This is a genomic window from Domibacillus tundrae, assembly GCF_000970675.1.
Taxonomy (GTDB): Bacteria; Bacillota; Bacilli; order Bacillales; family Domibacillaceae; genus Domibacillus; species Domibacillus tundrae.
On record NZ_LAJA01000001.1, the window covers coordinates 115,344 to 173,014 of the forward strand.

Consider the following 57,671-nt stretch of genomic DNA (forward strand, 5'->3'; position numbering starts at 1 on the left):
ACCATTGCAATGCCAAAAGGACGAATTTTTGAAGAAGCGGCAGCTCTTATGCAGGAAGCAGGATATCAATTGCCGCCGGAATTAGATGAATCCCGCAAACTGATTATTGAAGTGCCGGAAGAAAATATGCGCTTTTTCCTTGCAAAACCGATGGACGTTGCCACCTATGTCGAGCATGGCGTGGCGGATGTCGGCATCGCGGGCAAAGATGTGCTGCTTGAAGAAGAGCGCGATGTATATGAGCTGCTTGACTTAAAAATCAGTCCTTGTTACCTCGCTGTTGCAGGACTCCCGAATACGTCATTAAATGAAGTGGCACCAAAAATTGCCACAAAGTATCCAACGGTCGCATCCGCTTATTTCCGGGAAAAAGGCGAGCAGGTGGAAATTATTAAATTAAACGGCTCGATTGAACTGGCCCCGCTTATTGGATTGTCCGACCGGATTGTCGATATCGTGTCGACCGGCCAGACGCTGCGGGAAAATGGGCTCGTTGAATATGAAACAATCGTCGGCATTACATCCCGCCTTATTGTGAATCCAGTCAGCTATCGGATGAAAAACGAGGAGATTGCCACACTTGTCAGCCGTTTGACTGACACGATTGAAGAAAAGGCGGTGCAATAATCGATGATTAAGATCAAAAATGTCACAGCAGGGCTTTCAATCAAGCGGTCAGTGGATGCTGGAACTGAAGAGCAGCAGCGAATTGTGCGTGAGATCATACAAGATGTTCGTGACAACGGCGACCGTGCGCTTTATGCCTATACAGAAAAGTTTGACGGAGCGAAATTGTACAGCTTAAAAGTCACACAGGAAGAAATCAATGAGGCATACACGGCGCTCGATGACAACATGATCAAAATTATTCGTGAAGCGGCGGAAAACATCGCTTCTTTCCATGCAAAGCAAAAACGGGAAACATGGCTGTACACAAATGCGGACGGCTCGATTTTTGGACAAAAATTGACGCCGCTTGATTCAGCAGGTGTGTATGTCCCAGGTGGAACAGCCGCTTATCCATCTTCTGTTTTAATGAATGTCATGCCGGCGAAAACGGCCGGTGTGAAGCGGATCGTCATGGTATCACCGCCTGGAAAAGATGGCCGCCTCCCAGCGGGGGTCCTTGTTGCGGCTGACATTGCCGGTGTAAAGGACATCTTTAAAGCCGGTGGTGCTCAAGCTGTCGCGGCACTTGCATACGGAACGGAATCGATTAAAGCAGTCGATAAAATTACTGGACCGGGCAACATTTTTGTCGCTCTCGCGAAACGGGAAGTATTTGGTGACGTCGACATTGACATGATTGCCGGACCAAGTGAAATCGCGGTGCTTGCGGACGAAACAGCATCTGCGAAAGAAGTCGCAGCCGATATGCTGTCGCAGGCAGAGCATGATACACGCGCGTCCGCCGTTTTGGTGACAACGTCAGAGCCGCTGGCAAAAGAAGTGGCGCTTGAAATTGAACAGCAGCTGTCTACATTGCCACGCGAAGAAATTGCGCGTCCATCAATTGAACAGCATGGTGCTATTTATATTGCGGCGACGATGAAAGAAGCGATTCAAACCATTAACGACATTGCACCGGAGCACTTGGAAGTGATGACGGAAAATGCGCTTGAATATGTAAAAGATATTAAACATGCCGGCGCTATTTTCGTTGGGCGATATTCATCAGAGCCGGTCGGCGACTACTTTGCCGGTCCCAATCACGTGCTGCCGACAAATGGAACAGCCCGTTTTTCAAGTCCGCTCAATGTGGATGACTTTATGAAAAAATCGAGTATTATCATGTATAGCAAAGAAGCATTTGACAAGCACGGAGCGAAAATTGCTGCTTTTGCACGACTCGAAGGATTAGAAGCACATGCCCGCGCGATCGAAGCGCGTAACGAATCAAAGAGAGAAGGCTAAACAATGGGAAATCGGAATTCAGAACTGCAGCGTTACACAGGCGAAACAAAAATTGATTTGGCTTTTGAAGTGGATGGAGAAGGGAAATCCGATATCCAGACAGGTGTGCCATTTATGGATCATATGCTGGATTTGTTTACGCGCCACGGCCACTTTGACTTAACAGTAAAAGCAGACGGTGATGTCGAGGTAGATGACCACCATACAACAGAAGACATCGGTATCGTGCTTGGCATGGCATTGAAAGAAGCGCTGGGCGATAAAAAAGGCATTAAGCGTTATGGCAATTTCTTTGTGCCAATGGATGATACATTGGCACAAGTGGTGGTTGATTTGAGCAACCGCCCGCATTTTGAAATTCGCGGCGCGGAATTCCCGTCTCAAAAAGTCGGCACGTTTGATACAGAGCTTGTGCACGAATTTTTATGGAAGTTTGCACTTGAAGCCCGCATGAACCTGCACGTCATCATTCATTACGGAACGAATACACACCATATGATAGAAGCGGTCTTTAAAGCGATGGCACGTGCGATTGATGAAGCGGTCACGATTGACCCGCGCGTGAAAGGCGTACCATCAACGAAAGGGATGTTGTAAATGATCGGCATTATCGATTACGGCATGGGCAATTTGTTCAGCGTATCCAAAGCTCTGGAACGGATTGGCATCCCATATATCATCAGTGAATCACCAGAAGAATTAAACAACACAAAAGGTGTGATCCTGCCAGGTGTTGGCGCGTTTAAAGATGCGATGGCGCGCCTTCGTGAAAAGGAACTGGATCAGTTTATCCACCAATATGTCGACAGCGGCCGCCCGCTTTTAGGCATTTGCCTTGGCATGCAGCTTTTATTTGAAGAAAGCGAAGAAAATGGCCAATTTGAAGGCCTGGGTTTATTAAAAGGACGCATCGTGCGTATTCCGGACCGCGATGCAGACGGCGAACGGCTGAAAGTGCCGCACATGGGCTGGAACAAGCTGCATTTTCATCAAGAAGCACCCGTATTGGAAGGCATTGAAGACGGCTACGTTTATTTTGTCCATTCCTATTATGCAGATGGAGTAGATAAGCAGGCCCTTCTTGCCAGTGCGGAATATGGCGTACACGTGCCGGCGGTTGTTGGACGTGACAACGTATCAGGCATGCAGTTTCACCCGGAAAAAAGCAGCGCAACCGGCATGAAGCTGTTAACGAATTTTGCGAAAGCGATGGAACGATCGGAGGACATATTATGAGTTTTACGATTTACCCGGCAATCGATATGCGCGGTGGAAAATGTGTCCGCCTCGTGCAAGGCGATTATAATCAAGAAACGGTATATGGGGATTCGCCGTTTGATATGGCGAAATCCTTCGTGGAGCAAGGTGCAGAGTGGATTCATATGGTGGATCTTGACGGCGCCAAAGACGGCCAGCGCGTAAACGATACGTTCGTCATTGAAGCAGCCCAAAAGCTGAATGCGAAAGTGCAAATCGGCGGCGGCATCCGGACAGAAGAAGACGTGAAGCATTATTTAGAAAACGGTGTAGACCGCGTGATTATTGGCAGCCTTGCTGTGAAAGAACCCGAACTTGTGAAAAACTGGCTTCGTACATATGGAGATAAAATCGCGATCGGCCTTGATGCAAAAGGTGGGTACGTGGCGACACACGGCTGGCTTGAGACTTCGTCTGTAAAAGCGATCGATCTCGCAAAGGAATTTGCAGAAGCGGGCGCGGAGACGTTTATTTTTACAGATATCGCAAATGATGGCATGCTGTCAGGACCGAATACAGAAGCAACAGCCGAACTTGCGCGGGCAACTGGCAAGAGCGTGATTGCATCAGGCGGCGTCAGCTCGTTGGACGATTTGCGCGATCTGGCAAAATGGAAAAATGATGGGCTGTCCGGTGCCATTTGCGGAAAATCTATTTACACAGGCCGATTCACTGTAAAAGAAGCGCTGGAGGTGGCAGCGGAATGATGACAAAACGCATCATCCCATGCCTCGATGTAAAAGAAGGACGTGTGGTCAAAGGCATTCAATTTGTTGAGCTGCGCGACGCAGGTGACCCCGTTGAGCTGGCGCGTGTTTATGACGAGCAAGGTGCGGACGAGCTTGTTTTCCTTGATATTTCAGCTTCGGTGGAAGGACGGAAAACGATGGTCGATGTTGTGCAGGCGGTCGCATCTGAATTGGCCATCCCATTTACGGTCGGCGGCGGCATTAACGCACTAGATGATATGAAACGCATTTTACGTGCGGGCGCAGATAAAGTATCATTGAATACAGCGGCTGTAAACAATCCGGGTTTGATTAATGAAGGAGCCGCGTTTTTCGGCTCGCAGTGTATCGTCATTGCAATTGATGCGAAATATGATGAATCGATCGGAACGTGGCGCGTTTATACACACGGCGGGCGCACCCCAACAGAACGAACGGTTATTGATTGGGCGAAAGAAGCGGTCGAACGCGGTGCCGGCGAAATTTTGCTGACGAGCATGGATGAAGACGGCAGCAAGCAAGGATTTGATATCGCGCTGACGAAAGCGGTCGGTGATGCGGTCTCTGTCCCTGTTATTGCATCAGGCGGCGCCGGAAACGCGCAGCACTTTTTGGATGTGTTTACAGAAGCGCAAGCCGATGCGGCGCTGGCGGCTTCTATTTTTCACTATAAAGAAACCGGCGTTGGAGAGGTAAAACAATTTTTGCGAAATGCAGAGGTGAACGTTAGATGATTGACAAAGTGAAGTTTGATGAAAAAGGACTCGTCCCTGCAATTGTGCAGGATGCAACAACGTATGAAGTATTGACGCTCGCTTATATGAACAAAGATTCTCTCCAAAAAACGATGGAAACAGGCGAAACGTGGTTTTACAGCCGGTCCCGAGAAGAGCTTTGGCATAAAGGCGCAACAAGCGGCAACACACAAAAAGTCATCTCAATGCAGTTTGACTGCGATAAAGATGCTATTGTCGTAAAAGTGGAGCCAGCGGGTCCTGCCTGCCACCGTGACACAACGAGCTGTTTTGATGAGCCGTTTTACGGAGAAGACAATGGGTCATTGCCTTACTCGATTTTGCAGCAGCTTGAGCAAGTCATTGCCGACCGCGAGCAAAATCGTCCAGAAGGTGCTTATACAACGTACTTGTTTGAAAAAGGCGTCGATAAAATTTTGAAAAAAGTTGGCGAAGAAGCAGCGGAAGTCATTATTGCCGCGAAAAATCGCGACAAAGAAGAATTGCAGTGGGAAGCAGCCGATCTCTTGTATCATCTGCTTGTATTATTGCGTGAACAAGACTTGGCGCTTGATGATGTGCTTTCTGTTCTTGCACGCCGCCACGAAGGCAAAGGAAAAGAATAAAGGAAAGCCGGTCCAGCCGTGGACCGGCTTTTTGTCTGTTTTTCTTCCGATACGTATGCTATACTACATAAGTTAATCATATAGAACGTACGGAGGATTTTCATGGGAAATGACTCAATGCGCCGGAAACAAAAAGAGAATGTTGTCTCATTTTTTCCGACAGGAGAGTTTTATTATAAAAAAGGAATGAAGGCACTCGAAAAAAGAGAGCTGCCGAAAGCGAAAAAATATCTTTCGCGCGCAATGGACCTAGAGCCGCTGGAACCGATTATCGCCTGCCAGCTGGCGATCGTAGAAACGGAGCTTGGACATTATGAACAGTCAAACGGCCTGCTTCATTTTGTACTCGACGATCTCGATCCGCATATGACAGAGTGCCATTATTTTCTTGCCAACAACTACGCGCATCTCGGTTCGTTTAAAGAAGCGTTCCGCCATACACAGATGTATTTGGACTTGGACGAGCAAGGCGAATATAAAGAAGATGCCGAAGATCTGCTAGATTTAATTACGCTTGACAGTGAAGAAGCGTTTGACGATTTGTCTGAGCAGGACGATATGATAGAAATGCAGGAAGAGTCGCGGTATTTGCTTGAAAGCGGCAATTTTGCAAAGGCCGCTGTTCATCTTGAAGAAACAGTGAAAAAATATCCTGATTTTTGGGCTGCTTACAATAATTTGGCACTGGCTTATTTTTACCTTGGTCAGTCGGAAAAAGCACATGGTGTACTTGAAGATGTACTGGAGCGCAACTCTGGCAACCTGCATGCGATCTGCAACAAGATTGTGTTTTATTTTTACGAAAAAAAGCAGGAGCCGCTTGCTGATTTAGCGGATCAATTGGTAAAAATCCAGCCGCTTATTCCAGATCAGCAATTTAAAATTGGTGCGACATTTGCGTTAATCGGACGGTATGAAGATGCATACCGCTGGCTGAAAAAGCTGCAAAAAAGCGGGTTTGAAGGAGAAGCGGGCTTTTATTACTGGCTGTCGTACGCAGCACATCATACCGGGCGGCCGCAAACAGCACGATCCGTCTGGAAAAAAGTGCTCCGGGACAACCCGGAAAAAGAAGGGCTCGAGCCGTGGGGTTCCGGAAAAGATAAAAGCGAAATTGAGCGAAATCCGGAAGTCATCGTCGGCTATTTAAACGGAGAACGCGATGAAGAACGGTTATTTGGGCTTTTTTTGTTATCGCTTGCCAGCGACCATAAAGAAGTAATGACCCATCCGGACTTTTGCGATATTGATCAATTGCAGCCGCATGAAAAAATTTATATGGCTGATATTCTTGGCATGCCGGTGGACAGCTCGCTTTTAATGGAAATGAACACACGCCTTGCGCACGAAACGGCGCTCGTTTTGTATCGACACTTTCGGCCGCTTGGCCAGCAAGAAGCAGGACTGTTTCTTATGTGGTTTTCGATTTTTCTTGAGCTTCAGTATCAAAAAGCGAACTTGTCGAAGCCGGCCGGTCTTGCGGCAGCGGTGGAATATGTATGGCGGAAACTTCGCAATGAACCGTTTAGCCAAACAGAAGCCGGGGAAAAATATAGCGTCTCCGTTTCTACGGTGCAAAAATATGCGAAATTTATTCGCGAGCATCTTCTTTGAGCAGAATAATAGACGGAATGAATGAAATTCAGTACGATAAAAGTATCATCTCGAATATACGATTAAGGGTATTAATTTTGACCATAAAGGAGAATTGACTATGACGGCTGAAGAAAAAATTTATGACGTAATCATTATCGGTGCCGGACCTGCCGGAATGACGGCGGCTGTTTATACATCTCGTGCCAATCTTTCAACTTTAATGATTGAGCGCGGCGTGCCGGGCGGGCAGATGGCGAACACGGAAGAAGTAGAAAATTATCCGGGCTATGAGCACATTTTAGGTCCTGAACTTTCGACAAAAATGTTCGATCATGCAAAGAAATTCGGTGCGGAATATGCATATGGAGACATTAAATCGATTACAGAAGGCAAAGAATATAAAACGATTAATGCCGGATCCAAGCAATACAAAGCGCGTGCGATCATCATCACTACAGGTGCCCAGTATAAAAAAATCGGCGTCCAGGGTGAAAATGAACTTGGCGGACGCGGTGTATCGTATTGCGCGGTTTGCGACGGCGCGTTCTTTAAGGAAAAAGATCTTGTTGTTGTCGGCGGTGGAGATTCTGCTGTTGAAGAAGGCGTTTATTTAACCCGTTTTGCGAAAAAGGTAACAATCGTTCATCGTCGCGACGAGCTGCGTGCGCAAAAGATTTTGCAGGACCGTGCGTTTGCAAATGACAAAGTGGACTTTATTTGGAGCCATACCCTAAAAGAAATCAAAGAAAAAGACGGCAAAGTCGGCAGTGTGACACTCATTTCAACTGAAAACGGTGAAGAGCGCGAATTTCCGGCTGACGGTGTGTTTATCTACATTGGCATGGTGCCGTTAACAAAACCGTTCCTTGACCTTGGGATTACAAATGATGAAGGCTATATCGTAACCAATGAAAAAATGGAAACCAAAATCCCAGGTATTTATGCAGCTGGCGATGTGCGTGAAAAAATGCTTCGCCAAATCGTTACAGCGACAGGCGATGGAAGCATTGCGGCCCAGGCGGCCCAGCACTTTATTGAAGAATTAAAAGAAGAACTCGGTGTTAAAGCGTAATCATAATTTTACGTTCTCGTCATCGTTTTGAAATATGCGGGTGGTATAGTAAGAGGGTAATCAAACTGCCCCCTGCAGCTTTTTTTACACAGGACTGTCTCGGTATGAGGCAGTCCCTTTTTTATGAGTATACAGCTATTCTGATTGAATAATATTTGATGAACAGCAAAAGTAACTGATAAAACTCTTCATTCGATCGGTAAAAGACTTGATCTGACCGATAAATGTTTTTTATCGGTCAGATCGTTTTGTTTATCAATCACTTCTTGCTTTTACCGGTCTTATCGGAAGAAATATGGGTTAACATTGTTCAGCTCCGGGCGCCAACGGTTCGAGGACATAAGTCTGATTGTCTATGTGGCAAAAAGCGCCACTTCGAAAGTTCGCCTTATGCCTGTCGGAGCTGAACGGCCGTTTCCGCTTGGGCTCACAGAATGTGAGTCATAAAGGCGTTGCGGCACGATGCCGCGTTCTTAGCCTTTAATCCTAAAAAAACACCCGGCAGCGTTGAACTTCTTTCGGCGTACCTTTATAATAAAAGAAATATCTGTTGGCAGTTTGACGGGGGTGTTATTGTGCAGCGTGTCACAAATTGTGTATTAATGAAGGATGGACAGGTGCTTTTAATGCAAAAGCCGCGCCGTAACTGGTGGGTAGCACCTGGCGGGAAAATGGAGCCGGGTGAATCAGTGCGGGATGCAGTGATTCGGGAATATCGGGAAGAAACAGGCCTGTACTTGCGAAACCCGAACGTAAAAGGAATTTTTACATTTATTATTAAAGACGGCGAAAAAGTAATGAATGAATGGATGATGTTTACGTTTTTTGCCGATCAGGCAGACGGCAGTCCGCTTTCTGAAACGCGGGAAGGCGATTTGTATTGGAAGCCGATTGAAGAATTAAAAGAACTTCCGATGGCGGAAGGCGACCGTCATCTGCTTGAATATATGGTGCATGGAACAGGACTGCTCTACGGGGCATTTACCTACACACCTGAATTCGAATTAATTTCATATCGACTCGACCCAAGCTGAATGGAGAGAAAGGGGAATGATCATGGCGAATGATGTGCAGCTTGTAATTATCACAGGTATGTCCGGAGCCGGTAAAACGGTAGCCGTTCAAAGTTTTGAAGATCTTGGCTTTTACTGTATGGATAATTTGCCGCCGACGCTTTTGCAGCCTTTTTTGGCGCTCATGAAAGATTCCGGGCAAAAACTGAAAAAAGTAGCGATTGTGATGGATATGCGCGGCCGCGAATTTTTTGATCATTTGCAAACAGCGCTGGATGAAGCGGCTGAAACGCTTAATACGGCACCTCGTGTCCTTTTTTTAGATGCGGAAGATGAAGTGCTGGTGCGCCGGTATAAGGAAACACGGCGCACGCATCCGCTGTCGCGCGATGATCGCCCGCTTGACGGCATTCATCAGGAGCGTGAACTTTTAAATGATTTGCGCGGACGCGCCAATATGATTTTAAATACGTCAAAAATGAAGCCGAAAGATTTGCGTGAAAATATTATGCGCGAATTTTCGCCAAATAAGCAGGCTTCGTTTACTGTGAATGTTATGTCTTTCGGTTTTAAGCATGGGCTGCCCATTGATGCAGATCTTGTGTTTGATGTCCGGTTTTTGCCAAATCCTCATTATATCGAGCATATGCGTCCACGGACGGGACTTGATTCAGATGTTTCCGAGTATGTAATGAAATGGAACGATACGCAAAAGTTTTTAGAAAAAGTAACAGATTTGCTGACATTTATGATGCCTCATTACAAAATGGAAGGCAAATCGCAGCTCGTCATTGCGATTGGCTGTACGGGCGGCCAGCATCGTTCTGTCGCCTTATCCGAGTATTTGGCGAACTATTTTAAAGACGATTACAAAACACGCGTGACTCACCGTGATATTGATAAACGAAAGGCAGACAAGGCATGACACCGCTACAATCACAGCAGCCAAAAGTTGTCATTATTGGCGGAGGAACGGGACTGTCTGTGCTGCTTCGGGGATTGAAACGTCATCCAATTGACCTCACCGCGATTGTCACAGTAGCGGATGACGGCGGCAGCTCCGGAAGGCTTCGAACCGAATTAAATATCCCGCCGCCCGGCGATATTCGCAACGTACTCGCTGCGCTTTCAGACGTAGAACCGCTCGTTGAATCATTGTTTCAGCATCGTTTTTCAACAAATAATGAATTATCCGGTCATGCGCTTGGCAACTTAATGATTGCGGCTCTTTCCTCGATTACAGGCGATTTCGGGCATGCCATTCAGGAAATGAGCCGGGTGCTGAATGTCCGGGGGAAAGTGCTCCCGGCTGCGAATCAGAGCGTTGTGCTTCATGCGGAAATGGAAGATGGATCCGTTGTTTCCGGAGAGTCGAAAATTCCATACTCCGGCAAAAAGATTCGCCGCGTATTTTTAACACCGGATAAAATTGAACCGCTTCCAGAGACGATACGATCAATTCGGGAAGCGGATATGATTATTCTCGGTCCCGGCAGCTTGTATACGAGCATTTTGCCGAATTTGCTCGTGCCTGGTATTGGCGAAGAAGTATGTGCAGCAAGCGCAAAAAAAGTGTATATTTGCAATTTAATGACGCAGGCGGGCGAAACGCTTGATTTCACTGCATCAGACCATGTTAAAGCCATTTATGACCATATGAAATGTTCGTTTATGGATACAATTTTAGTAAACAAAGAGCCTGTTCCGGTTGACATACAGGAGCTGTACAAAGAAGAAATGGCAAAACCGGTCGTTTATGATGTGGATAAGCTAAAGAGCCTCGGTTTGAATGCAATCTTTGATGACATTCTTACATACGAGCAATCTGCAATCCGTCATGATACGGCCAAAGTAGCCGAAATATTAGTGCGCCTCATCCCGAAACGGTAAGCGGACATCATGAGAGGAGTGGCTGATGGTGTCTTTTGCATCAGAAACAAAAAAAGAACTGACCACGATTGAAACGAGCGGATGCTGTGCCAAAGCAGAATTGTCCGCACTCATTCGAATGAACGGCTCCCTGTCGTTTTCAAACCGGCTGCTTGTCGTGAATATCCAAACGGAAAATGCAGCGATTGCCCGGCGTATTTACGTGTTAATTAAACGAAATTACGAAGCGGCTGTTGAACTGCTTGTCCGTAAAAAAATGCGTTTGAAAAAAAACAATGTATATATTGTCCGGTTAAAAGAGGATGCACAGAAAATACTGGATGACCTTGGCATAATTGAAGATGGGTTTTCATTTGTCCATCACATTTCTGACCGGATTACAGCAAAAAAATGCTGCCGGCGTGCATACTTGCGCGGAGCATTTTTAGCAGGCGGTTCCGTCAACAATCCGGAAACATCTTCGTATCATTTAGAAGTGTTCTCCTTATACGAGGAGCACAATGAAGCATTGTGTGCATTAATGAATACATTTGGATTAAATGCAAAATCGCTGGAACGGAAAAAAGGATTTATTACGTATTTAAAAGAAGCGGAAAAAATTTCTGATTTCTTTAGTATTACTGGAGCCCATAGCGCGCTTATGCGCTTTGAAGACGTCCGGATTGTCCGGGACATGAGAAACTCCGTTAACCGGCTTGTGAATTGCGAAACAGCAAATTTGAATAAAACGATCGGCGCGGCGTTGCGCCAGGTCGAAAATATAAAATTCATTGATCAAACGGTGGGTCTGGGCATATTGCCAGACCGGCTGCGTGAAATTGCAGAGCTTCGTGTTCTGCATCAAGATGTCACCTTGAAAGAACTCGGAGAAATGGTTTCAGGCACGGCGATCAGTAAATCAGGCATCAATCATCGCCTGCGTAAAATAGATGAAATTGCAGATAAAATTCGAGTCGGAGAAATGGCATCTGTGGAAAAATAAGGAAAGGACGTGGCAGACATGGCGGAAAAAACAGTACAGGTACAATTAAAATCGGGCTTACAGGCAAGACCAGCCGCACTATTTGTACAGGAAGCAACTCGGTTTAATTCAGAAATTTTTCTTAAAAAAGACAACAAAAAAATTAATGCAAAAAGCATTATGGGTATTATGAGCATCGCGCTCAGCAATGGAGAAGAAGTAACGATCAGCGCAGAAGGCCGCGACAGTGAAGAAGCCGTTGAGACAATGGCGTCACTCATTGAACGGGAAGAATGGAGCTAATATTAATAGAGAAGCGCCCTGCCGTATTTGGCAGGGCGCTGTTTATATTCAGTAAGATGAAAATTTTGTGTTCACGTGCAGGACTTTCCGTTAAAAAGAAAATCCCCAGCCGATAGAGATCACTTGAAGCCTTTAGTGATTAAGGACGTCCTCGGCAGGGATCTTTTTTATCCTTTCAACCCAATGTCCCGACTTTAAGTTTTTTCTCTTTAAGCTCAGAAACACATCTTTTCATTTATTTAACTATTTTTGAAGACTTATATTTATATTCCGATTTCGAAAATAAGTTTAATTTTTTTAACATGGAGCCTAATAAAAAAAATAAGCTGACTTCTAAAATTATTAACACTATGAAGATAAAAAGTTCTATTGATAACATGGTGAGCGGCCTCCAGAATAATAAGTCTAATCAAATAGATCAAATTTTAAATACCCACCCTGTAATAAGTTAAAACATCTTGCAAGTGGGCAGGGATATAGTGAGAAACAGAAACTAGTGAGCAGGAATAGCAGGGAAAGAGCAAAAAAAGCGCCAGGAGCGCTTTAATTAAACCGTTTATTCCTTCTGTTGAGCTTTTGACTGTTCTTTTGTGAAAACTCATAGTCGGATTCCGAAAACCATTTTAATTTTATTAACCAGGAAACCAGTGGATAAAGAAGGGTGATTTCTAAAATCGTTAAAATTATCCATGTAAAAAGTTCGTTTGAGGACATATCGAGAAAACCTCCACACTAATATGTATCATCATTTAAACAAAATTTAATTTACCCTGTATAAAGAAAAATAAACAGTTTTGTTTAGTGGTCAAAAATTGAATTAAAAAAGCGGCTGTACATACTTTATACAGCCGCTCAATATTAGATGGATGGTTAAAGCAAAAGCTAGATTAATTCAAAAGGGTCTTAGAGACAATCTTTTGATAACTATCAGTATCCGCCACCCATGAAAGATGCGCCAATGATGATTAAAAGAATAAACAATACAACAATTAGCGCAAAGCTAGATCCGTATCCACCACCGTATTGGGAACTCATAATTTTCACCTCCTTCTACATATAGTATGAAAAAATACAAACAAATCTTGTACGAATGTTTCTATCAAAATAAAAAAGTATTATCGGCAGGAGGATGAGGACAACAATTCTTCTGATTTGTAAAACAAAGAAATGAAAGAGGGTTACAATTATTACAGAACAAGCGGTTGAAAATTGAAGTGTGAAGTACCAGGCACTTCTCAATCATATTAATCAGTTGTCTGGCAAGCATGGTGTTCCTATTGCTTTTCTGCTCATTTGACGCTCGTTTTTGCATCAAGAACGCATAGCAATCAAGCCGGGAAGTTGAAAGGCTGTAAAGATGTGATAAACGGGCAGCGTGAGTATTCACGAAAGGAGTGGAGAGTGTGAAATATGGATTCGTCATCAACGGAGATAAAGTTGTTGCAACTTTTCATGGAGAAGGACAGAATTTCGACATGGCAGCTCACGTCTTTATGATGTCCGGGTACGGGATAAAACGAGTAACCGCTGAAGAATACCAAGCAGAAAAAGAAAAGGAGGGAGGCTAAACATTTTGGCCGGCCGCAATAAGAAAAGCCGAAGAGACTACATAAAAAATCCCCGAAGCCGTATTAAGGGCATCAGGGATTTTTAAACTTAACGTATCGAGTTGTGGTAATGTCCTCGGCAGGAATCGAACCTGCATTTCAAGCTTCGGAGGCTTGCGTGCTATCCGTTGCACCACGAGGACATAACGATAAGGATTCGCCTAAATTCCGCAGGCCTCTACGTTGTTTTATCCGCAGGCGTTTCGCGGTATTCGTCCCGAACGCCTCTTTTCCATTTCATAGTAATCGATGTAGAGTTCGTTTGTCAATTTACTTTATATCGTTTCTTTAAGCACCCGTCATAAGCGTAACCACGGCGGAAATTAACGTTTACAAGTAGGTTGTAGGCGAATCGAGACGCGAATTAAACGGTGAATTTACGGTGACCGATGAGCGAAAATGCATAAAAAAAGCCACGGGGGTCCGTAGCAATAAAAGGAAATGTGCAAAATGTGCGAGTGGTAAATTGTGCCGCATATTAAACGTTACCCGCTGCGAAGAAGAATAAACCGTCTATAAAAAAAGCGGCCCTTGTGCAGCGGCCACTTGAATTAGATATTCGATGGTTGTGGGTGTAACTAATAATACCGTCTGCCCGTCTGAACTATTGTATGTATCCGTGTTAGAAACGTGAAAAGAGCGCAGCTACCTATCGTGATAGCGACGCTTGAAAATAGTGCCATTAGGAGAAGACAAATCAATATATGCACGGCTGGCTCGTTTTAGTACATCCTAAATCCGAATCACAATGATAATGCTTCCGTATACAGGGCGCCAATTATCCGCAAATACGCACGATAAGACCGCTTGATTAGGTATCCGGAGAGTTATATGAGTAACCAGGCATTTTCTCATCTATTTTATGTATCCTTATTAGAAACATGAAAGAGTAGCTGCGCGGCGGCGATAGCTACTCTTTCAAACGAACATGCAGTTGGAGGGCGAGAATCGATAATGTCATTGCCTAATCAATATATGCGTGGCTGGATCGCTTTAGTATGCTACCACTATTACAAGCGCACTAAAGACGCAGCTACACTGACAGAGATATTCGGTCATGCGTCGCCACGCATAACGAAAAGATATATCGGAATCAATGACGACGAGATCGCGGACTCATTAAAAGACTTCCGTTTATAAGCAATGCGAAGAAGCCGAACGGTTATATGCCGTCGGCTTTTTTCGTCCGTATTTGCGCTGGCCCGTATGTTGCGTAAAAACATAAAAAAGTCAGCTCGGAGCGATTTTAGCGGGTTTCTATCAATTATTTAAAAATATTTGAAAATAGTTAATTGAATTAAGCTGCTTTCCTTCTTTGCCATAGTATAAGGAAAGGAGGTAAATAAATGGATAATTTTTTTGAGGAAATTACCATGTCATTAGAGATTTTAAACCCTTATAATGACGAATCCATTACTTTTAGAGGAATAGTATTGAATTGGTTTATGGAAGGATCGAATCCTGAAGGACTAGAACAACTCCTTTTCTACCAAGCGGTACAAGGTCAAGGTACTGGAAATATGGGAAATAAATATTTTTTTGCGGGGATTGCCAGTGAAATTATAAATCTAAACCCTCGAGAAATAGAGGCAGCCGAGGTTGTAGCAATGAATAAAGTAATTTCTGAAGATCCTGCACCAGGTTTTACATTAGTAATTAAGAATGAAATAACTATTAATCCAAATGGAGACATAATTACGGATACTAACTTTTATTCTGGATATTGATCATGCACACAAAAAGCCCGGCGCCTGGGTGCGTTCCGGCGCCTTTTTTGCGTTGTGGCGAAAGTTTTTCGAATTATTTTCGCCAAAAGTGTCGAGTCGATAGTAGTTTTCGTTACATACGTAATAGAAGGCGAAAAAAGTTCGCGAAAAAATGTGTTGATCGGAAACTCGCGCAACAAATACGGTGTAAGGCGAAAAAGTCACGCGGCAACGTGGCGGATAATTGCCGTTATACAGAAGTGCACTTGCTTACGCAAGGCGTCGGTTTCAGCCAATAACGGGCTTCAACCTTCCGCAATATTATTATCGAACGTTCTTATTAACGTTCGGAACTAATGTGCTTGATCGACCTGTACGAAGGCGACCACAACCTTCATGGAGAACCCTATTTTTCATTTTCGCGTAACTGGATGGATCGGCGTACTCCGGATGAATTAAAAGCTATTCAAAAAAGCATCTATTCGTATGTCCGGCGAGTTACAGACGCAAAGTCAAAGGACGTGCTGTGGACGACATACTGGTTTGACCTTCAAGGAAGGGGCTATAGCAAGGGTTTTCTGTCCAATAATATCCGCGCCACAAACGATTTTGCAGATCGGTCAGTGTTGATATACGCATACAGCCGCTTTATGACACAGCATGAGAAGTCGTTCTTTCAAGACCAGGGCGTTACAGTGAACCAGGATTTACTTGCGCTTTCTGACATGCTGCAGTGATTGTGGCGGTCAAGGATACGGAACGGCGAGCCGATTAAAGTTTACATCCCGTCGAGCCGGATGCGTCGGTTGCTTAACGAATGGACCAATTACGAGATTTGAAGGAGGAATCGTATTCTCGCGCATCGAACGTTGGTGTGACGGGGGGGGGGGGAGGTTGGGCGTTTAATTGCGGGGTGGCTTCGGCTGCTCCGCGTTTTTTATTTATTTGGATCTGTTGAATTTATAAAAAAAGGATCCGTTTGGATCCTTAAGAAAATTTCTTAACACTCTGAGCAACCTTGATTATTCTCCATTTCATTAAGTTTGTCGTTTATCTCATAAAGTCTCCTAGCGATTTGTCTGCAAATTTCACAAGTATTTTGGTTCGAACTTGTAAAACCAGTTATAACGGTGTAGATTTGTCTCGGTGGACATACTATTTCCTGCTTACCTTGAATCGGAAGACATTGAGTTGAAAAACGACCTGTAATATTGTTTTGATAAATACAGCATCGAAATTGTCTTAGTGTCAAAATTAATCACCCCCTATTTTAGTAGATGCAATAAGTAGGAAGGTGCTTGTACATTTATGCGAGGAATGTATTTGAATTAACGGCATTCCGTCAATCAAGGCGCTGGAATTGTTTTATAGCGACGGAAAGCGTGAGGGCTGACGCTGACATAGTTGCCAACACCGCTGATCTTTCCGTAATATTTCAATTGATACTGAATCGTGCGCCCCCCAATCGGCGCATTATCGACACTAACGAATAAAAAGTCCGTATCGAGAATACCTCTTTCAGCCGGATGCCTGTATGTGCGAACGTTGTCATAACGGCAAGATCACGCAGGCCGGAAAAGGTATCCGTTTTAGGAGTGTCAAGCAAACGCTGAAGTTGCTGACGGCTAAATGTGGCTCCGACTTCATGTCGTACTTTTAAGTTAACGATATTCTGAACGGGATGAGACGCCGTGATGCCTTTACTTATGCAGTAGGCGAAAAACGTACGCAATGCCCGCAGCCGTGAATTGATCGTGCGGCTGGGTTTACGGAGTGCTGCGGTGGTCTTTTCATTGACCGTATTGCTGCGTCTTTTCATTGCGGATGGCCTCCTCGCCGTTTTAGCGGAGGCGTAGCGGGGTAGTGGAATACCGTAAAATACACAAAAAAGTCCCTACGTATAAATAACGTAGAGACCGTTTATCCTATCAAATTATGTCCTCGGCAGGAATCGAACCTGCATTTCAAGCTTCGGAGGCTTGCGTGCTATCCGTTGCACCACGAGGACATGCGCTTTACAGTACAATTTAAAATTATAGAGGAAGCTGGAGAGAAAAGCAATAGACATTTGAAAAAATATTCACAGAAAGAAAAAGGGGCCTGTTTAGCAGGATTTTTGCAAGAAAGAGAAGAAAACGTACAAAGAAGAAAGCATAATGTTTGACCTTCATTGACCATGAATTGTATGATGGTTAAACAATACAGTTATTTATAAGGAGGAACCACAGTATGAATTTAATTCCTACAGTTATTGAGCAGACAAACCGCGGTGAGCGCGCGTATGACATTTATTCCCGTTTGTTGAAAGACCGCATCATTATGCTTGGAAGCGGCATTGATGATAATGTGGCGAACTCGATCGTTGCCCAGCTTTTATTTCTTGAAGCAGAAAATCCGGAAAAAGATATCTCCATTTATATTAACAGCCCGGGCGGCAGTATTACAGCTGGTATGGCGATTTACGATACGATGCAATTTATCAAGCCGGACGTACAGACAATCTGCATCGGGATGGCTGCTTCAATGGGTGCATTCCTGCTTGCAGCCGGTACAAAAGGCAAACGTTATGCGCTTCCGAACAGTGAAGTCATGATTCACCAGCCGCTTGGCGGAGCGCAAGGGCAGGCGACTGAAATTGAAATCGCCGCAAAACGCATTTTATTCCTTCGTGAAAAATTGAATGGCATCTTGTCTGAGCGTACAGGCCAGCCGCTTGAAGTGATTTCGCGCGACACAGATCGCGACAACTTTATGACAGCGGAACGTGCAAAAGAGTACGGTCTTGTTGATAATATCATTACGCGAAGCCAAGCGACTCTAAAAGAAGAAAAGTAATTTATGAAAAGACCTGCGGCAGCGGGTCTTTTTTTCTTGCTGTCCAGATCCAGACACCATCAGCTCGAGGGCTCACAGGATGTGAGTCACAAAAGCGTTGCGACGACGATCTGGATGATCTAGTCGGGCGAATGCCACAGGACGTGGCAGTTTTAAAGCGCGGCAACAGGAAGTTGCGGACTTAGCTTTTGCTCTAAGCCAAGCCCTTCTGGAGGCAAAAAACGCCTCCGCCAGTGCTCGTCTTATGCTTGTCGCTGATAACCAGGCGTCTTGCGCTTTTCTTAAGCCAAACTGTATAATAACAGTGAGGGGGAGATGTGATGAACATGCAGATGAAACCGGGGCTCTGGCAGCAGCAAACGATGAAGCTCGCCATGACACAGGAATTGACCCAGGCGATTACACTGCTTCAATATTCGGCGCAGGAGCTGGCAGCGTTTTTGGAAACGAAAGCCGTCGAAAACCCGTTTATCCAATTGGAAGCGCCTGATTTGAAAGCGCTTCATAAAAAAGAGCGTTCTCATTCAGTGTCTAGACCGTCTGATGACAAAAACTGGGTCGAGCATATTGCCGATTCCTCTTATACAATAACTGATTACGTACACACTCAGTTTCAGTTAAAGAAACTGTCCGACGAGCAAAAGGGCGTCCTTGATTTTCTGTTGAATAATATGGACGAAAATGGCTATATGACAATTGGCAGCTCGGAAGCGGCCTGCCTGCTTAGGGAAAGTGAAGCAGAGGTTAGGACAGTCATGAATATGATCAAGTGGATGGAGCCGGCGGGCATTGGCGCTTTTGACTTGCAGGAATGTCTGATTTTGCAGGTTGAGCGGCGTTTGGACGCCCCGTTTTTAGCAGAAGTCATTCTTCGCCATCATTTTACCGAATTTGCCAATAAAACGTGGAAGCCGCTCGCGAAACAACTGGGTGTTGAGCTGAAAGAGATTCAGCAGGCAGCTGATTTTATTAAAACGTTAAATCCGAAACCAGGTGCTTCGTTTCAGCATAGCTCTTCCTGCTATGTGCGTCCTGACGTGTTAGTGACGCTTGCAGGGGATTTTATCGAAGTGCACTTGCTTGATGAGGATTTGCCAAAAGTGGTATTTGAAAAGAAGTACTTTAATGAAATGGCTTCGTATGCCGATAAAGAAGTGAAGCGTTTCGTGAAAGAAAAAGAAAAAGATTACCAATGGCTGATGAGAAGTCTTGAGCAGCGCCAGCAAACGATTCAGCGCGTCGGCTTGAAAATCGTTGAAAAGCAGCGCAGCTTTTTCTTTCACGGACCGGGCTCGCTGCAGCCGCTGACGATGAAGGAAATCGCGGATGAGTTATCCATTCATGAGTCTACAGTAAGCCGGACAGTGCGTGGAAAATATATGCAGACGCCGTATGGCATGTATGAATTAAAATCCTTTTTCCCATCTGGCATGACCGCTTCACAAGAAACAGGCGAAGCAACTTCCTCGAATCAAGTAAAAATCTGTATTCAAACGCTCGTCTCAGCGGAAGATAAACGGAAGCCGCTATCGGATCAGGCAATTTGTTCTGTTCTTCTTGAAAAAGGGATGGCTGTTTCAAGAAGAACGGTCGCAAAATACAGGGAACAATTAAACATCCCGTCTTCATCAAAGCGAAAACGGTATGAATGAAGGAGAAAAAATGGACGTTTATTTTTACACAAGACCGGGCTGTCACTTATGTGACGAAGCAAAAGCAGTTGTAGACATGGTTGCTGAAGAGTTCAGCCTGACGGTACTTGAGCGGAATATTGAAGAGAATGATGAGTGGACTGAGAAATACGGATTAATGATTCCTGTTGTAGAAGCGGCTGGGGAAATGATCGCGTATGGCCGCGCTGATTATGTATCCATCTTCATGAAACTTAAACAAAAAGTTAACAAATAATTTAAAAAATAACGGTCTCTTTTCGTTGATTTTTAAATAACGCCCTGCTACAATGAATTTGTAAGCAGGGAAAAATTTTTTTCGACCAGGTGGGACGTTTAATGTTTTGCTTGGGACGAAATTAAACCCAAAAGACCGAAGAGGAGCGCGGGATATGAAACCGATTTTAAATATTCAACAGCAGCTCGTACCGGACCTGCTTGACATCATGCAAAAACGCTATCGCCTTTTGCAAGCGGTCAGGATTGCCGGGACGGCTGGAAGACGTACACTTGCCCAGTCACTGAGCATGACAGAGCGCGTTGTTAGAAGCGAAGCGGAGTTTTTAAAAGAACGCGGATTGCTCGATTTTAGCGCATCAGGCATGAAACTAACGGAAACGGGTATGGATGTGGTGAGAGAGCTGGAAGAGTTAATGCTTGAATTAAAAGGCATTGATTCAATGGTGGAAGAACTAAAGGCTCGCTACAACCTATCAGAAGCTGTTATTATCCCTGGTAATTGTGATGAATCGGCATTCGTGAAAAAAGCAATCGGTGAAGCGTGCGCAAGCCGCATAAAGAGCCATCTTAGCGGAAAGACTATCATCGCTGTGACAGGCGGCTCAACAATGGCGGAAGCGGCACGGACGATGAAACCGGATTTTGCAGAAGGAAAACACGTATTATTTGTGCCGGCACGAGGCGGAATTGGCGACGACGTCCGCAATGAAGCAAATACCGTCGCCGCATTAATGGCACACAATACAAATGGCACGCACCGTGTTTTGTACGCACCGGAGCGAATTAGCCCGGATGTACGCGAATCCCTTCTTCAAGAGCCGGCCATCCAAGAAGCTGTCAGTATGATCCAATCGGCAGACATCGTGCTTCATGGTGTCGGGAATGCGATTTCGATGGCGAAACGCCGAAAAACACCTGAAGCGGAACTTTCATTGCTGGAACAAAGTGAAGCGGTAGCAGAAGCATTTGGCTACTATTTCAACAAGGAAGGCGAAGTGATTCAAAAATTATCGACAATCGGCTTGAAACTGGAAGATTTACAGCATGCAAAAGTCGTCATTGCGGCAGCAGGCGGTGCATCAAAAGGGAAAGCGATTCGTTCTTATTTAAACGGGTCACCGAAGCTTGATATTCTTGTGACAGATGAAGCAGCCGCACGGGAATTACTTGAAGCACAATAACAACGCGAACATCCGGCAGTTCAAAATGGACTGACGGTTTGATAAACAATTTCAAGGAGGAAACACTCATGACAGTAAAAATTGGTATTAATGGTTTTGGACGTATTGGACGTAACGTATTCCGCGCAGCACTTAAAAATCCGGAAGTTGATGTTGTAGCAATCAACGACCTTACAGATGCAAACATGCTTGCACACCTTTTGAAATACGATACAGTTCACGGCACACTTGACGCAGATGTAACAGTTGACGGCGATACAATCGTTGTAAACGGCGAACGCGTAAAAGTAACAGCTGAACGCGATCCAGCGCAAATTCCTTGGGGAGCAAACGGAGCTGAAGTAGTTGTTGAATCAACTGGCCGTTTCACAAAACGTGCAGACGCTGCGAAACACCTTGAAGGCGGCGCGAAAAAAGTCATCATCTCTGCTCCTGCATCTGATGAAGATATCACAATTGTTATGGGTGTTAATGAAGATAAATACGATGCAGCCAACCACCAGGTTATCTCAAATGCATCTTGTACAACAAACTGCCTGGCTCCATTTGCAAAAGTATTGAACGACGAGTATGGCATCGTACGTGGTATGATGACAACTGTTCACTCTTACACAAATGACCAGCAAATTCTTGACTTGCCGCACTCTGACTACCGTCGTGCACGTGCAGCAGCAGAAAACATCATCCCAACTTCAACTGGTGCAGCGAAAGCCGTTTCTCTAGTGCTTCCTGAACTAAAAGGCAAATTGAATGGTATGGCAATGCGTGTTCCAACACCAAACGTATCTGTTGTTGACCTTGTTGTTGAACTTAAAGAGAATGTAACAGCTGAGCAAATCAATGCATCTTTCAAAGCAGCATCAGAAGGCGATATGAAAGGCATTCTTGCTTACACTGAGCTTCCGCTTGTATCAACTGACTACAACGGCACAACAGCTTCTTCAACGATCGATGCTCTTTCGACAATGGTAATGGAAGGCAACATGGTAAAAGTTCTTTCTTGGTATGATAATGAGAATGGCTATTCAAACCGCGTTGTTGACCTTGTTCAATACATCGCAGCAAAAGGTCTTTAATTAAAAACACGCTGTTTTTCAGGCTATAACTTGGAAATCAACAGTTCACCATCTATAATGAAAAGGTGAAACGGGGAGCGGGATACAATCCCTGCTCCCCTTTTTTTGTCTGTTCCATTATGTCTGGCTGTGGGCGTTAGAGGCTCGGGGGCTGCAGGATGCAGGTCACGAAAGCGTTGCGACAGGACGTCGCGTTTTTAGCTTGTGTTCCGACTCTTGTGCCTGTCGCCTCTAAACAAACGCTCTCCGCTTTTCATTTGTGTCTAGCTGCAGCGGCTAGGCTCTAGGGCTAGAGGATGTAGGTCACGAAAGCATTGCGACAGGACGTCGCGCTTTTAGCTTTTGATCTGCCCCTTGTGCTTGTCGAGCCTGGGCAAGCCGCTTCCGCTTTTCAACTAACGATATGGAGGTCTTTTACATGAACAAGAAAACGATTAAAGATCTGGATTTGAAAGGGAAACGCGTTTTTTGCCGTGTTGATTTCAATGTGCCGATGAAAGATGGGGAAGTGACGGATGATACACGCATCCGCGCAGCACTTCCAACGATTCAATATTTGTCTGAGCAAGGCGCGAAAGTGATTTTAGCAAGCCACCTTGGCCGTCCAAAAGGCGAAGTAAATGAAGAAATGCGTTTGACAGCTGCGGGCAAGCGTTTAGAAAAACTGCTTGGCCAGTCGGTTACGAAAACAGATGAAGCCTATGGTGAAAGTGTTAAAGGTGCAATTGCCGAATTAAATGAAGGCGGCGTTCTTCTTCTTGAAAACGTTCGTTTTTATCCGGGCGAAGAAAAAAACGACGAAAAGCTTGCGAAAGAATTCGCGTCACTTGCTGATGTATATGTTAATGATGCATTCGGTGCAGCTCACCGTGCGCATGCATCAACAGAAGGGATTGCGAAGTTTCTTCCATCGGCATCCGGATTTTTAGTGCAAAAAGAATTGGATGTACTCGGTAAAGCATTGTCTAATCCGGAACGTCCTTTCACGGCCATTATCGGCGGTGCGAAAGTAAAAGATAAAATCGGTGTAATCGACCATCTTCTTGATAAAGTAGATAACTTAATCATTGGCGGCGGACTTGCGTACACATTTGTAAAAGCTCTTGGTCATGAAGTCGGTAAATCACTTCTTGAAGAAGATAAAATTGATCTTGCTAAGCAATTTATGAAAAAAGCCGAAGACAAAGGCGTTAAATTTTTAATGCCAGTTGATGTCACAGTAGCAGACGATTTTGGCGAGCATGCCAATACAAAAATTGTGCCAATCAATGAAATCCCGGCTGACTGGGAAGCACTTGATATTGGTCCGAAAACAATCGAATTGTACGCAGAAACAATTAAAAATTCGAAGCTTGTGATCTGGAATGGCCCAATGGGTGTATTTGAACTAGATAAGTTCGCAAACGGCACAAAAGGTGTCGCACAGGCACTGGCTGATTCAGGTGCATATTCTGTCATCGGCGGCGGCGATTCAGCGGCAGCTGTTGAGAAATTTAACCTGGCAGACAAAATGAGTCACATTTCGACTGGCGGCGGTGCAAGTCTTGAGTTTATGGAAGGCAAAGAACTTCCGGGCGTAACAGCACTGGACGACAAGTAATTTATAGAGTTGAAGGGAGATTTTTTCATGCGTAAACCAATTATTGCAGGAAACTGGAAAATGAATAAAACGCTTGGCGAAGCACTTGAATTCGCAAACGATGTAAAAGAAAGAGTACCATCTTCAGAGAAAGTCGACAGCGTAATCGGTGCACCGGCACTATTCCTTGGCCAGCTCGTTGAAGCGGCAAAAGGAACAGAATTGAAAATCAGCGCTCAAAATGCTCACTTTGAAGACAACGGTGCATTCACAGGCGAAACAAGCCCGAAATCATTGTCCGATCTTGGTGTAGAATATGTGATTATCGGTCATTCAGAACGCCGCGAATTATTTAACGAAACAGACGAGTCGGTTAACAAAAAAGCGAAAGCCATTTTCAATCATGGCATGACACCGATCATTTGCTGCGGTGAAACATTGGAACAGCGTGAAGCGGGCGAAACGAACGCATTCGTTGCCGGCCAAATTAAAGCGGCACTTGAAGGCTTGTCTGAAGAGCAGGTAAGCAATTCTGTTATCGCTTATGAGCCAATTTGGGCGATTGGAACAGGCAAATCGTCTTCATCAAACGATGCAAACGAAGTATGTGCAGAAATTCGTGAAACAGTTCGCGGTCTTTATTCAGACAAAGCAGCTGATTCTGTCCGTGTTCAATACGGCGGCAGCGTAAAACCTGAAAACATTGCAGAATACATGGCTCAGCCAGACATCGACGGTGCACTTGTCGGCGGCGCAAGCTTGGATGCAGCATCGTACCTTGCACTTTTGGAGGCTGTCAACAATGGCTAAAGGACCGGTTGCGCTCATTATTCTCGACGGGTTCGCCTGCCGGGCTGAAACGAGCGGAAATGCGGTCGCGCAGGCAAATAAGCCAAATTTCGACCGTTACTGGAATCAATTCCCGCATTCTCAGCTCATAGCAAGCGGGGAAGCAGTCGGTTTGCCAGACGGGCAGATGGGCAATTCGGAAGTCGGCCATATGAACATCGGCGCCGGCCGTATTGTGTATCAAAGCTTAACACGTATTAACATTGCGATTCGTGATGGTGAATTTTTTGATAACGAACAATTTTTAAAAGCTGCTGCTCACGCGAAAGCAAATGGAACGGCTTTGCACTTGTTCGGCCTGCTGTCGGATGGGGGCGTACATAGCCATATTGAGCATTTAAAAGCCTTGCTCCAATTTGCGAAGAATCAAGGTCTTGAAAAGGTATACGTTCACGCGTTTCTCGATGGACGTGATGTTGGACCGAAAACAGCAAAGAGCTACATTGAAGATGTGCAGGCAAAAATGGATGAGCTTGGTGTCGGACAGTTTGCGACAATTTCCGGACGCTACTATGCGATGGACCGCGACAACCGCTGGGACCGCGTTGAAAAAGCATACAGCGCAATTGCGCAAAACGACGCACCGAAGTTTCACGATCCGTTAGAAGCACTGGAAGCATCGTATGCAACCGGTGTGTATGATGAGTTTTTTGTTCCAACCGTTATTACGAATAAAGAAGGTCTTCCTGTTGCAAAAGTACAGGATAACGACGCGGTTATTTTCTTTAACTTCCGTCCGGACCGGGCCATTCAGTTGGCAAATGTCTTTACAAACGAAGACTTCATGGGATTTGATCGCGGCGAGTTCCGTCCGAAAAACTTGTTCTTCGTTTGCATGACACCTTATTCGGAAACAGTGAAAGGTGTCATCGCGTATAACAAAACAGATTTATCAAATACTGTCGGAGAAGTATTGGCTAACAACAACCTTCGTCAGCTCCGTATTGCAGAGACAGAGAAATACCCACATGTTACGTTCTTTATGAGCGGCGGACGTGAAGGAGAGTTTCCAGGTGAGAAACGCATTTTGGTCAACTCGCCGAAAGTAGCAACATATGATTTGCAGCCGGAAATGAGCGCATATGAAGTAACGGACGCGTTACTTGCGGAAATCGAAGGCGACAAGCAGGATGCAATCATCTTAAACTTTGCTAATCCGGACATGGTAGGCCATTCTGGAATGCTGGAACCGACCATTAAAGCGATTGAAACAGTTGATGAATGCCTCGGGCGGGTGGTAGACTTAATTTTGTCAAAAGGCGGAACAGCGATCATTACAGCCGATCATGGCAATGCTGATGAAGTCACAACAATTGAGGGAAATCCGATGACAGCTCATACGACAAACCCAGTACCAGTGATAGTCACAAAAGAGGGCGTAACACTGCGTGAGGGCGGTATTTTGGGCGACTTGGCACCGACGATTCTTGATCTATTGAACGTAGAACTGCCAGTTGAAATGACTGGAAAAACATTAATCCAACAATAAGGGAGAGACAAAACTATGCCAGTAATTACAGACATTTATGCACGCGAAGTACTTGATTCACGCGGAAATCCAACAATCGAAGTAGAGGTATATACAGAGTCCGGTGCATTCGGACGCGCAATGGTTCCATCAGGTGCTTCAACAGGCGAACATGAAGCAGTTGAGCTTCGTGATGGCGATAAAAGCCGCTATCTTGGCAAAGGTGTCGAGCAGGCTGTGAAAAATGTAAACGAAGTAATCGCACCGGAAATCGTTGGCAGCTTCGTTGTAACAGATCAAATCGGCATCGACAAAGAAATGATCGAGCTTGACGGTACAGAAAACAAAGGGAAACTCGGTGCAAACGCAATTCTTGGTGTGTCAATGGCTGTTGCACATGCAGCTGCAGATTACCACGGCGTCTACCTTTATGAATATCTTGGCGGTGTAAACGGCAAGCAGCTTCCAGTTCCAATGATGAACATTGTAAACGGCGGCGAGCATGCGGATAACAACGTTGATATTCAAGAATTCATGGTTATGCCTGTAGGTGCAGCTACATTCAAAGAAGCGCTTCGCATGGGAGCGGAAATTTTCCACAACTTGAAAGCAGTTCTTCAGGCAAAAGGCTTGAACACAGCAGTGGGTGACGAAGGCGGATTTGCACCAAACCTTGGTTCAAACGAAGAAGCTCTTCAAACAATTATCGAAGCAATTGAGCGTGCTGGCTACAAGCCAGGTGAAGAAGTGAAATTGGCAATGGATGCCGCATCTTCAGAGTTCTACAACAAAGAAGACGGCAAATACCATCTTTCAGGCGAAGGCGTTGTAAAAACTTCAGCTGAAATGGTTGACTGGTACGAAGAAATGGCTAACAAATACCCAATCATCTCAATTGAAGACGGTTTGGACGAAAACGACTGGGATGGCCACAAATTGTTGACAGAACGTCTTGGCGATCGTGTTCAGCTTGTTGGTGATGACTTGTTCGTTACAAACACAAAAAAATTGTCTGAAGGCATTAAAAACGGCGTAGGAAACTCAATCCTAATCAAAGTAAACCAAATCGGTACATTGACAGAAACCTTCGATGCGATCGAAATGGCAAAACGTGCAGGCTACACAGCGGTTATCTCTCACCGTTCAGGTGAAACAGAAGATGCAACAATTGCAGACATCGCAGTTGCAACAAACGCTGGACAAATCAAAACAGGTGCTCCGTCGCGTACGGACCGTGTGGCGAAATACAATCAGCTTCTTCGTATCGAAGACAATTTGGCTGAACTTGCACAATACCTTGGCAACGACACGTTCTACAACTTGAAAAAATAATGATGTATCTGAAGCCCGGCGGCCGCCGGGCTTTTTTTGCGCAGGCAGGAAAAGTATGTTATAATACAGTCATCTATATGTTCGTCTTTAATGGAGGTAAACCACATGTTGCATACAGTGCTTATCGTACTGCTCGTGATTGTGACGATTTCGCTTATTGCGGTCGTTTTGCTGCAATCTGGGAAAAGCACGGGACTTTCCGGCGCTATTTCCGGCGGTGCAGAGCAATTATTCGGGAAACAGAAAGCGCGCGGCATTGATCTTGTGCTGCACCGCATAACGGTCGTCTTGTCCGTATTGTTTTTCGTTTTAACTATTGCACTCTCTTATTTTGATTTGTAATAAAAAAGGCGATTCGGCTGAATCGCCTTTTTTTGTGCCTGTAAGGCTCTTAACAGAAAAAAGAAAGGATCGATCAACTTGAAATTAACACTGCCACAACCATTTACATTTGAAGCAGGAAAGCGGGCCGTGCTGCTTTTGCATGGCTTTACCGGAAATTCATCCGATGTGCGCATGATTGGGCGCTTTCTTGAGAAAAATGGATATACATCACATGCGCCTCACTATAAAGGGCATGCGGTTCCGCCGGAAGAATTGGTCAAAACTGGTCCTGAAGATTGGTGGAAAGATGTGCAGGACGGCTACAATCACCTCATCGATCTCGGCTATGAAGAAATTGCGGTATGCGGGTTGTCGCTTGGCGGTGTTTTTGGGCTGAAACTCGGTTATACTAAACCTGTAAAGGGTATTATTCCAATGTGTGCCCCCATGTCGATGAAAGACGAGCAGACGATGTACAACGGGGTAGTGGAATATGCGCGTGGATTTAAGAAATTTGAAGGGAAATCCGCTGATGTTATTGAAAAAGAAATAGAAGCGTTTAAACAAACACCGATGAATACGCTGCATGCGCTCCGCGACCTTGTACAGGATGTCCGCAGTCACATTGACCACATTTATGCGCCTGTATTTGTTGTTCAGGCACGCCAGGATCAAATGATTGACACGAACAGCGCCAACATTATTTTTGAAAATGTCGAAACAGATGAGAAACAATTGAAATGGTACGAACAATCCGGCCATGTCATTACACTTGATAAAGAAAAAGAGCAGCTGCACGCAGACATTCTCACATTTCTTGAACAGCTTGACTGGACGGTGTAACCTTGGCAAAAGGAGGCGGGTCATAATGGACCAGCACATAGAGAAAATCGTTGAACGATTATTGACGTATATGAAAGAAGAATCGTATAAGCCGATGACGGTACAGGAGCTTGAAGAAGTACTCGGCATTGAAGGATCAGAAGGATTCCGGGATTTTGTTAAGTCACTCGTCTACATGGAAGAACGCGGTCTTGTCGTCCGGACGCGGGCAAATCGGTACGGCCTGCCTGAAAAAATGAACCTTGTACGCGGAAAAATTTCCGGCCATGCAAAAGGTTTTGCGTTTTTGCTGCCGGATGAGAAGGACATGGACGACGTATTCATTCCGCCACATGAAACAAATGGCGCGCTGAATGGTGACGTTGCCCTTGTGCGTGTCACAAAAGAAGACGAAAGCGGAACGCGTCGTGAAGGCACGGTCGTCCGTATATTAGAACGCGGTCAAACAGAGGTGGTCGGCACGTTTGTCGATAAAAAAAGCTTTGGTTTTGTGGAAACGGACGACAAAAAATTTACAGCCGATATTTTTATTCCGATAGAAAAAACAGCCGGCGCGATCGACGGGCATAAAGTGGTTGTCCACATTACGCGCTGGCCGGAAGGAAGACAGGCAGCGGAAGGCGAAGTAAAAGAAATTATCGGGCATAAAAATGATCCCGGTGTCGACATTATGTCGATCATTTACAAGCATGGCCTGCCACAGGAGTTTCCGGATGATGTGCTTGAACAAGCCAACGCCGTGCCGGATCAAATCGATCCGAAAGACATTCAAAACCGCCGCGATCTTCGCGAGGAAGTAATCGTGACCATTGATGGTGCAGATGCAAAAGATTTGGATGATGCGGTAACAGTGACAAAGCTTGAAAATGGCAACTACAAGCTCGGTGTTCATATTGCCGACGTTAGCCATTACGTAACGGAAAACTCTCCGATTGACCGGGAAGCATATGAACGCGGCACGAGTGTTTATTTAGTTGACCGGGTAATTCCAATGATTCCACACCGTTTGTCAAATGGCATTTGTTCATTGAACCCAAAAGTGGATCGCTTAACACTGTCGTGTGAAATGGAAATTAATGGGTCGGGCGAAGTCGTCAGCCATGAAATTTTTGACAGTGTCATTCGGACAACGGAACGTATGACATATTCAGATATAAATAAAATTTTAAACGATAAAGATGAAGAATTGCGTGCGAAATACGAGCCGCTCGTGCCATTATTTGAACGAATGGAAGAGTTGGCAGCGGTTTTGCGTCAAAAACGGTTTGACCGGGGTGCGATTGATTTTGACTTCAAAGAAGCAAAAGTTATTGTCGACGAAGAAGGGCATCCAACTGATGTTGTTATTCGTGAACGTTCTGTTGGGGAAAAGCTCATCGAAGAATTTATGTTAGCGGCGAATGAAACGATTGCTGAGCATTTTCATAGGATGGATGTTCCATTTATTTATCGGATTCACGAAGACCCGAAAGAAGACAAATTGCAGCGCTTTTTTGAGTTTTTAACGAATTTCGGCTTGAACGTAAAGGGAACAGCGAATTCTGTTCACCCGCGGGCCTTACAGGAAATTATTGAAAATGTAAAAGACACACCGGAAGAAACAGTTATTTCAACTGTCATGCTTCGATCAATGCAGCAGGCGAAATATAACGCGGACAGCTTAGGTCATTTTGGTTTGGCTGCCGAGTTTTATACGCATTTTACCTCGCCAATCCGCCGGTACCCGGATTTAATCGTTCATAGACTGATCCGTACGTATTTGGTTAATGGGGATCTCACTCAGCCGACACAAGCAAAATGGGATGCGCGCCTTCCGGAAATCGCTGATCATACGTCAAGCATGGAGCGCCGTGCAGTCGAGGCGGAGCGGGATACAGACGAACTGAAAAAAGCGGAATATATGCTTGATAAAATTGGCGAAGAGTACGATGGTGTCATTAGCTCAGTGACAAACTTTGGGATGTTTGTTGCGCTTGAGAATACGATTGAAGGACTTGTCCACGTTTCATATCTGACGGATGATTATTACCGTTATGATGAACGGCATTTTGCGATGATTGGCGAACGGACCGGCAATGTATTCCGAATCGGTGATGAAATCACGGTGCGTGTCCGCGATGTCAATAAAGAAGAGCAGTCGGTTGATTTTGAAATTGTGGGCATGATAAAGCAGCGCCAGCGTCCAAAACGCATGGACGGAGCAGCCGAAAAAAAACCGCGCAGCCGCGGTAAAAAAGCACAATTGTTAAAAAAAGATGACACGCCGTCGAAAAAACCAGCACGTCCGGATATAAAAGGGGGCAGCGGCGAATGGTCAAACCAGCCGCAAAAGAAAAAGAAAAACCGAAAGTTTTACGAAGGAATTCCGAAGAAAAAGAAGCGCAAGTAAGAAAGTGAGGACCCACCAATGCCAAAAGGAGAAGGAAAAGTGCTCGCGCAAAATAAAAAAGCGCGCCACGATTACTTTATCGAAGAAACGTACGAAGCAGGCTTGGTGCTGTTAGGAACAGAAATTAAAGCAATCCGTGCGGGACGTGTGAATTTAAAAGATTCATTCGCCCGCATTCGGAACGGCGAACTATTTGTTCACAACATGCACATCAGCCCATACGAGCAAGGAAATATCCATAATCATGAACCGCTCCGCACGAGAAAGCTTCTTTTGCATCGGAAGCAAATTAATACACTCATCGGTGAAACAAAAGAAGCGGGCTATTCCATTGTTCCATTAAAGCTTTATTTAAAAGATGGCTATGCCAAGCTGTTGATCGGACTTGCGAGAGGGAAAAAGAAATATGACAAGCGTGAAGATCTGAAGCAAAAAGAAGCAAAACGCGATATGGATCGGGCTTTCCGTGATCGTCAAAAAGGTTGAGAAGCTAATCTATTTATGTTATAATAGATTCTGTCACAATGAAGCAATCTTGCTTCGAACGATACCTTCAAGCGATGTTCTGATGTAAAGAACAGCTTTTCCTAACGGGGACGTTACGGATTCGACAGGGGTAGTTCGAGCCTGGGCTGCGGGTCAGAGGGTCGGCTCTGTCAAAACGCACTTGCCTATAATAACTGGCAAACAACAAACACAACTACAAGCTGCCTAATTAACTTTAGGTTAGCCTGTGCTCCTCCCGCTGTTGTCCGTGCAGTCGGGTAAGGGGCCCACTTTCAGCGGACTACGCTCGATTCCTCCGTCTGGGGATGACAGAAGAGACTAATCAGACTGGCCGATCCAAACGCCTGCTGTGCGGCAGATGGACCGGCGAGACTCAAATAGCATAGCTACACCCGTAGACGCTCAGGTGCCGTTATCTTTGGACGCGGGTTCGACTCCCGCCGTCTCCATACATGTATGGAGCACACAAAAAAGCCTTGCAAATTTTGCAAGGCTTTTTGTATTTAGATAGAGCATTTCAAAGCCTATATTCAATCATTAAACCATGAATAAAAAGCCGGTATACAGCAGAAATCTCTGGCATGTATCAGCTTTCCGGAAAATGCCAATTAGCGGAAGGAAGTCATTGAAAAGAAATGGGCTGCATACATTTATAAAACAGTCCGCAAAGAACTTATTTGAAAAAGAAAACTAGAAATTTGCTTTATTGAATAATCATTCTTTTGCCTATTCCCTTGGTTAGAATATATGTTAGGGAAAAATACGATTTTTTGCCATCTATGCTGCATCAATTGAAACAATTTTAAAAAGAATTGAATAGCTGGGGGTGATTTGAATGAAAAAAATCATCATTATTGGTGCAGGGGGGCATGCAAGTGTTTTGATAGATGCAATCGAAAAAGAAAAGAAATATTCAATATATGGAATTATCGATCCAGTCCGTCCTGTTAATACAATTATTTATGGATACCGGGTCATTGGAACAGAAGGGGTGCTGCTGCAAATAAATAAGCACATTCACGGGGGGATCGCTGCGATCGAAGATAACTGGAGCCGGAAAAAAATGATTCAAACCATTCAGGCACTTGTCCCTAACTTTTCATTTATTTCATCTATTCACCCATCAGCGTATGTCAGCAGTGATGTCAAAATAGGAGATGGAACGATTGTTATGGCCGGAGCTGTCATTAATCGGAATACGATTATTGGAGAGCAATGTATTGTCAATACGAATTCCTCTGTTGATCATGACTGCATTTTGGGTGATTACGTCAGCATTGCACCGGGAGCAACACTTGGAAGGCAGGTAAAAATAGGCAACAGTGCGGTTATTTCGTTAGGTGCCAATGTCATTCACTCGATCCGCATTGGCGAACATACTATTATTGGAGCGGGCTCTACTGTCTTGAAAAACATAGACCCCTACAGTGTCGCATACGGGACACCCGCGAAAATAATCAGGTCCAGAAATCAAGAAGACAGCTACTTATTATGAGTAAAGAGAATGTCTGAAAAAAGCAAGGATAGGGAAAGTGGGAAAATTCTATTTGCCGCAAAGAAAAAGCAGCGCATCACCCACCGGTTCGATGACTAGAAATAAAATACTCATGAAGTTCGATGCTGGTTCACTTTATGGGAAAAATAATCAATCTGATAAGCGGGTACGATTTCTTTTAGAAGTTTCTTTATTTCATCATTTCTCTGTTCTGCTCCAGGCGAATAAACGAGGTTTTCCAGCTGGCGGATCCAAAACAGTATATCCATTTCAGTTAAATCAGCCGGTTTTGCCACATAAATAAGTTCATGTTTGGATGCCATATTGCCTTCTTCTGCTGTAAATAATTCTTCGTGCAATTTTTCTCCCGGGCGTATTCCTGTATAACAGATGTGAATGTCTTTATCCGGTGTCAGGCCGGACAGCGTAATTAAATTTCGGGCTAATTCACTGATTTTGACCGGCTTGCCCATATCGAGAATGAAAATTTCCCCACCCTTTGACAAAGCCCCTGCTTGAATGACAAGCTGCACAGCTTCTGGAATGGTCATAAAGTAGCGGGTCATATCAGGATGTGTGACCGTAACCGGCCCGCCGCCTTGTATTTGTTTTTTGAATAAAGGAATGACACTGCCCCTGCTTCCAAGCACATTCCCGAATCGTACGGCGACAAAGTTAGTATCGCTTTTTTGATTCAGGTTTTGAATGATCAGCTCTGCGATTCGTTTTGTTACACCCATGACGCTCGTCGGGTTCACCGCTTTGTCTGTTGAAATTTGAACGTACGTCTCAACATTGTATTGATGAGCACATTCTGCCAAATGTTTTGTGCCGAAGATGTTATTTTTAATTGCTTCGGTCGGGTTATGTTCCATTAAAGGCACGTGTTTATGGGCGGCAGCATGAAATACAACCTGAGGGCGGTGAACAGAGAAGATATGCTCCAGCCGATTTTTATCTTGAATATCGGCGATAAGTGCTTTAACAGAGAGGTTTGGACATAATTGTTCAAGCTCTTTTTCAATTGTATATATACTATTTTCTCCATGACCGAGCAGGAGCAATTGTTTTGGTTTAAAAGAAGAAATTTGCCTGCAGATTTCTGAACCGATTGAGCCGCCTGCTCCGGTAATTAAAACCGTTTTTTCTTGTACATAATGAGAAATACTGAGAACATCTAATTGAATAGGCGGCCGGCCGAGCAGATCTTCGACGTTTACTTCACGAATCATATTCAGCGTAATACGGCCGTTAATAATATCCGTGATCCGCGGCAGAATTTTCACATCTACATCGCTTTTTTGGCACGCTTTAACAATCTTGGTAATATCGCTTCCCGAAGCAGAAGGGACTGCAATGACAGTCATTTCTATATTGAATTTTTTAATGACTCTTTCAATGTCCCGGCTTGTGCCGGCGACAGGCATATTTCTGACATGAAGGCCCAGTTTTTCTGGATCATCATCGATAAAGGCCACGGGATACAGAGATGAATTAACAGATTTTTTTAGTTCTTTTACGACTAAAATACCTGCACTGCCGGCGCCGATAATTAATGTTCTTTTCCCTTTTTTATTGAGCATGCCCTTGTTTTCATTGATGGACCATAAAATAAGGCGTGAAAATAAGAAAGCGAACAATGTCACGGCCCACGTCATCAAAAGAAGAGAGTGGGGTAAGCTGACCATATTCCATTCAGAGAAAAGAAGGTGAAGGGTACCGGCTGTAATAAGCGTGAACACAAAACTTTTACTGATGACCTTCGTTTCACCCATACTAGCAAAACGCCATAAATGACGGTAGTGGCGGAACAAATGAAATCCGGCAATCAATGTGGTCCAAAACAGCAGGAAGATGTAAGTAATTTCATATAGGGTAATGTTTCCGTTGTTTTCATAAAAGATAAAGCAGGAGCTGATAACAGAAATAAATACGATCATGGAATCCATTAAAAGCGCTAGTGCATATATTTTGTTTCGACTCATAAAAAAACCCCCCTTCAATTCTTTTTATTTTCTTTACTGTATATGAATGCAGAGAAGGGAATGTGATGAAATTTCTAAAAAATGGGAATTAGCCTAGTGGAGAGAAGAAGAAACTGAAGTTAAAATAAGAGCGAAAACTTAATAAACGTAAAAAAGAACTTGCGGGGACGAGGCAAGTTCTTTTTTATAGGTGAATGATATTATTTTCTCATGTTGTTTTGAATGCCAAAGCGTGCATTCAGCTGTCCTTTGATCATGCTCCGCTTTAGTTTTTCCTGATCCGGCTTTTTCTTCATTTCCTGCCTGATTTCAAATGTTCGTACACCATCTTCCATCTGATTGGCGATATCCATTAACGTTTCCACATCACCAAAAGAATATTTTCTCGTTCCGCGCTGGGAACGATCAGGGAAAATGAGCTGTCGTTCTTCATAATAGCGGATTTGACGCTCGGATAGACCAGTCAGTTCGCTAACAACGCCGATCGTAATGACCTTTTTCGCTTTATAACTTTTTTCTTCTTCTGTCATAAGATCACCTCGAAATGGGATACATTCACTATTATATATTACTTCCGAAAAATATGTAACAAGTTTATGTTATGTTTTCTTACAATTAAACTTTTGTGTCAGATTATATAACATTTATCGTGACTACTTCTTTTATGTCTCCTATAATCAACACTATCAACAGCCACCAAGGAGGATGTTCAGATGACAAAAGAAAAAATCGTATTAATCGGAAATGGAATGGCAGGTGTCCGGTCTATTGAAGAATTGCTGAAAATTGATCCGAACCGCTTTCATATCACTATTTTCGGTGAAGAGCCTTATCCAAATTATAATCGTATTCAATTGTCCAAAGTTCTCCAAGGGGACACGACGATTTCTGATATTACATTAAATGACTGGAATTGGTATGAAGACCACAACATCCAGCTTTACCCGGGAGAAAAAATAACACGGGTGGATACGGAAAACAAATTGGTTCACATAACGAAAGAGCGCGCGGTTGCATACGACAAGCTTATTATCGCGACCGGCTCACTTCCATTTATCATTCCGGTGCCAGGCCACGAAAAAGAAGGCGTGACGGCATTCCGTGACATTAAAGACTGTGAAAAAATGATCAACACGTCGAAAGAATACAAAAAAGCGTCTGTCATCGGCGGCGGCCTTCTCGGCTTGGAAGCGGCGCGCGGCTTACTCAATTTGGGAATGGACGTCAATGTGATTCATCTTGCGGACTTTTTGATGGAGCGCCAGTTGGATGGAACAGCTGGAAAAATGCTTCAAAAAGAACTGGAAAAGCAGGGTATGACGTTTTTAATGAATAAGCAGACAGCGGAAATTCTAGGAGAAGATCGGGTAGAAGGCATCAGGTTTGGAGATGGGGAGCAAATTGAAACGGATCTTGTCGTCATGGCCGCGGGTATTCGGCCGAATACTTCCCTTGCAAAAGAGAGCGGCATTGCTGTCAACCGGGGGATTCTCGTCAATGATTATATGGAAACAAACACCCCGGACGTTTATGCGGTCGGCGAATGTGCGGAACACCGCGGAGTCGTTTATGGATTAGTCGCCCCGCTTTATGAGCAAGGAAAAGCAATGGCCGCACATATTTGCAATGAGCCGGCAGCTGGATACGAAGGCTCTGTCTTATCCACTCAATTAAAAGTGTCAGGCGTTGACGTGTTCTCGGTTGGTGAAATCGTGGAAGACGAAGAAACGAAAACAATCAAAATGTTTGATGACTGGAAAGGCATGTATAAAAAGGTTTTAATCCGTGACGGGAAAATGGCCGGAGCTGTTCTGTTTGGCGATACGAGCGAAGGAAACAAGCTGCTTCGCCTTATTAACAAAAAAGCGGATGTAGAGGAATACATCGGGGCGGCGGAAGAAGCGGCCGGCGGCACAAGTCTGGTCGCGTCCATGGATGACAGCGAACTGATCTGCGGCTGTAACGGTGTGTCCAAAGGCGACATTGTCTGCGCCATTAAAGAAAATGGCTTAACGACTGCGGATGAAGTAAAAGGCTGCACAAGTGCGTCGCGTTCATGCGGCGGCTGTAAACCGCTTGTGGTCGATCTTCTTGCCCATACACTTGGCGATGGGTTTGACACCTCCACTCAAAAAGAAGCCATCTGCGGCTGTACGATACTTTCACGCGATGAAGTCGTGGAAGCAATTCGGGAAAAAGGCTTGTCGCATACACATGAAGTGATGAATGTGCTCGGCTGGAACACAGACGGCGGCTGCTCGAAATGCCGTCCGGCGCTGAACTACTACCTCGGCATGATTAAGCCGACAGAATATGAAGACGAAAAAGAATCCCGCTTTGTCAATGAGCGCATGCATGGCAACATTCAAAAAGACGGCACGTATTCGGTTGTGCCACGGATGTATGGCGGTGTCACCTCAGCGGAGGACCTGCGGAAAATTGCCGATGTCGCCGATAAATACAGCGTGCCGCTGATTAAGGTAACTGGCGGCCAGCGGATTGATTTGTTCGGGGTGAAAAAAGAAGACCTGCCGGGCATGTGGGCGGACCTGGATATGCCATCCGGCTACGCATACGGGAAAACACTCCGGACTGTAAAAACATGTGTCGGCGAAAGCTTCTGCCGATTCGGCACCCAGGATTCCATGAGTTTGGGTGTCCGGATGGAAAAGAAATTTGAGCGCATTGGCACGCCGCATAAATTTAAAATGGCGGTTTCCGCCTGCCCGCGCAACTGTGCAGAATCGGGCATCAAGGATCTCGGTGTTGTTGGTGTGGACGGCGGCTGGGAACTTTATGTCGGCGGTAACGGCGGCACGCATTTACGAGCGGCTGACTTATTCTGTAAGGTCAAAACCGATGAAGAAGTGATGGAAATGATTGGCGCATTCATGCAATATTACCGAGAGGATGCCGTTTATCTCGAACGGACATCGGTTTGGGTAGAGCGTGTCGGGCTGGATCACATTAAAGAAGTGCTGGCTGATAAAGCGACACGGGACGCACTAAATGCCCGGATTGATGAGGCATTGTCTGTCACGAAAGAGCCATGGAAAGAAGTTATTGACAGCGAAAAAACACGCAAAGAATTATATGAAACTGAACTCGTCAGCGCGACAAAATAAAAGGGGGCCGTGAACATGGAAAAAGTAATGGAAAAGGTGCGGATCGCCTCGATTCAGGATCTGCCGGAGAAAATGGGCAAAACCATCCGGGTGGGCGAACTGGAATTGGCCGTTTTTAAGCTGGGAAATGGAAAGGTGACGGCGATTGAAAACCGATGCCCGCATAAAGGCGGGGTGCTCGCAGAAGGCATTGTGAGCGGCGAGCACGTCTTCTGCCCGATGCACGACTGGAAAATCTGCACGACCGACGGCCAGGTGCAGGCCCCGGATGTCGGCTGTGTCTCAACGTATAAAGCGGTAGTTGAAAATGACGACGTGTTTCTATTGATCTAAAAAGGAGGCGGACCAAGATGGGGGCTGTATATATTGTAGGAGCAGGACCGGGCGACCCGGAACTGATTACGGTAAAAGCACTGAAAGCGATCCAGAAAGCGGATGTGATTTTATACGACCGACTGGTCAATAAAGAGCTGCTGGATGAAGCGAAGCCATCGGCCGTCCGCGTCTTTTGCGGCAAGTTTCCCGGCAATCATGTGATGACACAGGATCGGATCAACAGCCTGCTTGTTAAATTCGCCTCAAAGGGGAAATGTGTCGTTCGGCTGAAAGGCGGCGATCCCTTCGTATTTGGCCGCGGTGGTGAAGAAGCCGCCTATGTGAAGGGGTTTGGGATTCCAGTTCAGGTCATTCCCGGCATTACAGCGGGGATCGCCGCACCGGCCTATGCGGATATCCCGATTACGCACCGTGAATACGGCAACTCATTTGCGGTCGTCACCGGCCACCAAATGGACGGCAAACAAGAAACCGACTGGGCGCAATTGGCAACCGCTGTCGACACGATTGTCATTTATATGGGCATGAAGAATCTAGCCGGCATTGCGGAGGCCCTCATACAGCATGGCCGGAGCGGTGCAACGATGGCAGCGGTTATTGAACAGGGTACAACCTCTGCACAGCGTGTCGTGACTGCACCGATCAGCCACATTGCAGAAGAAGCCCGGAAGCAGAAAGTAGGAAATCCAGCGGTCATCGTAGTCGGAGATGTGGTCAATTGCCGCAGGCAGCTGCAGCATGAAATGGCTGCTGCTGCATATTAAAAAGTAAATCCGTTGACTCGCCATTGTTTGTGCTGTACCATTATCTTTAATTCGAGATAACGAGCCGAGAAGGGTGGAGGCAACGTGAAATATCTATTTCAAAAGGGATCAAATAGCCGTGTGCTGCTTTTGCTGCACGGAACGGGTGGAACGGAGCAAGACTTACTGCCGCTTGCCGAAATGATTGACCCGAATGCATCTGTTTTGAGTGTCAGAGGAAATGTACTTGAAAATGGCATGCCGCGGTTTTTCAGACGGCTGGCGGAAGGTGTATTTGATGAAGAGGATTTAGTTTTCCGAACGAATGAATTAAATGAATTTTTACATGATGCAGCGAGCGAGCATGGTTTCGATCGGAATGAAGTGATCGCAATCGGCTACTCGAACGGTGCTAACATAGCGGCAAGCCTGTTGTTTCATTATGAGAATGCACTAAAAGGCGCAATTCTGCATCATCCGATGGTGCCGAGACGCGGTATTAAACTGCCGGATCTGCAAGGCGTGCCGGTTTTTATCACTGCTGGAAAAAATGACCCAATTTGTCCTGCTACGGAAACGGACGATTTAAAGCAGCTGCTGGACGGCGCCGGTGCCAAAGTGGATGTTCATTGGGAAATGAATGGCCATATGCTGACAGGCACGGAAGTTCAGGCAGCCGCTGAATGGTATAAACAGACACTATCTTAATAAAAACCAGAGAGAAGCATGCCTTCTTTCTGGTTTTTTTATTGAATTATCGTGTTTTGACAGTGAAAAGGGAATGTGAAATAGTAGAATTGTCATAAATAAAAAGAGGTGGCTTATGATTCAAGTGAAAGCAAAACGCATAGTGGACGGGCAAGGGCGGGTCGTATTGCCGAAAGCGGTGCGTAAAAAGCTGGACATTCAACCGGAGGATCGTGTGATAGTGAAAGTAAAACAAGATGAAATTGTCATTAAAAAACACGTAGACCAAGTAGAAGAAGAGAAGGTTTGCTATGTCACAGGGGTCGCCTCGGCAGAGTGCCAGCCATTTAGCGGCGGCATTGAATTAAGTAAAGAAGCAGCGCTCCTTCTTTTGGAAGAAATGAAGTCTAAACAGTAAACAATTGGCGTATAGTTAAAAGTATGCTAATTTAAAGAGTGGAAATCGAATGAAGGAGAACTAAAATGGATTTTATCACTCTACTAAAAGCAGTTATTCTTGGCCTTGTTGAAGGGCTTACGGAATTTGCTCCGGTCTCGTCCACGGGACACATGATTATTGTCGATGAGATGTGGCTGCAATCACATCAGTTTTTGGGAAAATATGCGGCTAATACGTTTAAAATTGTCATTCAACTCGGATCGATTTTAGCTGTTGTCGTAATGTTTCGAAACCGATTTATTGATTTACTGGGTTTGAAAAAAGAAACACGCGGGCAGGAGGGGCGTCTTCGGCTGACACACGTTCTTGTTGGCTTGCTGCCAGCTGGAATACTAGGTGTTTTGTTTGAAGATTTTATTGATGAACATTTGTTTTCAACAGAAACGGTATTGATTGGTCTTGTTATCGGCGGGTTTTGGATGATTGCTGCTGATTTGCTCGGACGGAATAAACGGACAGTGGAGACAGTTGATCAAATTACATACAAACAGGCCCTTACTGTCGGGATCATTCAATGCCTATCGCTTTGGCCGGGCTTTTCACGATCTGGTGCTACGATCTCAGGCGGTGTTATGCTTGGCATGAGCCACCGGGCAGCGGCGGACTTTACCTTTATTATGGCTGTCCCGATTATGGCTGGAGCCAGTTTCATTTCACTGTTGAAAAATTGGCAGTATTTTACGATGGACGCACTGCCGTTTTTTGTTATTGGCTTTATCAGCGCATTCATTTTTGCGCTTATCTCGATTAAATTTTTCTTGAAACTTATTAACCGTGTAAAACTGATTCCATTCGCCATTTATCGAATTGTGCTGGCGGCGGTCATTTATTTTATCTTTCTTTAAACGGAGACACTTGTCTCCGTTTTTTTATGTGGAATAATTAACTATGCTTGTATAATGCGAGAAAATCGAAAGAAGTGGTATGATAGGTTTCATTACGCAGAAGACGTGAACAGCAGAAGAAGCAGCGAAGCGGATTGGCGGAGGGCTGCAAAAAGAAAAACTCGGCGTTCTTTGATTTTTCGACGTCAAAAAAATTAAATGAAAAGGGCTCGATTCCGATCAATCATATAAGATTTTAGAGGTGTACAATCCTGCGGAAGAGAAAAAGGTATTATATAAGTTGACCTTATCACTTTTCCTTCTGCTTTTGTGTGAGCGCCGTTTTGGATTGCTGCTGACGATACAGTGCAAGCAATTGCTAAAAATGCAGAAGCAAATATAAAAGCGGTCATTGACTGAGTTTGATTTAGGGAAAGCGGGCATGATAAAATTACAGCACGAATGGATCCCGCAGGCAGCTGTCTGCGGTTTTTTCACAATGGAGGTTTATATGAACGAAACAAAAATCGAACAGTTAAAAGGAATTACAGCCGGTGTCAATACGGACAATGGCGACGACTTTCTTTATTCAATGGAAGAATTGAAGAATTTGGCCGAAGCGTGCGGCATTGATGTGAAAGGTGAGCTGACACAAAATTTGCCGCGTGTCCATTCGGCGCTTTATATGGGAACCGGGAAAGTAGAGGAATTGAAAAACCTTGCTGAACAGATGGAAGCGGACGTTGTCATTTTTGACAGCGAACTGTCGCCGTCGCAAATTCGTAACCTTGAAAAAGAACTCGACTGCGAAGTCATTGACCGGACGATGCTCATTTTAGACATTTTTGGCCGGCGTGCAAAAACGAAAGAAGCGCAGCTGCAAGTGGAGATGGCAAGGCTTCAGTACATGCTGCCGCGTCTTGTCGGCACGTATGTGGCCCTTGGACGGCAGGGGGGCGGATCAGGTTTTAAAAACCGTGGTGCCGGTGAAACAAAGCTCGAGCTCGACCGCCGGAAAATCGAATCGAAAATATCCTATTTGCGCAAAGAACTGGCAAAAATTTCTGAACAGCGGACGGTGCAGCGCAGACAACGGCAAAAAAATAATATGCCTGTTGCCGCGCTTGTCGGTTATACGAATGCAGGGAAATCGACGGTCATGAATGCGATGCTCCAGACACATGGCGGAGACGGAGCGGAAGTATTTGAAAAAGATATGCTGTTTGCGACACTTGATACATCCGTCCGCAGTATCGAGCTGCCAGATAAAAAAGAATTTTTGCTTGCCGATACCGTTGGATTCGTTAACAAGCTGCCTCACCATCTTGTTAAAGCGTTTCGTTCAACACTTGAAGAAGCGGCGGAAGCAGATGTGCTTGTCCATGTGATTGACGTATCAAGTTCTCAGTTTGAGACGATGATGGACATTACCGAAAAAACACTCGCCGATATTGGCGCAAAAAACATGCCGGTTATTTACGCGTACAATAAAGCCGATCTTGCTGGCATTGAGTATCCGGAAGCAGCCGGTGATTCGGTTTATTTATCCGCAAAAGAGCGGGCCGGTATTACGGAGCTGACCGATGTGCTGAAGCGTCATTTATTTAAAGACTACGTTCGCGCTACATTGCTTATTCCGTTTGATGAAGGGGAGGTGGTTTCTTATTTTAATGAACATACCGCCGTTCTTAAAACGGAATACGAGGAAAATGGGACGAAGCTGACGGTAGAGTGCAATCAGGCAGATTATGAAAAATACAAGTCATTTGTTGTGAAATAATGAACCAGTACGTCTTTTGAGTGCTTTTGTGAGTGTAAAGAAAATAAAAGGTGATATGTTAGGCAGCAAGAGTCCTGTTTTCATACAGGATTTTGCTGCCTATTTTTGGGTGCAGCCACTTTCGGATATAGGAAAAGGAAATTACTTCACGAACGGAGCTCTTTTTAGAAGAAGGGGTATAAGTAAAAATTTTCTTATTTGTCCTTCAAGAACTTTTTTTGAATATTACAATAAAGATTTTAAAAAAACAAAAGCAATATTTTAAAAATATAACCTTTATTAATGCGTTATCATTATTTCATGAACTGAAAACGCTTTCTTAATATAAGCATTCATTTTGATAAACACCTATTTAGAAAGAGGAGGATTTTATATGGAAGGAAAAGGAAAGATTTCTTTGCCGGCAAGTGTTGAACAATCATGGGATGTGCTGATGGATCCCGAGGCATTAAAAAATAGTATCATGGGCTGTAAAAAACTTGATGTGATAGCAGAAAATAAATATGAGGCAGACATTTCAATGGGAGTAGCTGCTGTAAAAGGGGATTACTTCTCAACGATTGAATTAACAAATATTCAAAAGCCAGAAAGCTACCGAATGATTATTAAAGGGGATGGAGCTTCAGGGAGCATTGAAGCGATTGCGGATGTAAGCCTGGAAGCAGTAGATGAAACAAAAACGATTCTTCATTACTCATATGAAGCAGAAGTTGGCGGGAAAGTGGCAATGGTTGGCCAGCGTATGCTTGGCGGAGTTGCAAAGCTTGTGATTAAAGATTTCTTTAAGAAATTTGAAAAAGAATTAAAAAAAGTAGAGTCAAGTCGCTAATTATTATATCAATCGGCAGAAAGGGGCGCTTTTTGAATGAAATTAGGAACAATGTTGAATTTTGCTGTTAAAAGATATCCAGACCATGTCGCTTTAGTTCAAGATGACAAATCTTACACGTATACTCAATTAAATGCAGAGGCGGAGAAGGTGGCGGCTTCTCTGCAGCACATGAACATTCAAAAACAGGATCGCGTTGTTGTTATATTGAAGAATCGAATTGAAAATATCATGATTTATTGGGCGTTGCAAAAAATTGGCGCTATTTATACGCCATTGAACCACCGTTTATCTGCAAAAGAAGTGGAATACTGTGTAAGTGACGCTGAAGCGAAAGCGGTTGTATATGAAGCAGCGAGCCGGGCTTCTGTACTTGGCGCAAACTTAAAAGATAAACCGATTTTGATCGGGATTGAAGACGGGGACGGTGTGGACATTTCTTATCCGGAACTGGTAGAAAAAAGCCCGGGGAGCTACGAAAAACCAGATCTAGATGAAGATGATATTTCGCTCATGCTTTACACATCAGGAACAACAGGGCGTCCAAAAGGGGTTCCGAGAACTCACCGCAATGAATACGCGGCAGCGATGGCACACATTGTTCAAAACCAATACCAACTATGGGAAAGCACTCTTGGGGTCATGCCGCTTTACCATACAATGGGTGTGCGTTCGCTTCTTTCAATGACATTCTTAAATGGAAAGTTTGCCCTTCTGCCAGACTTTGATTCAAGAGATGCGTTATCGATTGTAGAAAAAGAGAAAGTCACGTCTTTATATTTAGTTCCTACTCTTTACCACGATATGTTAAATCACGCTGAATTTCATAATTATAACCTTTCAAGCCTTAAAAAAATTGGCTACGCGGGTGCAGCGATGACAACGACACTCGCTAACCAGTGTGTAGAGTTATTAAAACCGGACATTTTTGTGAATCATTATGGCAGTACGGAAGTATACACATTCACGATTTGCCCTGATGTACACAGCAAGCCTGGAAGTGCAGGGAAACCGGGAATTCATCAAGAAATCCGTTTAGTAAAACCTGATCCGGATGGTCTTTCTACCCCTGATGATGTTGTCGAAATAAAAGAACCTGGTGAAATTATCGTAAACCTGGAATCCATCGAAGCGTTTAAAGGGTATTGGAACCGTCCGGACGCGACAAGTAAAGCCATTCGAGGTGGCTGGTATTTCACAGGTGATATCGGTTTTCTTGATGAAGACGGGGATTTATTCGTCGTCGGCCGTGTAGATGATATGGTTATTTCTGGAGGGGAAAACATTCATCCACTTGAAGTGGAAGATTGTCTCGCGCAACATCCGAAAGTATTGGAAGCAACAGTTATTGGGGAACCAGACGGTCGCTGGGGACAAATTGTTTCCGCGTATATTATTCCGAAAGATCCTACTGTAACGGCACAGGAGTTGGATGAGTTTTGTAAAAACCATCCCAACATGTCGAATTTCAAAAGACCTCGTAAATATACATTTGTAAAAGAAATACCAAAAAGCCCAGTCGGCAAAATTTTACGCAGAAAATTGCGCGATGGGGAGTTTGTAGAAGTGAATGATTCAAATGAAGCAGTCAGCCAATAAAATTTAATTTCAAATGGGGGACGAAAAAATGTCGGTTACGGAACAAACATACGACCATATTCGAATTGAGAAAAACGCAGAAAAGAAAACAGCAGAGATTATCTTTGACCGCCCGGAGAAAATGAACTACATCAGCATGGCAGGGAGAGACCAGCTCGGCGGCATTTTTGATCTGCTAAATGCAGATGATGATGTTCGTGTTATCATCCTAAAAGGAGCAGGTGACGTTTGTTTCTGTGCCGGAGGAAGCATTCCGGAATTCATGACGACACATCAGGAAAAATTATCTCATTTAGCGGATAATGTAGCGGCACCTGAGCGTTCGCCGAAGCCGGTTATCGCGCAGCTGCAGGGGTATACATTTGGCGTTGGCCTGGAGCTTGCGATGGCGTGTGATTTCCGAATCGCAGCGGAAGACACGCTGATGGCGCTGCCGGAAATGAACCTGGGGATGATTCCGGGAAGCGGCGGCACACAGCGTATCGCGAAGACTGTAGGATTAACACGTGCGAAAGATATGATTATGCGCGCGCGCAAAATTCCGGCGGATGAAGCCTACCAATGGGGCCTTATCACGAAGGTTGTATCGAAAGCAGACCTTCAGGCAACAGTGGATGCGCTGGCGGAGGAACTTGTTCAATTCTCGCCTGTGGCACAGCGTGTAGCGAAAGAAGTCTTGAATGCATCGGAAGAAAGCCCGCTCAGCGCCGGCCTGAAAATTGAAGGAAAAGCATACGGCCTTCTCCGCACAACAGAAGATTTTAAAGAAGGCGTAGATGCGTTTGTTGAGAAACGCAAGCCTGTTTTCAAGGGCAGATAATGTTGAATGAATTCACCGGTAAGATTTTATCGGTGAATTTCATTGCTAATAAAATTCCCATAAAACAGCACAGATAATTGAAAGCGTATTCAAAAAGAGGATTATAGTTAGGTCAGAGGAGGCGTTAAAAATGGGAATGGGTATTGAAAGAGGAACAGATGTTAAACAAAATTTCAAGGATTTTTTCAGTAATTTAACTCCAGCTGCTCTTGGAACGGGTCTGGTGGCAGCACTATTTAGCATTATGGGGCCGGGCCTGATTGTTATGAATGCAGCAAAAACGGGAAATCTGCCTATTGAGCATGCCGTTTCATGGCTGTTTATTATTTATGTGGCCGGAGGGATGTTTACTCTTTTCTTATCGTTCCGCTACCGTCTGCCGATTGTAGTTGCATACAGTATACCGGGAGCCATCTTAGTAGGAAATGCTCTAAATCACATAACACTTAATGAAGCCGTCGGTGCATTTATCGTGTCCGGGTTAGTGGTTACAGTTCTAGGCCTTTCGGGGGTAGTAAAAAGAGTGATCGAACATATCCCTCTTCCCGTTATGCTTGGGATGATTGCCGGCATTCTTCTTTCATTTGGCATTAAAGCCATTCAAGCTGTCGTGGAGGCTCCGGCTGTTGCGGGCAGTACCTTTGCTGTGTTTTTCCTTTTGATGGCAATGAAAGGTTTATCCAAAAAATTCCCCCCAATCTTAGGTGCAGTGATCGTTGGTGGAATCGTCGCTACAGCACTTGGCCAAACGAACTGGGGAGCAATTGAGCCAGCACTTGCTCAGCCTGTATTTGTTATGCCGCATTTTAGTATGCAGGCAATTTTAGAGCTATCATTACCTTTAATTATTCTTATTGTTGGTGTTCAAAACATGCAGGCTGTCGGTGTCCTCTATGCAACAGGATATAAGCCACCTATCAACGCCATGTTTACTCTTCCAGGTGTCGGGACAATCGTAAACTCTTTATTTGGCGGACATCCAACTGTTATTGCAGGCCCGAGTACGGCAATGGTTTCGAGTGATGCTTCTGGAGAAGATAAAAACTTGAGATTTGTAGCTTCAGCTGTTGATGGAATCATTTGGATTTGTTTTGGAATGGTAGCAAGTATTGTAATAGCCATTTCAACCGCTGTACCGGCGCAATTGCTTTCTGTACTCGGTGGTCTGGCGATTTTTTCCGTGTTTATCAGTACATTTGCCGGAGCTTTCAACGGAAAATTTAAAAATGGAGCAATGGTAGCGTTTTTGATTGCTATTTCCAATGTTACAGTATTTTCTGTTGGTTCAGCTTTTTGGGCGTTATTAGTAGGATTTGTCGTCTCGTTATTGCTTGACCGTGATGACTACAAGAAGACAGCCGCTGAAAAAGGGGAAGCTGATGAAAGCAAAAAAGCAGTTACTGCATGAGGGATATTTGTTTCGTAATTGGATACTGAATAGATTTTAAATCCAATTCACTGTTTGTTCGTCTTCGTCATGTTTATTGAAAATCGTGGTGGAGGACAAAGGGGGAGAAGGGGATGCAAACTAGCAATATCCCGGACAAAGAGCAAAAAGTTTCAAGCTGCTTTAATATGAACACAATTAGTGCAGGAGCTCTGGCAGCCATTTTTGGCTGTACAGGCCCTGCATTAATCATCATCAACGGAGCAGCAAACGGGGGATTAACGGAAATACAGACCATTTCATGGTTGTTTTCTGTCTATTTTTTTGGTGGTGTGATTGGAATCATTCTTTCTCTTAAACATAAAATACCAGTTGCCGGTGCTTATTCAATTCCTGGAGCAGTGCTTGTTGCTGGTTCACTGTCAAATTTCACGTTAAGTGAAGCTGCCGGTGCGTACCTATCGGCAGGAATTATTGTCTTATTATTAGGGATTACGGGTGCTATTGGAAAAGTAATGATGTGGATACCATTTCCGATTGTGATGGCGATGATCGTTGGGGCAATGATCAGTTTTGGCACGGAGATGATTACATCAATTGAGCATTCCCCTATCATTGCCGGCTCAGCTATACTCGTGTATCTTTTTTCGTCTCATTACATAAAAAAATTCCCTCCTATTTTAATGTCATTAATCGTTGTTATTATATTAGCAACAACGATGGGGCAATTTCAGGTGCAAGCTTCGGAATCTCATTTTATTCTTCCGCAGCTTATGATCCCATCTTTCAATATTGATGCCATTGTTTCGATTGGCATTCCACTTTCCCTTTTAGTTATAGGGGCTGAAAATGCTCAGGCAATTGGTGTTCTGAAGGCGCAGGGATATAAACCACCAGTTAATAAGATGACGATTTTTAGTGGGATAGGCGGGATTGTGACCGCCTTTTTTGGCGGACATAATGCCAATATCGCGGGAGCCATGACAGCGATTTGTTCTTCTAAAGAGGCTGGTCCGAAACAGGGAAGGTATGCGGCAGTCATTGTATGTGGTTTGTTATTTGTTGCCTTTGGGGTATTCGCGGGCATTATCCTGCCATACGTTATCGCTATGCCCAAAGTGTTAATTGGAACGATAGCTGGATTGGCTATGATCGGTGTTCTGTTAAGTTCACTGCAAAATGCCTTTTCTGCGCCGCAATTTCAGGTAGGATCATTTTTCTCACTTGTTATTGCGATGTCAGGTGTTGATTTTTTTGATGTAAGCTCTCCTTTTTGGGCCATATTGGGTGGAGTGGCTGTTTCTTTAATTATGGAGAAAGCGGATTTCAAAACAATTCGTCATCAGCAAGGTGAAAATGATAACGATTCAGAAATACCTGCGTAAAGCGAGCAGGTTTTATTTTCGTATTAAAAACAAAGAGCTGTTTTACAAGCTGACTAAACATTGGTTTGTAAGCCAGTTCTTTTCATTTTGACAAATTGTCTTGAGGATATTATATTTATATATTGATAATCATTCATGTTGATTTGATAAATATTTATAGAAAGTTCCTTAAAATTTTAAAACTCAAGACTAGTTTGTTTTTTTATAATGAAGCTACTTTAAATAAAAATATCCGGCAGGCAGGGGTTGAGAGAGACAATGGCTGAGTTATTAATTGTAGATACCGATTACAGATCGATCAATGACATTCGTCAAATTGTTGAAAACAGCGATTATAGTTTTTTACGCATTTACCAGGCGAACACAGCACAAAAAGCATTTGATATCCTCAAACAATCCCAGCCGAGTGCCCTGCTGATGGATGTCTCTCTTCCCGATATGGATGGTATTGAATTTGCCAAGACAGTTCTTCAGCTTTACCCGGATATGCCTGTCATCGGGATTAGCGGGTTGAAGATGTTTGAGATTGTTCAAAGTGCAATTAATGCAGGGGTTTCAGGGTATTTGTTGAAACCGCTTTCTAAGGGTGAGCTTTTGAACACATTTGATCGTGTTTTAAAGTCTGTTATTAAAAAAGAAATGAATCAGACTGTAAGTCAAGATAGATTTGAAATGGATCTTCGAAAGCCGATTCAAAGTGCGGTTCAATATATTCAGCTTCATTACAATGAAAGCTTAACGCTCAAAAACATTTCGGACAAAGTGTATTTAAGTCCTTCTTATTTCAGCAAGTCATTTAAAGAAGAAATGAAAATGACATTTGTTGAATACTTGTCCTGGATTCGCGTTCAAAAAGCAAAAAGTATGCTGCGGATGACCTCACTGCCAATTGATGTTATTGCGAATAATACCGGTTTTGCCAATTCCAGTTATTTTGCGACGACCTTCAAAAAAATAGAAGGGCGAACACCTACACAATACCGGGAATACTTTTACTTGGAACGAACAAAAAATGCACAATCAAAGTAATGCGATTAAATCTGCAGCCCAAGGAGGGGTTACCGTGCTGACAATCATCGATGAGATGTTGAGATGTGACCGGGAAGCAAAAAAAGGAATTTTAGCAACAATCATCAATGTTCAAGGGTCCACCTATCAAAAAGAAGGAGCAAAATGCTTTCAAGCCGAAGACGGGGGCCTGATCGGCTTATTAAGCGGCGGTTGTGTTGAAAGCGATATCATTGAGCATGGCCGTGAAGTACTGGCAAGCGGTATTCCAAAAACGATTCATTATGATTTTCGGGATGAAGGAGATCAAATTTGGGGACTGGGTGTAGGATGCAATGGGGCACTGGACATATTTATTGAGCTATACGATCCTGCTGTCCAGCCCGAAAAATGTGACTATATGAAAAAGGTTTTTACAGCGAAGTCTCCATTTTCGATCGCTACAATAACAAAAGCAGAAAATCCAGAAACATTGGGGGGAAAATGGATTGTAAACAATGAGCAGGAAGAAATCTTTGGCGGCTCTTTGTCACTTCCTGACAATGTAAGAAAAAGAAAACCAATGCTTACAGCTCTTAATGCCGAAACGGAAATATTTTTAGATTATATTGATCCTGTTCCTGAATTAATTATTTTTGGAGCTGGACCGGACGCACTGCCTCTTGTAAGGACAGTGAAAAACTTAGGCTGGACGGTCAAAGTAGCGGATCATCGCCCGGGGTTTGTTACAAAAGAAAATTTCCCGATCGCAGACGAACTCTTTCACGCACGTCTTGGGGAAAAACCGAATGTTTCATTACATGAGAATGCATTTGCGGTTATCATGAGCCATCACTTTGAGCAGGACCAAGCCATGCTGGGTTTTCTTTTGCAGTCTAACATCCGCTACATCGGCGTGCTCGGTCCTTCAAAAAGAACGAAACAGCTGTTAAAACCGCTGCTCGATCGCCATACAGTCGAATCGCTTCGTCTCGACCGTATTTACAGTCCAGTTGGAATCGATATCGGTGCTAAAAGCCCAGAAGAAATCGCGTTAAGCATGGCAGCTGAATTGATTAATATATACCGCAGTGGCAACGCCGTCCACTTAAAGGAAACAAAAGGTGAAAGTCTGATTAATGATTCGAACGAAACAAAACTGCATGTGCTGGCAACATGAAAACGGGCGTTGCAGGCGTTATCTTAGCCGCAGGTTTGTCAAAAAGAATGGGACGTCCCAAAATGATGCTTCCATACAACAAAAAAACAATCGTCCGTCATGTAATCGATGCAGCGCTCCGATCCCGATTGGACAGCGTACTTGTTGTCATTAATCCGCAAATTGAAGGACTTCTTCAGGAAGTGTCCGTTGATGGTGTAATGAAAGTGATATCAAATGATTCCTTTCATTTAGGCATGTCCACTTCTGTTAAGAAAGGAATTCTGTCTATGCCGCACCATGCGGAAGCAGTGGTTTTTCTTCTGGGTGACCAGCCTGGAATCAGTGAGCAGGTTATTAATCAAGTAATAGGGACATACCAAGCTCATGATAAGCCGTCTATCGTTCGTTCCGCTTTTTGGAATGATGAGAAAGGTCATCCTGTTTTATTTAAAAAAATTATGTTTAAGCACCTTTTAAAAGTGGAAGGAGACAGCGGCGGGAAAGCGGTTCTTCAAAGGTTCAGCAGCGAAATCGTTTATGCTGAATTGAATCAGGCAAACATTCCGGATATTGATACTCTTGAAGATTATGAAGTGTTGGTAAAAGAAAAAGGAGGGTGAAGCATGACAAACGTAATTGGAAAATCAGCAACACGGGTAGAGGATAAACGGCTGTTAACAGGCCAGGGAAAATATATCGATGATCTGGGCACAAAAGTGAGCACTGGGCACGCGGCTATTTTACGGAGCTCGCATCCGCATGCATATATCAAATCAATAGATAAAGAGGCAGCCTTAAAAATGCCGGGAGTAAAAGGGATTATTACAGGTGAGGACATACGCGGCCTTGTAAAACCTTTCAGTGTGGGTGTTATGGCGCCTGTAGAGTATTATCCGCTTGCGATTGATAAAGTGCGGTATGTCGGAGAGCCCATGGCCATTATTGTGGCAAAAGACCGGTATGCAGCTGAAGATGCGCTTGAAAAAATCAAAGTTGTGTATGAGGCGCTGCCCCCTCTTGTCGGTATTGAAAGAGCGCTGGAAGAGGATGCACCTATATTGCATGAAAATGTTGGATCGAACATTGCCAATCATCGTGAATTCAATTATGGGGATGTCGACAAAGCTTTTGAGGAAGCGGACCGTATTGTTAAACATAAATTTAATTTTCCGAAATATACAGCAACGCCAGTTGAAACATACGGTGTGGTTGCAGAATATGACCCTGCGCATGATCAATACACTGTGCAGGCCAATTTCCACGGCCCGTTTGTTATTCATTCCATTATGGCGCAGGCACTTCAAATTCCAAGTAACAAATTGAGAATTATTGTGCCGAAAGATATCGGCGGCAGTTACGGGATCAAGGCTGGAATTTTCCCTTACATCGTTCTTTGCGGACTGGCAAGCAAACTGATTGGCTGTCCGGTGAAGTGGATTGAAGACCGGCAGGAGCATCTTTCCTCAAGTGCGAGCGGGACGGACCGAGTGACGTATATCGAAGCGGCTGTTGAAAACAGCGGCAAAGTAACAGGTCTTCGAATGAAGATGATTGATAACGTAGGTGCCTATATCCGCGCACCGGAGCCGGCTTCCCTTTACCGCAATCATGCCAATTCAACAGGAGCATATGATATTCAAAACTTACACATCGATGCGTATGCGATTATGACCAATAAGTCACCGACAGGCTTAATTCGGGGTTATGGCGGCCAGGAGCTGTACTTCCCGTTAGAGCGCATCATGCAGGAAGTGGCAAAAGAGCTGAACATGGATCATGCAGATGTGATCCGCAAAAACTTGGTTAAAGAAGCCCAATTTCCGTATAAAACGGCTTCAGGCGGTACGTATGACAGCGGAAATTACGAGGAATCATTTGAATTAGCTCTTGCAACAGGGAAATATGAAGAGTTCAGAAAAAAACAGGAAGAAGCGCGTAAAAACGGCAAAATACTGGGTGTCGGTCTCGCATGTATCGTTGAGCCGTCCGGTTCGAACATGGGATACATTACCGTCGCGTTAACGCCGGAAGAAAGAGCCGGTTCACTGCCAAAATCAGGCGCATCAGAAGCGGCGACGGTCTCAATGGATCCGCTTGGCAGTGTGAATGTCCGAATTAGCACGACGCCATCAGGGCAGGGGCATGAAACCGTTGCAGCACAAATTGTTTCCGAAGTGTTAGGTCTTCCGCGCGAACAAATTAATGTTGTCGCTGAATTGGATACATCAACAAGTGCCTGGTCGATTGCATCCGGCAGCTATTCGAGCCGGTTTGCGTCATTGGGGTCGAGTGCGATTTATTATGCGGCGCATAAAGTCCGTGCAAAATTATTTAAGATTGCAGCGGACCAGCTTAACGTAAAGGAAGCGGACCTTGAACTGGAAAAAGGATCGATTTTTGTTAAAAATAATCCGGACAAAAAGTTTTCTGTAAAACGTGCAGCTGGTCTTGCACACTGGCATCCAACTTCATTGCCTGATGGAATGGAGCCGGGAATCTATGAAACATATTATTACACAGCTGATGTGGCCCAAGCGCCGAATGAGCAGGATATGATTAATTCATCTGTGACATACGGCTTTGTTGCTGACATGGTGACGGTTGAAATTGATCCGGATACAGCGGAAGTGAAGATCATTGATTACTTTACTGTTCACGATGCCGGCAAGCTTTTGAACCCACTTATTGTCGACGGGCAAATTATGGGTGGCCTTGCACATGGATTGGGCGGTGCTTTATATGAAGAACTCGCTTATGACAAAAACGGCCAGTTTTTAACCGGTTCATTTATGGATTATTTATGCCCGACAGCTCCGGAAATTCCAAACGTGACGATTAAACATACAGAATCACCATCTCCTCTTACGCCACTTGGGGCAAAAGGTCTTGGAGAAGGAAATACAATGAGTGCGCCGGTTGCTGTTGCCAACGCAGTCAGCGACGCACTTGCTCATCTCGATATTATGATTGATGATCTGCCGTTAAGTCCAACACGCATTTGGAAACTAATGGGCGAAGCAAAAGAAAAAGTAACAACACCTTAAACAAGCAACGGAAGGGATGTAAAACATGAAGCCGCCAAAGTTCGAATATTATAAACCTGCAACCCTTGAAGAAGCATTAAATCTTTTGGAAGAAGCCGGCGATGATGGGAAAATCATCGCGGGCGGCCAAAGTTTAGTGCCGATTATGAATATGCGTCTTGCATCGCCAAAATGCTTAATTGACATTAATGGGTTAGAAGAGCTCAGCTACATTAAAAATGAAGACAATACATTAAAAATTGGCACATTAACACGTCAAAGCGATGTGGAACAATCAGAAATGGTTGCCAATGTTTGCGGCTTGCTGGCAGAAGCGATCACACAAATTGGCCATGTACAGACGCGGAATAGAGGAACAATCGGCGGAAGCATAGTACACGCCGATCCAAGTGCAGAACTTCCACTTGCCTTACTGACGCTAAATGGCTCAGTACAAATAACGTCAAAAGATGAAGTCCGTACCGTGGCAGCAGAAGACTTTTTCATTACGTACTTAACAACAGACATTATGCCGACTGAAGTGTTAACAGAGGTAACGATTCCTTTAATGGAAGAAAAAAGCGGTTATTCGTTTCAAGAGGTTGCAAGAAGACATGGAGACTTTGCATTGGTAGCGGCAGCATGCCATATGACAGTGGATGACGAGGGCATTATTACTGCGGTCAGATTGGCTCTTGGCGGCGTTGAAGCCATCCCATTGTTAATTGGGGACGCAGAGGACATTCTCACAGGCGAGCAGCTGTCGGATTTGTTGATGGAGCAAGTAACTGAAAGTGTTGAAATGGAATCCGATCCGGAGTCCGATCTTCACGCTTCAAGTGAATATCGCATGCATCTTGCTAAAGTATTAACAAAACGTGTTTTAACACAAGCCTATGAAAGAGCAAGGGGGTAAAGAAGATGGGCAAACATGAAATCGAAGTAACGATAAATGGGAAAGTATATCAGGAAGAAGTAGAGCCCCGTATGCTGTTAAGTGATTTTGTACGAGATGTATGTGGACTGACGGGTACGCACGTTGGCTGTGAGCATGGTGTGTGCGGTGCTTGTACAATCAATGTGAATGGTTCAGCAGTGAGAAGCTGTCTTATGTTTGCAATTCAGGCTGATGGCCAGCAAGTTCAAACGGTCGAAGGCTTGACCAGCAATCATGAATTAACAGATTTACAGAAAAACTTCATTGAGTGCCACGGGCTGCAATGCGGATTTTGTACAGCGGGCATTTTAATGTCAACGGAGGACTATCTTGAGAAAAATCCGAACCCGTCCTCAAAAGAAATAAAAGAAATGCTTTCCGGTCATTTATGCCGGTGCACTGGTTATGACGGTATCGTAAAAGCAATTGAAAAAACAATTGAAGAAAGAAATCAATCAGTTCTATCTTAATACGAAGGAGACCATACAATGACCATTACGGAACAATCTTACGACCATATTCGAATTGAGAAAAACGCAGAAAAGAAAACAGCAGAAATTATCTTTGACCGCCCGGAGAAAATGAACTACATCAGCATGGCAGGAAGAGACCAGCTCGGCGGCATTTTTGATCTGCTAAATGCAGATGATGATGTTCGTGTTATCATCCTAAAAGGAGCAGGTGACGTTTGTTTCTGTGCTGGAGGAAGCATTCCGGAATTCATGACGACACATCAGGAAAAATTATCTCATTTAGCGGATAATGTAGCGGCACCTGAGCGTTCGCCGAAGCCGGTTATCGCGCAGCTGCAGGGGTATACATTTGGCGTTGGCTTGGAGCTCGCGATGGCGTGTGATTTCCGAATCGCGGCGGAAGACACGCTGATGGCGCTGCCGGAAATGAACCTGGGGATGATTCCGGGAAGCGGCGGCACACAGCGTATCGCGAAGACTGTAGGGTTAACACGTGCGAAAGATATGATTATGCGCGCGCGCAAAATTCCGGCGGATGAAGCCTACCAGTGGGGCCTTATAACAAAAGTGGTGCCGAAAGCGGATCTTCAGGCAACAGTAGATTCCTTGGCGGAAGAACTCGTTCAATTCTCTCCTGTTGCACAGCGTGTAGCGAAAGAAGTCTTGAATGCATCGGAAGAAAGCCCGCTCAGCGCCGGCCTGAAAATTGAAGGAAAAGCATACGGCCTTCTCCGCACAACAGAAGATTTCAAAGAAGGCGTCGATGCATTTGTTGAAAAAAGAAAGCCTGTATTTAAAGGGAAATAAGGAATAAAAGAGTGAAAAAGATTGCAGGCTGTTGACAAACGCTCGCTTTCGGCGTTGCTTGCCAGCTGTGAATGCTCATGACCCTAAAAAGGTCACTCCGCTTCCCATCCGGCTGCGCGTCTTGAAAGATAACCGTTTTCAATCAGCCTGCTTTTTAACTTTGTCCACACTCTCATAGATTTTTTCGTTTTTGGACAAAACAATTAGGAATCTATTTTTCCGGGCTTGTAGAGAAACGAACCATCTCTACAAGCTTATTTTATGAGCAATTCAATATAAAGGGAGGTAGTAAAAGTGGATATTCATTCAAGAGTAAAAACGATGGCGGAAGGTAATGTGTGGAAGTTATTTGGTGTTAATGTGTTAAAAGGCACTGACGGAGAATGTGAATTGGAAATAGAGATGAAAGAAGAATTTAAACAATCCTACGGTTCGATGCATGGGGGGGTTATCGCAACTGCGCTTGATATGTCAATGGCCGCAGCGATCTCGACAACGTTAGAGGACAACAAATACTGTAATACCATCGATTTGTATACGAGCTACCTTCGACCGATGGCTGGAAGCCGGCTTATTGCAAAAGCAGCTATTGTGAAAAATGGAAAGCGTGTAGCTGTTTTGAATGCGGATGCATTCAACGAAGAGGGTAAACATATTGCCACAGCCAGAGGCACATTTATGATATTGGATAAATAGTTTTTAAAACCTGCCTAGATAGTAATTGAAAATTTTAAAAAAACAAAAATTTAAAATAATAAAAATACAATAATGAAATTAAACAACTCGAATTCGAGATATATTGTTAATGAAAACGCTTACTAATTTTAGGGGCAGGGAGTGAAGCATGTGTTAACAAAAGCAGCTGTAACGTATGGAAAAGGGGAACCGTTTCAAATTGATGACATTACCATCGACAAACCAAAAGATGGGGAAGTGCTCATCCGTATTAAAGCGGTCGGTATTTGTCACACGGACTTAATTGTAAGGGACCAATATTATCCTGTTCCATTGCCAGCCGTACTCGGTCATGAAGGATCGGGTATTGTGGAAGAAGTCGGTACAGGCGTTACAAGTGTACAGCCAGGTGATCACGTTGTATTGTCTTTCAGTTCATGCGGGCAGTGTAC

At 44.4% G+C, this 57,671-nt stretch carries 58 protein-coding genes, 2 tRNA genes and 1 other RNA gene (2 of these 61 cut by a window edge); 55 read left to right on the forward strand and 6 right to left on the reverse strand.

Going from position 1 to position 57,671, the window contains the following annotated elements; translation table 11 throughout:
- The 14 genes from hisG to VQ00_RS00615 all read left to right on the forward strand — a co-directional run.
- Positions 1 to 627 carry the 3' portion of an ATP phosphoribosyltransferase gene (gene hisG / locus VQ00_RS00550; RefSeq protein ID WP_046178198.1) on the forward strand. The gene continues 12 nt to the left of window position 1, outside the view, so the window shows 627 of its 639 coding nt (coding positions 13-639); the start codon falls outside the window, past its left edge; the stop codon is at positions 625 to 627.
- A gap of 6 nt (positions 628 to 633) precedes the next feature.
- Positions 634 to 1,914, forward strand: a complete 1,281-nt coding sequence (gene hisD / locus VQ00_RS00555; RefSeq protein ID WP_046178869.1) for a histidinol dehydrogenase — start codon at positions 634 to 636, stop codon at positions 1,912 to 1,914.
- A 3-nt stretch (positions 1,915 to 1,917) separates the two neighbouring features.
- Positions 1,918 to 2,511, forward strand: coding sequence for an imidazoleglycerol-phosphate dehydratase HisB (gene hisB / locus VQ00_RS00560; protein WP_046178199.1), 594 nt, complete (start codon positions 1,918 to 1,920; stop codon positions 2,509 to 2,511).
- Complete coding sequence (gene hisH, locus VQ00_RS00565) at positions 2,512 to 3,150, forward strand: imidazole glycerol phosphate synthase subunit HisH (protein ID WP_046178200.1); 639 nt, start codon at positions 2,512 to 2,514, stop codon at positions 3,148 to 3,150.
- Positions 3,147 to 3,878 (forward strand): 1-(5-phosphoribosyl)-5-[(5-phosphoribosylamino)methylideneamino]imidazole-4-carboxamide isomerase, encoded by a 732-nt coding sequence (hisA, locus tag VQ00_RS00570; RefSeq protein ID WP_046178201.1) that lies wholly within the window; start codon positions 3,147 to 3,149, stop codon positions 3,876 to 3,878. Before hisH ends, hisA begins: the two co-directional genes overlap by 4 nt.
- Complete coding sequence (gene hisF / locus VQ00_RS00575) at positions 3,875 to 4,633, forward strand: imidazole glycerol phosphate synthase subunit HisF (protein ID WP_046178202.1); 759 nt, start codon at positions 3,875 to 3,877, stop codon at positions 4,631 to 4,633. The genes hisA and hisF overlap by 4 nt, the downstream gene beginning before the upstream one ends.
- The gene (gene hisIE, locus VQ00_RS00580; RefSeq protein ID WP_046178203.1) at positions 4,630 to 5,259 is read left to right on the forward strand and encodes a bifunctional phosphoribosyl-AMP cyclohydrolase/phosphoribosyl-ATP diphosphatase HisIE; all 630 of its coding nucleotides are present in this window, start codon (positions 4,630 to 4,632) and stop codon (positions 5,257 to 5,259) included. The genes hisF and hisIE overlap by 4 nt, the downstream gene beginning before the upstream one ends.
- Positions 5,260 to 5,361: 102 nt before the next feature.
- On the forward strand, positions 5,362 to 6,873 hold the full coding sequence (locus VQ00_RS00585) for a tetratricopeptide repeat protein (RefSeq protein WP_046178204.1): 1,512 nt from the start codon (positions 5,362 to 5,364) through the stop codon (positions 6,871 to 6,873).
- A 100-nt stretch (positions 6,874 to 6,973) separates the two neighbouring features.
- On the forward strand, positions 6,974 to 7,927 hold the full coding sequence (trxB, locus tag VQ00_RS00590; RefSeq protein WP_046178205.1) for a thioredoxin-disulfide reductase: 954 nt from the start codon (positions 6,974 to 6,976) through the stop codon (positions 7,925 to 7,927).
- A 575-nt stretch (positions 7,928 to 8,502) separates the two neighbouring features.
- Complete coding sequence (locus VQ00_RS00595; RefSeq protein WP_046178206.1) at positions 8,503 to 8,961, forward strand: NUDIX hydrolase; 459 nt, start codon at positions 8,503 to 8,505, stop codon at positions 8,959 to 8,961.
- A 22-nt stretch (positions 8,962 to 8,983) separates the two neighbouring features.
- A complete protein-coding gene (rapZ, locus tag VQ00_RS00600; protein WP_052728243.1) occupies positions 8,984 to 9,865 on the forward strand; it encodes an RNase adapter RapZ in 882 nt (293 codons plus the stop codon).
- Positions 9,862 to 10,830 carry a gluconeogenesis factor YvcK family protein gene (locus VQ00_RS00605; RefSeq protein WP_046178208.1) on the forward strand — a complete coding sequence of 323 codons (969 nt, stop codon included), beginning with the start codon at positions 9,862 to 9,864 and terminating at the stop codon, positions 10,828 to 10,830. Before rapZ ends, VQ00_RS00605 begins: the two co-directional genes overlap by 4 nt.
- A 28-nt stretch (positions 10,831 to 10,858) precedes the next feature.
- The gene (whiA, locus tag VQ00_RS00610) at positions 10,859 to 11,812 is read left to right on the forward strand and encodes a DNA-binding protein WhiA (RefSeq protein WP_046178870.1); all 954 of its coding nucleotides are present in this window, start codon (positions 10,859 to 10,861) and stop codon (positions 11,810 to 11,812) included.
- An 18-nt stretch (positions 11,813 to 11,830) separates the two neighbouring features.
- Positions 11,831 to 12,094, forward strand: a complete 264-nt coding sequence (locus tag VQ00_RS00615) for an HPr family phosphocarrier protein (RefSeq protein ID WP_046178209.1) — start codon at positions 11,831 to 11,833, stop codon at positions 12,092 to 12,094.
- 927 nt (positions 12,095 to 13,021) lie between these two features.
- Here VQ00_RS00615 and VQ00_RS17880 read toward each other — a convergent pair.
- Positions 13,022 to 13,129, reverse strand: coding sequence for a YjcZ family sporulation protein (locus VQ00_RS17880; protein ID WP_082091410.1), 108 nt, complete (start codon positions 13,127 to 13,129; stop codon positions 13,022 to 13,024).
- A gap of 368 nt (positions 13,130 to 13,497) precedes the next feature.
- Here VQ00_RS17880 and VQ00_RS18360 point away from each other — a divergent pair, with 368 nt between their 5' ends.
- Positions 13,498 to 13,662, forward strand: a complete 165-nt coding sequence (locus VQ00_RS18360; protein ID WP_156153934.1) for a hypothetical protein — start codon at positions 13,498 to 13,500, stop codon at positions 13,660 to 13,662.
- Positions 13,663 to 13,772: 110 nt separating this feature from the next.
- Here VQ00_RS18360 and VQ00_RS00620 read toward each other — a convergent pair.
- Positions 13,773 to 13,844: transfer RNA gene (locus VQ00_RS00620), tRNA-Arg, on the reverse strand.
- Between the two features lie 1,203 nt (positions 13,845 to 15,047).
- Between VQ00_RS00620 and VQ00_RS00625 the strand changes: the two genes are divergently transcribed.
- Complete coding sequence (locus VQ00_RS00625) at positions 15,048 to 15,428, forward strand: hypothetical protein (protein ID WP_046178210.1); 381 nt, start codon at positions 15,048 to 15,050, stop codon at positions 15,426 to 15,428.
- A 341-nt stretch (positions 15,429 to 15,769) separates the two neighbouring features.
- Entirely contained in the window at positions 15,770 to 16,144 is a 375-nt protein-coding gene (locus tag VQ00_RS17570) for a hypothetical protein (RefSeq protein ID WP_156153935.1), read from the forward strand.
- A 698-nt stretch (positions 16,145 to 16,842) separates the two neighbouring features.
- On the opposite strand, the gene VQ00_RS00635 is transcribed toward VQ00_RS17570, so the two are convergent.
- Complete coding sequence (locus VQ00_RS00635; protein WP_046178211.1) at positions 16,843 to 17,226, reverse strand: hypothetical protein; 384 nt, start codon at positions 17,224 to 17,226, stop codon at positions 16,843 to 16,845.
- Between the two features lie 117 nt (positions 17,227 to 17,343).
- A tRNA-Arg gene (locus VQ00_RS00640) sits at positions 17,344 to 17,415 on the reverse strand.
- Here VQ00_RS00640 and VQ00_RS18365 point away from each other — a divergent pair.
- The 16 genes from VQ00_RS18365 (at position 17,416) to VQ00_RS00710 (ending at position 33,195) form a co-directional block, all read left to right on the forward strand.
- On the forward strand, positions 17,416 to 17,571 hold the full coding sequence (locus VQ00_RS18365; RefSeq protein ID WP_156153936.1) for a hypothetical protein: 156 nt from the start codon (positions 17,416 to 17,418) through the stop codon (positions 17,569 to 17,571). It abuts the tRNA gene before it with no gap.
- 65 nt (positions 17,572 to 17,636) lie between these two features.
- Positions 17,637 to 18,242: an ATP-dependent Clp endopeptidase proteolytic subunit ClpP gene (gene clpP, locus VQ00_RS00645; protein ID WP_046178212.1), complete on the forward strand. Its 606-nt coding sequence runs from the start codon at positions 17,637 to 17,639 to the stop codon at positions 18,240 to 18,242.
- Between the two features lie 320 nt (positions 18,243 to 18,562).
- Entirely contained in the window at positions 18,563 to 19,894 is a 1,332-nt protein-coding gene (rpoN, locus tag VQ00_RS00650; RefSeq protein WP_245617979.1) for an RNA polymerase factor sigma-54, read from the forward strand.
- A complete protein-coding gene (locus VQ00_RS00655) occupies positions 19,887 to 20,150 on the forward strand; it encodes a glutaredoxin family protein (RefSeq protein WP_245617981.1) in 264 nt (87 codons plus the stop codon). The genes rpoN and VQ00_RS00655 overlap by 8 nt, the downstream gene beginning before the upstream one ends.
- Positions 20,151 to 20,304: 154 nt before the next feature.
- The gene (locus tag VQ00_RS00660; protein ID WP_046178213.1) at positions 20,305 to 21,333 is read left to right on the forward strand and encodes a sugar-binding transcriptional regulator; all 1,029 of its coding nucleotides are present in this window, start codon (positions 20,305 to 20,307) and stop codon (positions 21,331 to 21,333) included.
- A 68-nt stretch (positions 21,334 to 21,401) separates the two neighbouring features.
- Positions 21,402 to 22,409, forward strand: a complete 1,008-nt coding sequence (gap, locus tag VQ00_RS00665; RefSeq protein WP_046178214.1) for a type I glyceraldehyde-3-phosphate dehydrogenase — start codon at positions 21,402 to 21,404, stop codon at positions 22,407 to 22,409.
- 418 nt (positions 22,410 to 22,827) lie between these two features.
- On the forward strand, positions 22,828 to 24,009 hold the full coding sequence (locus VQ00_RS00670; protein ID WP_046178215.1) for a phosphoglycerate kinase: 1,182 nt from the start codon (positions 22,828 to 22,830) through the stop codon (positions 24,007 to 24,009).
- Between the two features lie 27 nt (positions 24,010 to 24,036).
- Positions 24,037 to 24,798 (forward strand): triose-phosphate isomerase, encoded by a 762-nt coding sequence (tpiA, locus tag VQ00_RS00675; RefSeq protein ID WP_046178216.1) that lies wholly within the window; start codon positions 24,037 to 24,039, stop codon positions 24,796 to 24,798.
- Complete coding sequence (gpmI, locus tag VQ00_RS00680; protein WP_046178217.1) at positions 24,791 to 26,326, forward strand: 2,3-bisphosphoglycerate-independent phosphoglycerate mutase; 1,536 nt, start codon at positions 24,791 to 24,793, stop codon at positions 26,324 to 26,326. The genes tpiA and gpmI overlap by 8 nt, the downstream gene beginning before the upstream one ends.
- 15 nt (positions 26,327 to 26,341) lie before the next feature.
- Positions 26,342 to 27,637 carry a phosphopyruvate hydratase gene (gene eno, locus VQ00_RS00685; RefSeq protein WP_046178218.1) on the forward strand — a complete coding sequence of 432 codons (1,296 nt, stop codon included), beginning with the start codon at positions 26,342 to 26,344 and terminating at the stop codon, positions 27,635 to 27,637.
- 105 nt (positions 27,638 to 27,742) lie between these two features.
- Positions 27,743 to 27,979 (forward strand): preprotein translocase subunit SecG, encoded by a 237-nt coding sequence (gene secG / locus VQ00_RS00690; RefSeq protein WP_375143337.1) that lies wholly within the window; start codon positions 27,743 to 27,745, stop codon positions 27,977 to 27,979.
- 78 nt (positions 27,980 to 28,057) lie between these two features.
- Positions 28,058 to 28,804 carry an alpha/beta hydrolase gene (locus VQ00_RS00695; RefSeq protein WP_046178219.1) on the forward strand — a complete coding sequence of 249 codons (747 nt, stop codon included), beginning with the start codon at positions 28,058 to 28,060 and terminating at the stop codon, positions 28,802 to 28,804.
- A gap of 25 nt (positions 28,805 to 28,829) precedes the next feature.
- Positions 28,830 to 31,193 carry a ribonuclease R gene (gene rnr, locus VQ00_RS00700; RefSeq protein ID WP_046178220.1) on the forward strand — a complete coding sequence of 788 codons (2,364 nt, stop codon included), beginning with the start codon at positions 28,830 to 28,832 and terminating at the stop codon, positions 31,191 to 31,193.
- 18 nt (positions 31,194 to 31,211) lie between these two features.
- A complete protein-coding gene (gene smpB, locus VQ00_RS00705; protein WP_046178221.1) occupies positions 31,212 to 31,679 on the forward strand; it encodes an SsrA-binding protein SmpB in 468 nt (155 codons plus the stop codon).
- Between the two features lie 106 nt (positions 31,680 to 31,785).
- Positions 31,786 to 32,152, forward strand: a transfer-messenger RNA (tmRNA) gene (ssrA, locus tag VQ00_RS17890).
- 383 nt (positions 32,153 to 32,535) lie between these two features.
- Positions 32,536 to 33,195, forward strand: coding sequence for an acetyltransferase (locus VQ00_RS00710; RefSeq protein WP_046178222.1), 660 nt, complete (start codon positions 32,536 to 32,538; stop codon positions 33,193 to 33,195).
- Positions 33,196 to 33,305: 110 nt separating this feature from the next.
- On the opposite strand, the gene VQ00_RS00715 is transcribed toward VQ00_RS00710, so the two are convergent.
- Together VQ00_RS00715 and VQ00_RS00720 are read right to left on the reverse strand one after the other, a co-directional pair.
- Complete coding sequence (locus VQ00_RS00715; protein ID WP_046178223.1) at positions 33,306 to 35,180, reverse strand: nucleoside-diphosphate sugar epimerase/dehydratase; 1,875 nt, start codon at positions 35,178 to 35,180, stop codon at positions 33,306 to 33,308.
- 200 nt (positions 35,181 to 35,380) lie between these two features.
- Entirely contained in the window at positions 35,381 to 35,710 is a 330-nt protein-coding gene (locus VQ00_RS00720; protein WP_046178224.1) for a MerR family transcriptional regulator, read from the reverse strand.
- A gap of 183 nt (positions 35,711 to 35,893) precedes the next feature.
- On the opposite strand from VQ00_RS00720, the gene nirB reads away from it, so the two are divergent.
- From nirB to VQ00_RS00830, 22 genes are all read left to right on the forward strand, one after another.
- Complete coding sequence (gene nirB, locus VQ00_RS00725) at positions 35,894 to 38,305, forward strand: nitrite reductase large subunit NirB (protein WP_046178225.1); 2,412 nt, start codon at positions 35,894 to 35,896, stop codon at positions 38,303 to 38,305.
- A gap of 15 nt (positions 38,306 to 38,320) precedes the next feature.
- On the forward strand, positions 38,321 to 38,638 hold the full coding sequence (gene nirD / locus VQ00_RS00730) for a nitrite reductase small subunit NirD (RefSeq protein ID WP_046178226.1): 318 nt from the start codon (positions 38,321 to 38,323) through the stop codon (positions 38,636 to 38,638).
- 17 nt (positions 38,639 to 38,655) lie between these two features.
- Positions 38,656 to 39,405, forward strand: a complete 750-nt coding sequence (cobA, locus tag VQ00_RS00735; protein WP_046178227.1) for a uroporphyrinogen-III C-methyltransferase — start codon at positions 38,656 to 38,658, stop codon at positions 39,403 to 39,405.
- A gap of 84 nt (positions 39,406 to 39,489) precedes the next feature.
- Entirely contained in the window at positions 39,490 to 40,092 is a 603-nt protein-coding gene (locus VQ00_RS00740) for an alpha/beta hydrolase (protein WP_046178228.1), read from the forward strand.
- Between the two features lie 115 nt (positions 40,093 to 40,207).
- On the forward strand, positions 40,208 to 40,489 hold the full coding sequence (locus VQ00_RS00745; RefSeq protein WP_046178229.1) for an AbrB/MazE/SpoVT family DNA-binding domain-containing protein: 282 nt from the start codon (positions 40,208 to 40,210) through the stop codon (positions 40,487 to 40,489).
- A 65-nt stretch (positions 40,490 to 40,554) separates the two neighbouring features.
- A complete protein-coding gene (locus VQ00_RS00750; RefSeq protein WP_046178230.1) occupies positions 40,555 to 41,376 on the forward strand; it encodes an undecaprenyl-diphosphate phosphatase in 822 nt (273 codons plus the stop codon).
- Between the two features lie 490 nt (positions 41,377 to 41,866).
- A complete protein-coding gene (gene hflX, locus VQ00_RS00755; RefSeq protein WP_156153959.1) occupies positions 41,867 to 43,135 on the forward strand; it encodes a GTPase HflX in 1,269 nt (422 codons plus the stop codon).
- 28 nt (positions 43,136 to 43,163) lie between these two features.
- Positions 43,164 to 43,400 (forward strand): hypothetical protein, encoded by a 237-nt coding sequence (locus VQ00_RS00760; protein WP_046178231.1) that lies wholly within the window; start codon positions 43,164 to 43,166, stop codon positions 43,398 to 43,400.
- Between the two features lie 108 nt (positions 43,401 to 43,508).
- Positions 43,509 to 43,964: an SRPBCC family protein gene (locus tag VQ00_RS00765; RefSeq protein WP_046178232.1), complete on the forward strand. Its 456-nt coding sequence runs from the start codon at positions 43,509 to 43,511 to the stop codon at positions 43,962 to 43,964.
- Positions 43,965 to 44,000: 36 nt separating this feature from the next.
- A complete protein-coding gene (locus VQ00_RS00770; protein ID WP_052728245.1) occupies positions 44,001 to 45,563 on the forward strand; it encodes an AMP-binding protein in 1,563 nt (520 codons plus the stop codon).
- A 28-nt stretch (positions 45,564 to 45,591) separates the two neighbouring features.
- The gene (locus VQ00_RS00775; protein ID WP_046178233.1) at positions 45,592 to 46,383 is read left to right on the forward strand and encodes an enoyl-CoA hydratase/isomerase family protein; all 792 of its coding nucleotides are present in this window, start codon (positions 45,592 to 45,594) and stop codon (positions 46,381 to 46,383) included.
- A 130-nt stretch (positions 46,384 to 46,513) separates the two neighbouring features.
- A complete protein-coding gene (locus VQ00_RS00780) occupies positions 46,514 to 47,791 on the forward strand; it encodes a benzoate/H(+) symporter BenE family transporter (protein WP_046178234.1) in 1,278 nt (425 codons plus the stop codon).
- Positions 47,792 to 47,904: 113 nt separating this feature from the next.
- A complete protein-coding gene (locus VQ00_RS00785) occupies positions 47,905 to 49,155 on the forward strand; it encodes a benzoate/H(+) symporter BenE family transporter (protein ID WP_046178235.1) in 1,251 nt (416 codons plus the stop codon).
- 258 nt (positions 49,156 to 49,413) lie between these two features.
- Positions 49,414 to 50,184, forward strand: a complete 771-nt coding sequence (locus tag VQ00_RS00790; RefSeq protein ID WP_046178236.1) for a response regulator transcription factor — start codon at positions 49,414 to 49,416, stop codon at positions 50,182 to 50,184.
- Positions 50,185 to 50,218: 34 nt separating this feature from the next.
- The gene (locus VQ00_RS00795; protein ID WP_052728246.1) at positions 50,219 to 51,322 is read left to right on the forward strand and encodes an XdhC family protein; all 1,104 of its coding nucleotides are present in this window, start codon (positions 50,219 to 50,221) and stop codon (positions 51,320 to 51,322) included.
- Complete coding sequence (locus VQ00_RS00800) at positions 51,319 to 51,924, forward strand: nucleotidyltransferase family protein (protein ID WP_046178237.1); 606 nt, start codon at positions 51,319 to 51,321, stop codon at positions 51,922 to 51,924. Before VQ00_RS00795 ends, VQ00_RS00800 begins: the two co-directional genes overlap by 4 nt.
- A gap of 3 nt (positions 51,925 to 51,927) precedes the next feature.
- On the forward strand, positions 51,928 to 54,348 hold the full coding sequence (locus tag VQ00_RS00805; RefSeq protein ID WP_046178238.1) for a xanthine dehydrogenase family protein molybdopterin-binding subunit: 2,421 nt from the start codon (positions 51,928 to 51,930) through the stop codon (positions 54,346 to 54,348).
- A gap of 25 nt (positions 54,349 to 54,373) precedes the next feature.
- Positions 54,374 to 55,243 carry an FAD binding domain-containing protein gene (locus tag VQ00_RS00810; protein ID WP_046178239.1) on the forward strand — a complete coding sequence of 290 codons (870 nt, stop codon included), beginning with the start codon at positions 54,374 to 54,376 and terminating at the stop codon, positions 55,241 to 55,243.
- A gap of 5 nt (positions 55,244 to 55,248) precedes the next feature.
- Complete coding sequence (locus VQ00_RS00815) at positions 55,249 to 55,734, forward strand: (2Fe-2S)-binding protein (protein ID WP_046178240.1); 486 nt, start codon at positions 55,249 to 55,251, stop codon at positions 55,732 to 55,734.
- Positions 55,735 to 55,752: 18 nt separating this feature from the next.
- Positions 55,753 to 56,544 (forward strand): enoyl-CoA hydratase/isomerase family protein, encoded by a 792-nt coding sequence (locus tag VQ00_RS00820; RefSeq protein ID WP_046178241.1) that lies wholly within the window; start codon positions 55,753 to 55,755, stop codon positions 56,542 to 56,544.
- A 294-nt stretch (positions 56,545 to 56,838) separates the two neighbouring features.
- Positions 56,839 to 57,240 carry a PaaI family thioesterase gene (locus VQ00_RS00825; RefSeq protein WP_052728247.1) on the forward strand — a complete coding sequence of 134 codons (402 nt, stop codon included), beginning with the start codon at positions 56,839 to 56,841 and terminating at the stop codon, positions 57,238 to 57,240.
- Positions 57,241 to 57,390: 150 nt separating this feature from the next.
- A protein-coding gene (locus VQ00_RS00830) for an NAD(P)-dependent alcohol dehydrogenase (RefSeq protein ID WP_046178242.1) crosses the window boundary here: on the forward strand, positions 57,391 to 57,671 show its 5' portion. 817 nt of this gene lie beyond the right edge of the window; the window shows 281 of its 1,098 coding nt (coding positions 1-281); it begins with the start codon at positions 57,391 to 57,393; the stop codon falls past the right edge of the window.

Excerpts from the sequence above, each read along its gene's own strand:
- VQ00_RS00615 (WP_046178209.1), top strand. The coding sequence starts at position 11,831 with ATGGCGGAAAAAACAGTACAGGTACAATTAAAATCGGGCTTACAGGCA.
- VQ00_RS17880 (WP_082091410.1), bottom strand. The coding sequence starts at position 13,129 with ATGAGTTCCCAATACGGTGGTGGATACGGATCTAGCTTTGCGCTAATT.
- gap (WP_046178214.1), top strand. The coding sequence starts at position 21,402 with ATGACAGTAAAAATTGGTATTAATGGTTTTGGACGTATTGGACGTAAC.
- VQ00_RS00715 (WP_046178223.1), bottom strand. The coding sequence starts at position 35,180 with ATGAGTCGAAACAAAATATATGCACTAGCGCTTTTAATGGATTCCATG.
- VQ00_RS00660 (WP_046178213.1), top strand. The coding sequence starts at position 20,305 with ATGAAACCGATTTTAAATATTCAACAGCAGCTCGTACCGGACCTGCTT.
- VQ00_RS18365 (WP_156153936.1), top strand. The coding sequence starts at position 17,416 with ATGCGCTTTACAGTACAATTTAAAATTATAGAGGAAGCTGGAGAGAAA.
- VQ00_RS00750 (WP_046178230.1), top strand. The coding sequence starts at position 40,555 with ATGGATTTTATCACTCTACTAAAAGCAGTTATTCTTGGCCTTGTTGAA.
- secG (WP_375143337.1), top strand. The coding sequence starts at position 27,743 with ATGTTGCATACAGTGCTTATCGTACTGCTCGTGATTGTGACGATTTCG.
- VQ00_RS00805 (WP_046178238.1), top strand. The coding sequence starts at position 51,928 with ATGACAAACGTAATTGGAAAATCAGCAACACGGGTAGAGGATAAACGG.
- VQ00_RS00720 (WP_046178224.1), bottom strand. The coding sequence starts at position 35,710 with ATGACAGAAGAAGAAAAAAGTTATAAAGCGAAAAAGGTCATTACGATC.
- eno (WP_046178218.1), top strand. The coding sequence starts at position 26,342 with ATGCCAGTAATTACAGACATTTATGCACGCGAAGTACTTGATTCACGC.
- VQ00_RS00815 (WP_046178240.1), top strand. The coding sequence starts at position 55,249 with ATGGGCAAACATGAAATCGAAGTAACGATAAATGGGAAAGTATATCAG.
- hflX (WP_156153959.1), top strand. The coding sequence starts at position 41,867 with ATGAACGAAACAAAAATCGAACAGTTAAAAGGAATTACAGCCGGTGTC.
- VQ00_RS00800 (WP_046178237.1), top strand. The coding sequence starts at position 51,319 with ATGAAAACGGGCGTTGCAGGCGTTATCTTAGCCGCAGGTTTGTCAAAA.
- gpmI (WP_046178217.1), top strand. The coding sequence starts at position 24,791 with ATGGCTAAAGGACCGGTTGCGCTCATTATTCTCGACGGGTTCGCCTGC.
- VQ00_RS00820 (WP_046178241.1), top strand. The coding sequence starts at position 55,753 with ATGACCATTACGGAACAATCTTACGACCATATTCGAATTGAGAAAAAC.
- clpP (WP_046178212.1), top strand. The coding sequence starts at position 17,637 with ATGAATTTAATTCCTACAGTTATTGAGCAGACAAACCGCGGTGAGCGC.
- smpB (WP_046178221.1), top strand. The coding sequence starts at position 31,212 with ATGCCAAAAGGAGAAGGAAAAGTGCTCGCGCAAAATAAAAAAGCGCGC.
- tpiA (WP_046178216.1), top strand. The coding sequence starts at position 24,037 with ATGCGTAAACCAATTATTGCAGGAAACTGGAAAATGAATAAAACGCTT.
- hisH (WP_046178200.1), top strand. The coding sequence starts at position 2,512 with ATGATCGGCATTATCGATTACGGCATGGGCAATTTGTTCAGCGTATCC.
- VQ00_RS00785 (WP_046178235.1), top strand. The coding sequence starts at position 47,905 with ATGCAAACTAGCAATATCCCGGACAAAGAGCAAAAAGTTTCAAGCTGC.
- VQ00_RS00605 (WP_046178208.1), top strand. The coding sequence starts at position 9,862 with ATGACACCGCTACAATCACAGCAGCCAAAAGTTGTCATTATTGGCGGA.
- cobA (WP_046178227.1), top strand. The coding sequence starts at position 38,656 with ATGGGGGCTGTATATATTGTAGGAGCAGGACCGGGCGACCCGGAACTG.
- VQ00_RS00745 (WP_046178229.1), top strand. The coding sequence starts at position 40,208 with ATGATTCAAGTGAAAGCAAAACGCATAGTGGACGGGCAAGGGCGGGTC.
- hisA (WP_046178201.1), top strand. The coding sequence starts at position 3,147 with ATGAGTTTTACGATTTACCCGGCAATCGATATGCGCGGTGGAAAATGT.
- rnr (WP_046178220.1), top strand. The coding sequence starts at position 28,830 with ATGGACCAGCACATAGAGAAAATCGTTGAACGATTATTGACGTATATG.
- VQ00_RS00810 (WP_046178239.1), top strand. The coding sequence starts at position 54,374 with ATGAAGCCGCCAAAGTTCGAATATTATAAACCTGCAACCCTTGAAGAA.
- VQ00_RS00655 (WP_245617981.1), top strand. The coding sequence starts at position 19,887 with ATGAATGAAGGAGAAAAAATGGACGTTTATTTTTACACAAGACCGGGC.
- hisIE (WP_046178203.1), top strand. The coding sequence starts at position 4,630 with ATGATTGACAAAGTGAAGTTTGATGAAAAAGGACTCGTCCCTGCAATT.
- nirB (WP_046178225.1), top strand. The coding sequence starts at position 35,894 with ATGACAAAAGAAAAAATCGTATTAATCGGAAATGGAATGGCAGGTGTC.
- nirD (WP_046178226.1), top strand. The coding sequence starts at position 38,321 with ATGGAAAAAGTAATGGAAAAGGTGCGGATCGCCTCGATTCAGGATCTG.
- rapZ (WP_052728243.1), top strand. The coding sequence starts at position 8,984 with ATGGCGAATGATGTGCAGCTTGTAATTATCACAGGTATGTCCGGAGCC.
- VQ00_RS00765 (WP_046178232.1), top strand. The coding sequence starts at position 43,509 with ATGGAAGGAAAAGGAAAGATTTCTTTGCCGGCAAGTGTTGAACAATCA.
- trxB (WP_046178205.1), top strand. The coding sequence starts at position 6,974 with ATGACGGCTGAAGAAAAAATTTATGACGTAATCATTATCGGTGCCGGA.
- hisB (WP_046178199.1), top strand. The coding sequence starts at position 1,918 with ATGGGAAATCGGAATTCAGAACTGCAGCGTTACACAGGCGAAACAAAA.
- hisF (WP_046178202.1), top strand. The coding sequence starts at position 3,875 with ATGATGACAAAACGCATCATCCCATGCCTCGATGTAAAAGAAGGACGT.
- VQ00_RS00585 (WP_046178204.1), top strand. The coding sequence starts at position 5,362 with ATGGGAAATGACTCAATGCGCCGGAAACAAAAAGAGAATGTTGTCTCA.
- VQ00_RS00635 (WP_046178211.1), bottom strand. The coding sequence starts at position 17,226 with ATGAAAAGACGCAGCAATACGGTCAATGAAAAGACCACCGCAGCACTC.
- VQ00_RS00780 (WP_046178234.1), top strand. The coding sequence starts at position 46,514 with ATGGGAATGGGTATTGAAAGAGGAACAGATGTTAAACAAAATTTCAAG.
- VQ00_RS00670 (WP_046178215.1), top strand. The coding sequence starts at position 22,828 with ATGAACAAGAAAACGATTAAAGATCTGGATTTGAAAGGGAAACGCGTT.
- VQ00_RS00790 (WP_046178236.1), top strand. The coding sequence starts at position 49,414 with ATGGCTGAGTTATTAATTGTAGATACCGATTACAGATCGATCAATGAC.
- rpoN (WP_245617979.1), top strand. The coding sequence starts at position 18,563 with ATGAACATGCAGATGAAACCGGGGCTCTGGCAGCAGCAAACGATGAAG.
- VQ00_RS00625 (WP_046178210.1), top strand. The coding sequence starts at position 15,048 with ATGGATAATTTTTTTGAGGAAATTACCATGTCATTAGAGATTTTAAAC.
- VQ00_RS00710 (WP_046178222.1), top strand. The coding sequence starts at position 32,536 with ATGAAAAAAATCATCATTATTGGTGCAGGGGGGCATGCAAGTGTTTTG.
- VQ00_RS00770 (WP_052728245.1), top strand. The coding sequence starts at position 44,001 with ATGAAATTAGGAACAATGTTGAATTTTGCTGTTAAAAGATATCCAGAC.
- VQ00_RS00775 (WP_046178233.1), top strand. The coding sequence starts at position 45,592 with ATGTCGGTTACGGAACAAACATACGACCATATTCGAATTGAGAAAAAC.